The organism is Aquirufa sp. ROCK2-A2 (assembly GCF_054558485.1).
Genome location: NZ_JBPXKA010000010.1, coordinates 57,672 through 108,221 on the forward strand (window position 1 = coordinate 57,672; position 50,550 = coordinate 108,221).

A 50,550-nucleotide genomic window follows, 5' to 3' on the forward strand; every position below is an offset into this window, starting at 1 on the left:
CTTTAAATTTGGATAGGTTCTGTTGGGAATATATCCATCATTGTTGGGATCTAAGATTTTATCTGCCAAAGGATCTGCCACCCTAATATTTCCATCGATGTAAAACTGGTAAGCCAATTCTTGGCCAGAGGGGAAAGCGCCTAAATCAATCCAATAACGATTTTCATCTGGAGTTCTATTCATTAAGTAGGAGGGATTTACCTTCCAATTGGAAAACTCGCCAATGACGTAAACAAATGATTTTTGTGGCGCATAAAAGGACAGATACACTCGGTCTCCTATATAAGTAATGCCGTCCTTGACTCCCGCAGGGCGATCCTTAACGCTTACCTGTGGCTTAGTCAATATTTGAACCGAATCCTTGTAGGTAACATTTCCTGAGCTCAGGCTCAGAACAAATTGATATGATTTGCCTTGTTCAGACCCTAAGGAGTAGTTAACATTTACCGAGTCGGCGGCTGTTTGACTCCAAATAAGGGTATTTCCTTGTCTTAATTCTGCATTGGCTTTTGTCGAAAAAGAAGCTCGAATTTTGACGGTTTGATTGGCTTCGCTTAGGGTGAATTTTTCAAATGGAGACAACCATTTTACAGCCAAAGTTCCTGTAAACAGATTCAGTTGAAAATCCTCTGTTTGATTTTTTCCATCACCGCTTTTTAAGAGGAGTCCCAACTTGGCAATTGGGGTTCCATTGGGGACAGCATAATAGCTTCTTGGAATCATTTTGATGCTCCAAACATCATTTCCTAAAGGCGTCATTTTCCCTTTTTCAAATGGAGCAGAAAAATTGGATTGCCCGCTAGGTTGGAATTGAAAAGCATTTCCTGTTTCGGTTGAACCGGCACCCGACCACAAGTAAACGTCAGATGATTTGCCCAATAATCCAGTAGCTCTTGAGTCCTTGGCTTTTTTTAGGTCAACAATGATGGTTATTTCATTATCTCCATTGGGAAAAAGCTCTTGGGTCGTTACCTGACCAAGAGCTTTTAAATGGAAAATAAATAGGAATAGAAAGTATAATGGTTTTTTGAATGGCATTGTTATTGAATTTCCAAGATCAACGCAGATTTTTTGTCAACCTTTATGTAATCCCCTAATTTAGAAATTTGTCCAGTAATAACATTCTTTACTGTCGCATTTGCGGGTAAAATTTCTTTGTATAGACGAGGATCTACTTTACTTTCTTGAGTATTTTTATTGATAATCACCATTACTTTCGACTTATCTGTGTAGCGGAAATACGTATAAATGCCATTATTAGGAGCAAAATGCATCATTTTTCCTTTGGTAATGGCCTCATTTCCTTTTCGCCAGTTGAGTAATTTAGACAAAAATTCCTGTGAGCTACTTTGATCTGCGTTCAAGGCTTTTCCGGTAAAGGCATTTTGGGTATCACCAGCAAATCCTCCTAGAAAATCCGCACGAATTTCCCCATGTTCTGAGCTTTTTGGATTAGTAAAATTGATTTCCGTTCCGTAATAAATTTGCGGAATTCCTCTCATAGTCGATACCAAGGTAAGGGCGATTTTCATCAAATCCTTATCCTCTTTTAATTGAGTATAGGCCCGACTCATGTCGTGGTTGTCAAGGAAAATAACCAGATTATTCGGATCAGGATAAACCAAGTCATTGGACAAAACGGCATAGATTTTGATTAATCCATTATTCCAAGATTCTTGCTCCATTAAACCTTCCGAAATGGCATTTTGAAGAGGAAAATCCATTAAACTTGGCAAAGCGGGTTGGAATCCATCGGGATGAATTTTACCTTTTTGCCAATAGGAAGTAATGATCGGATTGGTTGACCATTCTTCACCCACCATATTGAATTTAGGATACTCATTGGAAACGGCTGATGCCCAAGCATTTGAAAAGCCTTTTTCAGAATAGGGATAAGTATCAATTCTTAAGCCACCAAGTCCGGCATATTCAATCCACCAAATGGTATTTTGAATGATGTATTTTGCCAAAAATGGATTATTTTGATTGACATCTGGCATGGTAGGAACGAACCATCCATCCACCAATGTTTGCATATCCGCCATTGAACGATGTGGGTCTTGCTGTGCCTCACGACGATGATTGGTGGAGGCAAATTTCGCCTCATGATTAATCCAATCTTTAAAAGGCAAGTCTTTCATCCAATAATGACCACTTCCGATATGATTAAGAACAATATCCGAAATGATTTTAATGCCTCTTTTATTCGCTTCTGTACATAATTCTTTGAATTTTTCATTGGTACCAAATCGTGGATCCATTTGATAATGGTTGGTGATTGAATACCCATGGTAGCTTTGAGTTTCTTGATCATTTTCAAGCAAAGGCATATTCCAAATAGCGGTGTAACCCATTTTTTGAATATAATCCAAGTGATCGATGATCCCTTGAATATCACCGCCATGGCGGGCATACATTTGGGAACGATCCACATTTTTTTCCGCCAATCCAGGATGCGAATCATTGCTCTTATCACCATTCGCAAAACGATCCGGAGTGATCAAATAAATCACATCTTTGGAAGAAAAGCTTTCTCTATCCTTGCTTCCAGCGACACGATCTTGTAGCGAATAATTGATTTGGGATAATTGTTTGCCATCCTTGATAATCTGAAGTGGATAATTGCCAGATTTAGCAGATTTATCAACAACAACATCGACAAACAGATAATTTGGGCTATCGGCTTTGTGAACTTTCACTACTTTTAAGCCTGATTTTAGCGATTTTACTTGAGCGCCTGTGATATTTTGACCTCTTAGGACCAATTGAAGATTAGGGTTTTTCATTCCAACCCACCAATTCATGGGTTCAATTTGGATAGATTTTTCTTGCGAAAAAGCTGAAAGGCTTTGTAGTAATAGAAATAAATAAATAAATTTTTTCATGTGTTAATTCGTTTTCAAATAGGATGATAGCTTGTTTAGATTAAATAAGTTAATCAATAAAATATCAATCAATTAAAATTTAATTGATGTAAAAGCGCAAAATTGTTTGATGAATGTTGGAATAAGCCAACCTTTCCGAGGCCTATGTTCTATCATAGACCTCGGTGTTGGTTAGCATGAACCCTTTCGTGATTCTTTAATTAACAAAGAAATTAGTTTTTGATCAAAGTATAAGTTGGTGCTGCAGGGTTTCTAAAGTCTATTTTGACATTGTAAACACCAGCGGTTCCGACAGCAATATTAGCGCCTCCAGATTCTAATGAACCGTTAGCACCATCATCGCCGTAATTAACACCCCAATCGTCATTTAATCGGAATTTAACTTCACCTGCCGACAATGCGATATTAGTTAAATACCATACTCCTTCATTGCCAAAATCAGGTCTAAATTTGGTGTCTGGTCCACCCCAACCATTCGCTGTAGCGCTACCAACAATACCCCAAACTTTATAAGATTCGATTTTGACTTTCAGTTCTTTTTGGTTGAAAGTAACTAAATAGAAACCATCAGCAGCAACAGCGATGTTTGCTCCACCTGCTTCAAGACTTCCATTGGCTCCGTCATCCCCATAGTTAACCGCCCAGTCGTTATTGAAACGAATTTTGATTTCACCTTTCACTAATTTAGCAATGGCTCTCCATTGATCCGTCGCAGGATCATACCAGAATGGCTCATCTGGTCCACCCCAACCGTTTGGAGTACCTGAACCTACAATGCCCCAAGTGTAAGGAACTACCGAAAATGTGTTTTTCGTTAAATCAATGGTTACTTTGTAAGTTCCTTTGGCATTAATTTTGATATTATCTCCGTTTTGTTTCAAGCTGCTTGAACCTCCATCGCCAATGTTATAATCCCATTTGTTGTCTGTTCTGAATTTAATTTCACCTTCATTTAAATCTACATAAGCAACAAATACATTGGCTGCGTCTGTTTTGTAGAAAGGTAAATCAGGACCATTCCAGCCTCCTGGAGTAGCACTTCCCACAACACCCCAATTGGTCGTTAAATCTAACTTATCCAAAAATGGAGTAGCCGTCATACTTACTACTGGAGAAATAAAGGAAGTTGTTGGCCCAACAACTGATTGAACTTTAAAATCTACACCTGCTGCTACTCCAGCTTTTAAGCCTAATTGCAACAAAATGGGATTTAACTCGCCAACTTTGAAGGTCTTTTTTAAATCGCCCCCAACAGATATAGCCGCAGATTTAGAAAAATCGCCTCCTTTTTTATCAATTAAAAGGGTATAAGCAGCGGCTGCATCAAAACCATAATCTGGTTTTGGCCAAGAAATAGTAAGTGCTTCTGATGCCACTTGATCCTTCACTAAAACAATGGATGTTTTAGATAAAGTAATAGTTGGACCGGTTGTAGCGGTCAAAACAGGTTTCACAAATTCTTTTTCACAAGATATTAAGCCAAGGCTAAATATAAGGAGTGAAAATATTTTAAAAATTGATTTTTTCATAATCGTATATTTTAACTTTTAAGACCTAATTAATATCCTGTGTTTTGAACCAAATTAGGGTTAGCGACCATATCTGAAGAAGGAATTGGGAACAATTTTAAATTGTCCGAAACGCTTGCACCTGCTTTAGACCCACCTTTCCATGCCCAAACATAGCTTGATCCTGTAAACATTTTGAAACGAATTAAATCCGTTCTTCTGTGACATTCCCAAAACAATTCTCTAGCTCTTTCTTTGATGATTAGATCCAAATTCAACACACTTACATTTCCTTGAGAACCATTGTAAGCTCTAGAACGTAATGCATTTACATATTGCAAAGCAGTCGTTAAATCTCCTCCTGCACCACCACGTAAAACAGCTTCGGCATACATCAAATAAACATCGGCCAAACGGAACATAGGAAAATCTGTATCTGGGAAGTTTCCTTCTGAATCGGACCCTTTAACACCTGTCGAAGTAACATTTTTGTACTTTGTGATAGCGAAGCCATCTGTAAAAGCTGAAATGTCGGCTACTTCTTTGTTTTGTCCGTCTGTAAAAAACATCGCTCTTGAATCCGTTTTACCTGTTTTGTCATCAAAATGATCAACAAATTGCTGAGTAGTTCTTAAGCCACCCCAGCCACCGTTAATTCCAAAATCAGCTGGATTCATTTTTCCGCCGACAGGAGCATGAACCATGAATGTCATTCCACCCCAAGTTTTGGTTTTTGTTCCATCAAATGCAATTGGGAAAATGATTTCGGCAGACTTATGGTTATCAGCTAAAAACAAATTTTGGTATTTAGATTCCAAAACATATCCTGCACCAATGACCTTTTTAGCATAGGTTATTGCCTCTGTGAATTTTCCAGCATTCGTATATACTTCAGCGTTCAAATATAGTTTCGTTAAAAGTGTCCAAGCAGCACCTTTATCAGCTCTTGCATATTCATTTTTTCTTGGCTCTGCCATATCAGCTTCAATCGCTTTCAACTCAGATTCGATGTAAGCAAATAGATCTGCTTTTGAGATTTGCTTTGGCAAAAACGAACCTACTGCGTCTTTTTCTGTCACGAATGGAACGGATCCAAACATATCCAAGGCATGATAATAACTCAATGCTCTTAGGTAACGAGCCTCTGCACGGTACATTTTAATTTCAGGAGAAGTGATGCCTCTCGACGCTAATTTTTCATCCGATGTTTCACGAATATATTCATTACAAATACCAATTTGATAATAAATACGGTTGTACATCGCCGTAATGAATTCATTGCCGGAAGTCCAAGTCATGGTATGGTAACTTGGCAAACTACCATCATTCCAGCCAATAACAGCTTCATCTGTTGGTAATTCTTGTGCTTTGAAATATTGACGTAAATAGGTTGAAAAACCTTCATCAATACCTGAAATATCTGGTTTCCCTGCCGGACCTTGTTGACCCGAAACAGCTAAACCTGCATATAATTTAGCCAACAAAGGCTTGTAATTAGCTGGATCTTTGAAAACCGTAGCTGAGGTAACTTCGATGAACGGGACTCTATCCAGATCTCCCATACATGAGGATAAAATGCTTAAGATAACACTTAGGCCTAATCCCTTAACAATTGTTATATATTTTGCTTTCATTTTTTTACGATTTAACGATTAAAAATTCACATTTAAGCCCAATGAAACAGTACGAGGTCTTGGATACATGTTGTTATCGATTCCGCCACCTACTTCTGGATCTAAACCTTGATATTTAGTGAAGATAAAGGCGTTTTGAATATTCAATGATAATTGAGCATTGAATTTTTTCGCATGTAACAATTTATTCAAGTTGTAACCAAAGCTGATATTATCTACACGTAAAAAAGAAGCATTTTGAATGTAGTAATCTGAAAAATACTGCGTGTTATTGAAGTTCGTTTCGTTCACGTTAGGGACTAAATTGGATAAGAAATTGTTACCACCTGTCGCTGCACGATATATGGCCGCATTGGAATTGATGTTATTGTACATGTAATTTCCAATATTCGCTCTTAATACAAATCCAAAAGAGAAATCTTTAATCTGTAAATTAGAAGAGGCACCTAAGAAATATTTTGAATTAGGCGACTCATATCGATAACGGTCGTCTGATGAAATTTTTCCATCACCGTTACGGTCTACATAAAGTCCTTCAACCGGCTTGCCATTCGTATCGTAAACTTGTTGGTACACATAGAATGTATAAGGAGAATAACCTAAGGAATGAATTTGAATGGTATTACCCACGCCACCCGAAATGCCACCTACTAAAATTCCTTTGTAAGTAGGATCTTGTACTTTCGTCAAATTGGTAATGTTAATTTGATTGTAAGTTGCATTCAAACCAAAATCCCAATTTACATTAGCCGTATGAATAGGATTGAAATTTAAGGTTACCTCAACCCCTTTGTTTTCTAGATTTCCAACATTCGTTAAGATTTGGTTGGTTAAATTAGAACCTGCTGGTACGGGAATAACAGACAATAAATCTTTGGTTTCTTTTTGATAAACATCAATCGAACCGGTAATGCCTACTTTTTTGAAACCAAAATCTAAACCAATGTTTTTGGTCGTTGTTTGTTCCCATTTGATGTTAGCATCATATCCTTCTGGACGTAAAGTATTTAAGAAAGAACTGCCAAATTGATATTGTGCATTGGGTTCAGAATTGGTATAACGTGCCAAATAGGGATAATCGCTAAACACATCTTGTTGACCTGTTACCCCCCAACCTAATCTCAATTTCAAATCAGAAATTACTTCAGAATCTTTGAATTCTTCGGATATCTTCCAAGCTGCAGCAGCACTTGGGAAGACCCCCCAACGATTTTCAGGAGAGAATCGAGAAGATCCGTCATTACGTAAGGTAAACGTTAACAAATATTTGTCGTTCAATGAATAATTGGCTCTTCCGTAAAAAGAAACCAAGGTATTTTGAGTCTTGTAATAGGTATTGTTAAAGACAGTTCCTGCGATATTTTTATCTAAGTCTGTATTGTCACGAAGAAAATCTTGGTAAGAATAACCTCCCATGACATCAAAACGGTGTAGGCCAACACTTTTTACATAATTCAAATAAAACTCAAAAGTCTTATTATCCTTGTTTTGAGAATAGGATCCTGCTTTACCTCCTCTGTCATAAGAATTGGCAATGCCTGCTGGAATATCAATCGTACCTTCTGAAGAAGATTTATCGATGGCGATATTAGCATTCGCTCTTAATTCTGGCAAAAATGGCATTTTATAATCAAATACCGCATTCGCAATCGTTCTTCTTACGTTCGATTGATCTTTTTGCAATTCCAATAATGCAACTGGATTTTTAGGAGCTAAGGAATTGGGTTTCTTCGTAGCTGGATCTAACCATTCAAAATATCCACCGTATTCAGAACCTGTTACTGATTGTGTTGGATCGAATCCTACCGCTGTTCCGATGGCACCTTGGTTGGCAAAATTATTGTTGATGATGGATGATTTTAAATTCAAATCCACTTTTAACGAGTTGTTAAAAAAGCTTGGACTAAGACCAATGGATGTTGAAATACGATCCATGTTGGATGTTTTCAAAATACCATTTTGATTTAAGTAACCAATGGAAGCACGCACAGGTGTATTTTTGATGGAACCAGTGATGCTTACGTTGTTGTCAATTGAAATGGCATTGCGGTAAATTTCTTTTTGCCAATCCGTCGTCGATTTACCAATCAAAGTCTTTTGAGCAGCAGTACCTTTTGAATTAATGACGGAAGTAAAATCTGTTGCAGATAAAACATCTACATAAGCACGTGCTTGAGCGGATGAAGCCACTGAACTAACATTTACTTTGATATCATCTCCTTTTTTACCTTTTTTGGTCGTAATTAAAATAACACCGTTGGATGCTCTAGAACCGTAAATCGCTGTAGCAGAGGCATCTTTCAATACGTTAAAAGATTCAATATCATTTGGGTTGATAAATGATAAAGCATTCGCTGCTCCAGAAATACCATTGTTGTCCAATGGCACTCCATCAATGACGATCAAAGGATCATTGTTTGCATTTAAAGAAGATCCCCCACGAATACGAATCGTAGATCCCGCGCCTGGTGCACCACCGTTAGATGTAATTTGAACACCCGCAACTTTACCTGCGACTAATTGATCTGGAGAAACAATATTTCCCTTTTGAAAATCGGCGGAAGAGATGGATACAACGGAACCGGTTAAGTCCTTCTTTTTCTGAGAACCGTAACCAATCACCACGACCTCGTTCAATGACTGAGGATCCATTTCCAATGATATGCTTAGAGATGTTTGGTTACCAACCGTTACTTCTTTGGTGGTAAAGCCAACAGATGATATCACCAAAACACTTTTAGATGACACATTTGATATTTTGAATTGACCATTTGCATCAGCAGCCGTTCCTTTGTTGGTACCTTTCACTGCCACAGAAGCACCTGCAATAGGTCCCTCAGGTGATGTAACAGTTCCAGTAATGGTCTGTTGAGCAATGGCTGAAAAAACTGAAAAAGTAATCAAAGTAAGGGTGAAGAATAAATCCTTTCTTTTTCTTTGACCAAGTCTTTCAATCCAGCTAGTAATTTTTGCTTTCATAAACATGATTTAATAATTTGGTGAAAAATAGTTTTTTAGAAGATCAAAATTAAGCTGCTAATCCAAAAGATTCGCCCCACTTTAAATCCTAACAAAAATTATTGAATTAGTGCAATTGTCTGTAAATGAATAAATTACAAGAAAATATACGTTTCATTTTATAAAGTGGAACGATAAAAAATTTGGCACTCGCAGATTTACTCGTAATTTCAAGTCTAAAATTTACCTGAAAAATGAAAAGGGCGACCTTCTTAAATATTTTATTATTAATTAGTTACGTTACTTTCAGTCAACATAAATTAGAGCTACTAGCTCCATCTAAAAAATTACTACCCAAAGGCGATTTTTTTCTCGCCGCCGATTTCAATAACTGGGATCCCGCTGATCCTAGATTTCAATTCAAGAAAAAATCAAATGGAAATTACGAAGTAAGCATACCAGATAGTGTACATGTTTTTGAATATAAAATTACTCAAGGGACATGGCATTTGGTGGAAGGTTCAACTGATGGCCAAATAAGGGCTAATCGACGATTCGATGATAAAAATTCCGATTCCACCAAAACACAAATCATTCAAATATTGGGCTGGGAAATCAAAGCCACCTATCGAATTATCGTCAATAAAATTCCTGGCTCCACTCCCTACGATGCCAAAATTTACCTCACAGGTAATTTTAACAATTGGAACCCAAGAGATGAAAACTATGTCATGATTAGGCATTTTGATGGTTCCTATCGAGCAACAATTCTATCCGAATTAAATGAAGTTCAATATAAAATAACTCGTGGGACCTGGGCCTCTGTGGAATGCTATGGAAACGGAAAAGCAATGCCCAATCGGAAAATAAAACGCACAGAAAAAGTGGATTGGAATCCACGAGATATCGAACACAGCACCTACATCAATGTCGAAAATTGGGAGGATTTAACAGGTATATTTAATTTTTTTGATCTTTATAGCCTCTTCTTGCTATTTGCCAGTTTCAGTAGCATTTTGTTAATGATTGCCATTCCAACTATTCAAAATTCCAACTGGGCGGCCAATCGTTGGCTGATCTTGTTAATTGGAGTAATTTCTACCACTTTATTGATCAAAGTGATTTCTACCGATCGGAATATCGCACAAGATTTCCCTAAAATATTATTACTACCCGACTTTATTATTTTTCTATTTGCCCCTTTGTACAATCTTTATATTGAAAAGTTGTTGTTTCGTTCCAATGATTTTAAAATCAAATGGCGCTGGATTTACCTACCCGCCATTCTTCAATTGTTGGTTTATTTGCCCTATTTCAATTTAGACTACACGACATTCAGTTATTCTCAACTTAATCAAGATCCATCTTTTCAGATTCTATTCTTGGCTATAGGTACCTTTGGAATTATTTGGAATCTGATTCAATGGACGAAGTTCAGAAAGATCTTGAATATCTACAGTGAAAAAAGTAAAATTAGTTCCTCTTTTGAAGAGAACTTAAGCTACTTACAGATTACCCAAATTATTTATTTAGCCTGTATTATTTTGGGCATTTTTGCCATCATCATTTATCTGATAGGCTATCTGTTGGATCTAAATTTCGCGCTATTAAGTAGTCAAATCGTCGATTTAATATGGTTCGTATTTGCCTCCTCTCCCTTCTTTTTGGGCTATTATGCGATACATCAACCCGAGATTTTTAAAATATCCCCTAAGCACAACATATTAGGCTCCGAAAGCGAAATTGATTTGAATGCTCCGATTCAAAGTGAAAAAAATTATGTGGAAAGCAAAGAGGTGATAAAAGATGAGCTTGCTGGAAAAATTGAGGAAATTATGAAGGAATCCAAACCCTATTTAAATCCCAAACTAACCTTGAATGATTTGGCAGCCCAATTGAATGTATCTCCGCATGTGATGTCAAAAACCTTAAATGATTCCTTCCAAAAAAACTTTTTCGACTTTATTAATACTTACCGAACCGAAGCATTTAAGGAGAAATTAGATGATCCAAAATTCCAAAACTATACTTTTTTGGCGGTTGCTTATGAAGCAGGATTTAATTCAAAATCGGCTTTCAATAGGTCTTTTAAAAGGGTTACGGGACAATCGCCGAGCGAATATTTACAGAGCATTAATAAAATTGACAATATTCTTTAAGACAAACCGATCATGCAAAAGTATTTGGCTATTCTCATCAGCCTCTTCGTCTTTTTACAATCTTGTGCACAGGTTGAAGGTCCTAAAGCGCCCAATTCAATTGCTCTAGACACTATTTTGCACCCTTATAATCCGCCTAGCGAATTAATCAAAGGTGCAGATATTAGCTGGGTAACCGAAATGGAAAATGCAGGAATGCCTTTTTATAATAGTCAAGGGGTCAAAAAAGATTGCTTTGTCTTAATGAAAGACCTTGGATTTAATACCATCAGACTTCGAGTTTGGGTTAATCCAAAAGATGGTTATAATAATTTAGCCGACTTATTGATCAAGGCCAAAAGAGTAAAAGCACTTGGATTTAAATTGTTGATCGATTTTCATTACAGCGATTCATGGGCAGACCCTGGCAAACAAAATATGCCTGAGGAATGGAAGGGAAAAACAATTACGGAATTAGTTAGCAAGGTTTATGACCATACATTTGAAGTGTTGAATGCCTTAAAATCAAATTCGATTATTCCAGAATTTGTACAAATAGGCAATGAAACCAATGATGGGATGTTGTGGGAAGTGGGCAGAGCCTCCACCAACATGGATACATTTTCCAAATTGTTAGACGCTGGTTATCGGGCCACCAAAAAAATTGATTTATCGATTGGGGTTATTGTTCATATTTCGAATGGCTATGACAAGAAACTGTTCAACTGGATGTTTGAGGGCTTAAAAAAGTATAAAACAAGGTTTGATATCATCGGTATGTCCTTATATCCCGATGCCAAAAATTGGGCGAGTTACAACCAATTATGCGTGGAAAATATACAAGAACTCCATAGTAAATTCAATAAACCAAGCTTGCTTTGTGAAATAGGTTTTAACTATGCGGACCCTGAGAATGGAAAAATGTTTGTGGAAGATTTAAAAAATCGGATAAAAAAACTCCCTAAAAATCAAGCATTTGGACTCATGTACTGGGAACCTCAAGCGTATAATTGGAAAAATTATAACTTAGGGGCTTTCGATAAAACAGGGAAACCCACGAAGATATTGGATCCATTTTTGGATTAAAAGAGCGTTCAATTATTTCCAATAATCAAAAAGAGGCCCTTCAAGACCAAATATTGGGTCAGATTTAGGAAGCGGAATGGCATCGATTTCATCCAAAATGGATGTGTGCTCATTTTCTTTCCAACTTCTGTATAAATTCCAATCAGCCCCATTTGGATAACCGCCAATAAATTGATAATCGATGGAATTATCCAGTGAATAATGTCCAACGCCCGCTGGAATTATGATGACATCTCCTGTTTCTACGACTACCTCCTGACCAGCTTTCGAACCTCCAGCCATTAAGCGTGCTTGTCCCTTTATCAATCCTAATACTTCATGCGTATTGCTGTGGAAATGATCATAAGGCAGAATAATATCTTTCCAATTATTCGTCCATCCATTATTTTGAAAAGACATTTCAACATTTTCTACCAATAAGAACGGTATTACATTTTTATAGATAAGCAGTGGCAGCTTATTATTAGGAATGACTCCATCATTTTCAAAATAGTAGGGGATTATGTCAATTTTTTCTATGTCAAAGGCCATATTATTCAAAGTGTTTTTTCTTGATGTTTTCTGCATGTTCAATTACATAACTCATAAAGGCCTTGGCAATGGGCGATTGTGTTTTGCCTTTGTGCCAAATTAATTTCCAAGTTGAGGTTATGGGTAATCCTTTTCTAGGCATAATGACTATTTCTCCAGCCTTTAACTCATTTTTTAATCCAATGATGGGCATGATGGAATAGCCTAATCCTGCAATGACAGCTTGTTTGACGGCTTCATTGGAGACCAATTCGATTTTCTTTAAAGAGGCGATTCCTTGTGATTTAAGATACATTTCCATGGCTTTTCTGGTCCCTGAACCATTTTCACGGAAAATCAAGGGCAATTCATGGGTGAATTCATGGTACTTAAATGTCGGATTAAGCGCTGCCGTTTCTTTATTTCCAAAGAGGAAAAGGTCATTAGACAGGATATCAATAAATTCAAAATGTTGACTGTCTGGTAGGTCGGGAACCAAACTAAAGTCAACCTCATTATCTTGTAAACTTTTATTTACTTTTTCTCGGTTGGTTACGTCAATGGAAATTTCTACTCCCGGATTCATTTTTAGGAAATCACTCAAAAAATAGGGCAAGACATATTTCCCAGTTGATACAATGGAAACTTTTAATCGACCAACCAACTGATCTTTAAAGGCCATTGTTTTATAATTAATGGCATACACTTGTTCCAAGATACTTTCGGCAGAAAGAGCAATTTCCTTCCCAAAATCCGTAATATATACCTTTTTGCCAATGATTTCTATCAGAGGTATTTCAAACTGTGATTGGAAATTTTTTATTTGAATGGAAACCGCAGGCTGAGTCAAATTTAGTTCTTCTGCTGCCTTTGTGATGCTCATGGTTTGAACAACCTTGACGAAAATCTGAAGTTGATTTAAGGTATAATTCATAAATTTTTTTAATCTATTTCATTGTAAACTTAAATAAAAACTATTAAAACTTTCACACTTATTTTGTGTGCCAGTTGGTAGACCTAATACATAAGGTATTTCAACTAGATGGAATAAAATCATATCAAATGATCAATTTTGACCTACTCATTTTTAATGTAACGAATCCTACGCTGTTATTTTTTATGCTTGGCATGCTTGCCAAATTTGTAAAAAGTGATTTAGAAATTCCTGCAGCATCCAAAGGTTTTATCTCTCTCTACTTATTGTTTTCCATTGGGTTCAATGGCGGCACAGAATTAGCGGCATCTGGAATTACAAGTGAAGTAATTGTAAGTTTGGTTTTTGGGATGTTTTTAGCATTTATTATACCCATTTATTCTTTTTTCATTCTCAAATTAAAGCTCAACTCCATTGATGCCGGGGCAATTTCTGCTTCTTATGGTTCCGTTAGTGCCGTTACCTTTGTTTCGGCCATTGCATTTTTGGAAATGAATCAATTAAAAGCTGGAGGTGAAATGGTGGCCGTGATGGCTTCCATGGAATTTCCTGCCATCATTATGGGAGTGATCTTAATGAATATGTTTCCCTCAAAAACCGAGGCAAAAAGTGATGCAACTAGCTCATGGAAAGTCGCCTTGAAGCACGCGATTACCAATGGAAGCGTATTAATGATTTTTGGAAGTTTGTTGATTGGATTTGTCTCTGATACCACACAATCGATAGGTATTAAGCATTTTACAACGGATATTTTTAAGGGCTTCCTTGCTATTTTTTTATTGGACATGGGTATGCTTGCAGCTAGTCGATTGAAAGCATTTAAAAAACAAGGCTCATTTCTATTTATTTTCGCTTTATTGATGCCCTTTTTTAATGGATGTTGGGTCTCGTACCTTAGTCAATGGATTACCAATGACGAAGGAAATCGATTAATTTTTGCTGTTCTGGCGGCTAGTGCTTCTTACATAGCCGTTCCTGCTGCCATGCGTTTGGTCGCACCAAAAGCTGACCCCGGACTTTATATACCCATGGCTCTTGGACTTACATTTCCATTTAATATAACGATTGGTTTGCCTTTGTTTTTTCACATCATTCATGGATAATACATCTATTTTCAAAGGACGAAAAGTGGTCATTGCCACCAAGCATAGAAAGGAATCTGTGATCGGACCAGCTTTGAAAAAAGCGTTTGAATTGGACTATTTTACCACAGACGAGTTAGATACAGATTTATTTGGCACATTTTCGGGGGAAATTGACCGAATAGGAAGTCCGGTAGAAGCAGCAAGACAAAAATGTCATTTGGCCATGGATTTATGCCAAGTAGACCTTGCCATTGCTTCCGAGGGTTCATTCGGGCCTCATCCAAGCTTATTTTTCATTCCAGCAGATGAAGAATATCTATTATTAATTGATCGCAAACATGAACTAGAAATTGTCGTAAAAATGGTTTCTCCCAATACAAACTTTTCTTCTATTCAAATCGATAACCAAACAAATTTGGAGGAATTTTTAGTACAAGTTCAATTCCCCTCTCATGGAATTATTGTTCGAAGAAATGAAAATGATCTATCTCATATTGAAAAAGTAATTCACGATAAGAATAAACTCAAAGAAGTTATTCAACAATTCTTACAAAGCTATGGAACTTGTTTTTTGGAAACAGATATGAGGGCCATGCATAATCCAACTCGAATGAAGGTGATAGAAGAAGTAACCGAAAAGTTGATTGTTAAAATGAAGCAATCTTGTCCCAAATGCCATACGCCCGGTTTTTCCGTAACCGATGTTGTGCGTGGATTGATCTGTTCCGATTGCTTTCGACCCACTCAATCGATCAATAGCCTCATTTATTCTTGTCAAAAATGCCATTTCACTCACCTAGAGACAAATCCTGACAATAAAATCATGGAAGATCCTATGTATTGTGACTTTTGTAACCCCTAATAATATGATAACCGATGATGTGACGCGTGTCTGTGAAAGCTTAAATAGAGGGGAAATCATTGGAATTCCCACCGAAACAGTCTATGGTTTAGCAGCGAATATTTATGATGAAAATGCCATTGCTCAAATTTTTCACACCAAAAATAGACCGAATACCAATCCATTAATTGTTCATGTGGCTAATCATGAGCAGGCCAAGAGTTTAGTCACTAGCTTCCCTGTCAAAGCAGAATTATTGGCCCAACATTTTTGGCCAGGTGCACTTACGCTGATTTTGCCCAAAAAAACACATGTGATGGATGCGGTTACCGGTGGCCAGCCAACAGTAGCTATTCGCATGCCCAATCACCCTTTGTTAAAAAAAGTCTTGGATCAATTAGATTTCCCATTAGCCGCCCCGAGTGCGAATCCCCACAATCGAATAAGTCCCACAAGTGCTCAACAAGTTGATTTTTATTTTCCGCAGATACTAACCTTGGATGGCGGGGAATGCAGCGAGGGCCTAGAATCGACCATTCTTTCTTTTGAAGAAGATGAAGTGGTGTTGTTGCGCCATGGCGCCATTTCCATTTACGACATTGAAAATGTGGTAGGTAGAATTTTAAATCGAACCTCTCACGAGGAGACATCCAATTCACCTGGTAGACATAAAAAACATTATTCGCCATTATGCGAACTCATTGTGACTTACGAACCTTTATTTATTTTGAGTGCTATCCAACATAAAAAGGTGGGCATTTTATGGTTCAAAGAGGTTAAAATTGAAAGTGAGAAGGTTTTGATGAATCAAATTTTAGCACCAAGTGGATCCTTTAAAGAAGCGGCTCGAAATTTATTTAAAAGCCTACATCAAATGGAACAAGCGGGCTTGGATCTCATTATTGCGGAAAGACTCCCTCATCATGGATTAGGCAGAACCATTAATGATCGCCTTGAGCGAGCCGCTGTTAAATGAAAAAAATTCTATTAGCAAATGCTTTGGTGGTTAATGAGGGGAAAACCTATCCAACGGACGTTTTGTTGGAAGGAGAGCGTATTATCAAAATGGCACCTCATATTTCAAATTCGAATGCTCAAGTAATAGATCTTCATGGGAATTATTTAATTCCTGGAATGATCGACGACCAAGTTCATTTTCGAGACCCAGGCCTAACGTATAAGGCTAATATGTTTTCGGAATCCAAGGCAGCTGTCGCCGGAGGTGTTACTTCCTTTATGGATATGCCCAATACCCTTCCAAACACGCTTTCAAGAGAAATATTAGAAGAAAAATACCAAATCGCTTCCCATAAATCCTTGGCGAATTATTCCTTTTTTATGGGGATTAATTCATCTAATATGGATGAAGCGCTTCGCATCAATAACGAAACAATTTGTGGAATTACCGATGATGGCTTATACTTTCACCATGGAGAAATATTGGCGAATAATCCCGAAGCCCTGAACAGCATTTTTTCTCGAGCAGAAACCTTGATTGCTCTTCATAGTGAAGATGAATCCATTATTCAGCAAAATTATCAAAATTGGTATGCCAAAACACATGGAAAAATTGGCATCGAACTTCATGCTAAAATAAGAAGTACCAAAGCCTGTGTTGAAGCAACAAAAAGAGTTCTAGAAATTCAAAAACAATACCAAAATCGCTTGCATTTTTTTCATATTTCAACGGGTGAGGAAGCCATGCTTTTTCCTTTGGCTACGGATCCTAAAACAAAACGAGTAAGCTCCGAAGCTTGTGTGCACCATCTTTGGTTTGAGGAATCAGATTACTACCGTTTGGGTGGTGCCATTAAATGGAACCCTTCTATCAAAACAGAAGAGGATCGTCGACTTTTATTGCGAGCTTTGAATGAGGATCGGATTGATATCATCGCTTCTGATCATGCCCCACATGCAAAAGAGGAAAAAATGGGGACTTATGAACAAACAAAATCGGGAGCTCCGATTGTTCAACATACCCTGCCCCTTCTTTTTGAATTAGCACATAAAGGGGAAATTTCCATTGAAAAAATTGTGGAAAAAACAAGTCACCGAGTCGCCGATATTTACCGACTAAAAAACCGTGGTTTTATACAAGAAGGATATTATGCTGATTTGGTGGAAGTCGCGATACATGATCCTTGGCAGGTAACAAAGGAATCACTTTTGTATAAATGTGCTTGGTCGCCAGTTACCGGAGAACATTTCCAATCCAAGATTAAACGAACAATTGTCAACGGTAAACTCCTATTTGAAAATGACCAATTTGTCTCCAATGAAAAAGGAAAGCGATTGTTATTCGAAAAAATACGATAAAAAAATGATGAAATTATTTGTAACAGGCATAGGTACGGAAATTGGCAAAACAGTTATTTCCTCTATTTTGGTAGAACATTTACAAGCGGATTATTGGAAACCTATTCAATCGGGCGATTTACATTCAACAGATACCATGAAGGTTAAATCGCTTATTTCCAATCATAAATCGGTCTTTCATCCTGAACAATTCAAACTCAATGAGCCACTTTCTCCCCATGCCTCTGCTGCCTTAGATGGAGTCCAAATTTCCCTTTCAGATTTCAAATTACCTACTACTCAGAATCATTTGATCATAGAGGGGGCAGGTGGATTAATGGTTCCTATCAATGAAAAGGATCTCATGATTGATTTAATTGATCAATTTAAAGTTCCTGTGGTTTTGGTGTCTAAAAATTATTTAGGAAGTATCAATCATACGCTGTTGACTATTCAAGAATTGAACCATCGAAATATTCCCATCAAAGGCATCGTTTTCAATGGTGAATCTAATCCTAGCAGCGAATCATTTATTGAAAATTTTTCAAAGATTCCCATATTATTTAGCGTTCAGAATCAAGACAACTTGACTCCTTCCTCCATCAAAAGGCTTGCCGAAATGATATCCTTCTAAAAAACAAGCATATTGTTTTTCTCGGGAAAAAGCACCCCATATCTACATACGGTTATAGGTTTCATCAATAATGTGTGATTTATTCACTAATTTTAAAAAAGTCCTAAATTATATATCAACACCTATTTTATGAAATCTCCAAACGGAATTAAAGACAAACAACTCATCTCCTTAGATGGCAAAATATTGCAAGATGAAATCGAAGGAGTTATCATTCACCGTACTCCACCCATTGAAGATGAACGTGGAGAAGTAGTAGAGGCGTATCGACCAAGTTGGAACATCAACGATGAACCCATGGTTTATGCGTATGCCGCCACCATTAGACCCCAAGTAGTGAAAGGTTGGGTGCTCCATAAATTGCAATATGACCGAATTTTTGTTAATCGCGGAGTACAATTATGGGCCTTTTTTGACAATAGAGAAGAATCGCCGACCTATAAAAATTTCATGAAAATTACGGTTTCAGAACGGAATAGAGCTTTAATTGTTATTCCCATGGGCGTGTATCATGCGGTAAAAAATATTGGTACTGAGGAGGCTCAATTCATGAATTTTCCAACAAGGCCTTACAACAGAGAATCGCCAGATAAGTATAGACTTCCTTTAAAAAACGATTTGATTCCTTTTGATTTTTCGAACGATGGGCAATAATTCTCCACTTGTTACGGTCATCATTGCAACGTATAATTCCCCATTTACCCTGCGTTATGCTATTCAAAGTGTCTTGAATCAAGATTTTCAAGACTTTGAGGTATGGGTAATTGGCGATTGTTGCAACGATGATAATGGCGCGGTGGTGGATGAATTCAAAGATGATCGATTGCATTGGTTCAATTTGCCTTCGAATTCGGGATCGCAAACGGGCCCGAATAATGAAGGATTAAGAAGAAGTCGAGGAAAATACATCGCCTTTTTGGGCCACGATGATTTATGGTTTTCGAATCATTTGAGCTCATTAGTCGCTTACATAGAAGAAACAAACGCCGATTTAGTCCATAGCCTCACAGCCTTGATTGATCCTGATGGGGCCTATCAAGTTGTTGGGCCGCCTTCCCATGGAAGAAATTATACCAATAGCTATGTTCCTCCTTCCTCTTGGTTACACAAAAAAAGCCTAATTGATGACTGTGGATTTTGGGATTTGCCAGAATTACTCTCTGTAGGAGTAGATCAGGGCTATTTGAATAAAGTTGCTTTGGCGGGTAAACAGATACAATTTTACCACAAAGTTGTGGTGTTAAAATTTGTATCTCATGTTTGGAGTTTGTACTCCAAAAAAGATAATTTTCCACAGCCAATTTATTTTGAAAGGATGATAAAAGATCCGAACGGTCTAAAGGAGGAGATTTTATTGGACTTGGCTGCTAAATTTTCCGTGACATTTTATCAATGGAATTCTGTTTCATCCAACCTAAAAGTTCTTTTGGCCAATATTTTCACACCAGTCAAGTACCGTTCACGCAATGTGTGGCCTTTGAATAAAATTTTTGTCCATCTTTATCAAAGAGCAAGAAGAAATTTCAGAAAACTTCGTGGCTTAGAAAGGTAATGCTGATATTTATTTAGAGTGACTTTCCTTGTACTTTGAAGGGGTCGTTTGTTTTATTTTCATGAAAACCCGATTAAAATAACTCAAGGTTTCAAAACCACATTCAAAAGAAATTTGACTCACTGTTTTTTCTGTTTGTACCAATAAACGGCATGCTTCGTTGATACGTATTTCATTGATATAATTGGAATAGGTTTTTCCTGTCGCCTTTTTAAAAAATTTACAAAAATTGCTTTCCGTTAAATGAATCAAATCGGCCACCTTTTTTATAGAAAGTTTGTCGGAAAAATGGTTTTGGATGTAGTTGCAAACCTTATTGATCCGCATTTCACTTTTTTTCGAAACGACGTTGTGAAATGTATTTGGAGCAATAAAGGAGGTTTGTCGTTTTGATAATTCGTCTAAAAGAGAAATTAACCCAAGGATTCTGTCCACACCATAGCTTTCCGTTAATTCATTCATTTTAGCCCTCAATGTTTCATCGGGACCAAAACTAATTCCTCTACTAGAAGATTCTAACATATTTTTGATCAACACACTTTCATGAAGATCCAGAAAAGGAGAAATGAATTCTTTGGAAAATTGGATAACAATAGCTTCTGAATAGGTATCGTCAGATTGTTTATTTGACCAAGTATGAGGCAAATTACTTCCCAATAGAACCATATCCCCCTCTGCAAATTGTTCGTATGAATTCCCAACAATTCGGTTTCCGTTTCCTTTTACAATGCATGTCAATTCATACTCCGGATGGTAATGCCATTTAAACTCAAAAAAGGGCACTTGAAAACGATAGGCATAAAAACTCGAATGTCCCTTTTCGGAACGAATGTCTTCTAATTGGGCTTTCATGGCATAATATTAACTTATTTATTCCATAATTTTTAAATATTATTCAATATAGTACCACAATTGGACAAATTAATGAAAATGACAAACCCAACTATTGAATAATTTTGAAAATCAAAAATGGAATCTTTCAATGGAAAACTTACCCCAATCAATCACCCAATTTCTGGCTATGCCATATTCGCTGGATCAAGAGCAGATCGATTTTTATCAAAAAAATCGATACATCAAGTTGAAAAATGTGTTAAATCCAGAAACGGTTCAATTCTTTAATGAAGCTATTTCAAAGCAAGTAGATGTCATGAACAAGGAGCAAACAGCACTTGAAGAAAGATCCACCTATGGAAAGGCTTTTTTACAATTATTCAATTTATGGTTGGAAAACCCTATCGTCAAAGAATTAATTTTTAGTAAAAGACTCGCCAAAATTGCTACGGATTTAATGGAGGTAGAGGGGGTTCGTTTGTACCACGACCAAGCTTTATTCAAAGAAGGGGGTGGAGGCATAACGCCATGGCACGCGGACCAATATTATTGGCCTTTGGAAACGGACAAAACGGTTACCGCTTGGATGCCTTTGCAAGCCACTCCTTTAGAAATGGGTCCTTTGGAATTTAGTGCAGGAAGCCATTCCATTGTGGAAGGGCGCGAATTGGAAATTGGAGATGAAAGTGAAGAATTGATTCAAAAGAAATTGCGAGTGACGGATTTCAAACATGTCATTGAAGCTTTTGATTTGGGTGAAATAAGCTTTCATTCAGGATGGGTGTTTCATCGGGCAGGAGCAAATGTGACCGATGAGATGAGAAAAGTAATGACCATTATTTACATGGATAAAGATATGCTCTTAAAAAATCCAGAAAATAAAAATCAAATCAATGATTGGAACACCTGGTGCCCTGGAGCCCAAATTGGAGAAATAATCAACTCGCCCATTAACCCGATCCTCTATGCAAACGAATAAGGAAGTTCATTATATCTGTACCTATTGGGGTTGTGAACATCAATCGGCTAAAGAATTTCTGTCACATGTGATCGAAAATGGCTACAATGGTGTGGAAATCAATTTTCCGGATGACCCTCATTTTATCTCAGAATTCATGGATGAGCTGGAAAAAATCAGAAAAAATAGTCATCCCAATTTCCTTTTTATTGGCCAACAAGTGTTGCCGCTTAAAAAAGAAAGTATAGCTGAATACACCCAAAGATTAACCGAACGATTGCGTTTTTTGACAAGTTTAAAGCCCAATGCTATCAATTCGCATACGGGTAAGGATTATTATGATTTTGATGACAATTGTCAAATCATTGAAATCGCAGAGGAAATTGCTAGCCAGGCAGGAATTCCGCTTTGGCATGAAATTCATCGTGGTCGATTTTCCTTTCACTTAAAAACACTTTTGAATTACCTGGACAAATACCCAACATTAAAATTGGTAGCGGATTTTTCCCATTTTTGTGTCGTATCAGAAAGCGATTTATCGGATCAGCAAGAGGTTTTAAGCCGTATTTATCCCCATATCCAACATATTCATGCTCGCGTAGGATTTGAGGAAGGGCCTCAATTAAATAATCCCTTCGCCCCAGAATGGAAAGCCTATTTGGAGCATTATTTAGCTTGGTGGAAGGATATTTTGGACCTTCATACCAAACGCCATTCTGTTCCTATGACCATTACGCCCGAGTTTGGGCCCTATCCTTACATGCCGCAAGAACCATTTACAAAGAAACCTCTATCGATTCAGTGGGACATTAACCTGCAGATGAAAAAATTCTTACAACAAAATCTTTAATCATAGAACAGATGAAAAATAGTTTATGTATACTATTCCTTCTCGCGTCTTTTTCCTTGAATGCTCAATCGCAAAATTCAACAAAAAGCAAAGAAAAATACCAAATTCTGCCATTTGGAAGTATCAAGCCTAGCGGTTGGTTGAAAACCCAAATGCAAAAAGATGTGGAAGGTTTTGTGGGTAATTTAGATATCATTGTACCCGATTTAATCAATGATCCCATCTACTCTAAAGCCCGTTTACACAAGAATTCCCAATCAAAAGATTTGGGAAATAATAAAGAAGGAGATACCGAAGGTTCTGAACAATACAAATGGTGGAACAGTGAAACCCAATCCAATTGGTGGGATGGTTATATCCGAAATGTGATCCTTTTAAATGATCAAAAAGGACTTCAAAAAGTCGATCAATACATTCAAAATGTGTTGAAAACACAGGATGAAGATGGTTACATTGGTATTTACGACAAAGAATTGCGCTATCATTTCAATACTGAAAATGGAGAATTGTGGTCAAAAGCTACCATGTACCGTGGTTTGTTGGCCTATTACGAATATTCTAAAAATCCAAAGGTATGGACAGCGATTGTCAGGGCGGTGGATAATGTCATGACCAATTATCCCATTGGGAAATCCAGTCCGTTTTCTTCGGGTAAAGAATTCAATGGGGGTGTGTCTCATGGATTAACTTTTACCGATGTTTTGGATAAAATGTATCAAATAACGGGTGACACCAAATACACGGATTATGCACTTTTTCTGTTTCAAGATTTTAGCAAAACCTACCAATCGGAAAAGGATGTACAATTATCTTACCTATTTGACCCCAACTACAAACTGTCCAATCATGGTGTTCATACTTACGAGCATTTGCGACCGATCATTGTTGCGGCTTTTGCGTCCAACAACAAAGAATTACAAAAGGCTTTGGACATTTATATTCAAAGAATTGAAAAAACAACCACCCCAACGGGTGGAGCCATCGGAGATGAATGGATTTCAGGAAGATATGCCAATTCGACCAACACCGGCTACGAGTTTTGTTCCTTGCATGAACTAATGGACAGCTATTCCGTTTTATTTCAAAAACAAGGAAGCGCGAAAACGGCAGAAGCCATTGAAACCATTTTTTACAATGCTGCTCAGGGTTCCAGAAATCCCAATCAATCTTGTATTGCTTATTTAAAAACCGACAATTCATTTGAAATGTTGGGGACAAGAAATGGAGAAGCAGAGGCGAATCGAAAACAAACCAGATACAAATATTCACCAGCTCATCAAGATGCAGCCGTTTGTTGCAATCCAAATGCTGGCAGAATTAGCCCTTATTTTTTGGAAAAAGCATGGTTAAAAGAAAGCGCCAATTCCTTAGTTAATGTGCTTTTAATGCCAAACATCCTACAAACAAAGGTGGACAATAATCTTGTAAAAATTGAAACGATTACGAATTATCCTTATCAAAATTCCTTTGTTTATAAAATATCGAATCCTGCGAGAGCGAATTTCAAAATCAAAATTCGAAAGCCTGAGTGGGCGATTGATGTAGTCACCAAAGAGAAATTTACGATGGAAAATAATTTCTTGGTTTTTGATAGAGCTTTTGGCCAAGAGGACCGTATTCAATTGTCATTTACAGCGAAGGTTCAAATAAAAGAAGATTTAAACAAGGAAAAATACGTTCGTTATGGCGCCTTATTTTATGCCAAACCGATTGATGCCATAGAACAAAAAGGGAAAACCTACGTATCCCATTTTACGGATATCATGTATCAACCAAAAGCATTCAGCCGCTTTGAATGGGTAGCAGAGAACCAGGCTACTTTCCGGGATGGTCAAATTATCCTGAAAGCAAAAAATCAATCCAACAAGCAAGTCGAAAAGATTACGCTAATTCCTTTTGGTAAAACCATTTTACGACAAGCTAGTTTCTAACAATCAACATGAAAAAATTCACTCTATTTTGCCTTTTATGGATGGCAAGCCAAAACATTTGGGCACAGAAAAAACAAGTTCATCGTCCAAAAGGAGAAATCATTTACCACGTTTGCCAGCGCAGTTTTTATGATAGCAATGGCGATTTAAATGGCGACTTAAATGGACTTCGTCAAAAACTGGATTATTTACAAGATTTGGGGGTGACCTCCATATTGCTTTTACCGCTTTATGAAGCCGACTGTTATCACAATTATTTTGCGAATGATTTTGAGAAAATAGATCCAGAATTCGGCACCATGGAAGATTATATCCAATTGGTGAAAGATGTTCATCAAAGAGGAATGAAAATTTACATGGATATGGAAACCCAATATGTTACGAATCAACATGTATGGTGGAAAGATGCTGTTGGAAATCTTGATTCAAAATACAGCGATTATATTTTGTTTGATGATGCCAAACATCAAATTCCCTCCACCATGGTTTTTGATTTGAAGGAATTGAAAAGTTTTGATGGAAAGGTCATCACGGCAACAACAGTCAATTTAAAAAGTCCAAAAGTGTTAGATTACAATATCAAACTCTTTTCCTTTTTTATTGATCCCAACAAAGATGGAAAATTCAATGATGGAGTAGATGGCTTTCGACTCGATCATGCCATGGATCATTTGGATGGAAAAGCAAGGTTGACCCATCTTTTCACCGAGTTTTGGAAACCTTTGATCGCAGAAATCAAGAAAGTAAATCCAAAAATAACCATTGTTGCGGAGCAAGCAGACTGGAATGATTATGGATTCGAGTATTTTGAAAAAGCAACGGTTGATAGGATGTTTGGATTTGGCTTAAAACAAGCCATTTTATCATTCGATAAACAGCAATTAATCAACAATGCTGAAATTTTATTGAATAAAACCCCTAAAGGAAAAGACCAACTCATATTTATAGAAAATCATGATTTAGATCGATTCGCTTCTTTGGAACCGAACATTCAAAAACAAAAAGTAGCAGCAGCATTGATGATGTTGATTGGTGGGATACCTTCTCTTTATTACGGACAAGAAATTGGCATGCAAGGGAAAGGAAATTCATTTGGAGGAACGGATGGAAATGACATTGGCCGTCGGGAGGCCTTCGATTGGTATCAATCAGGGGAAGGAAAAGGGATGCCTTTTTGGTATAAAAATTCGGGTGATTGGTGGACCAATGCCAATCTAAAACCGAACGACGGAATTTCATTGGAAGAACAAAAAAACGATCCGAATTCCTTGTTCCAGTTGTATAAAAAACTGATCAAATTGAAACAAAACTATCCTGCATTTGATATAGGTAGATATGAAAATGTTCCCAACAATAATCCTTCTATCTATAGTTTTTATCGAAAAGAAGGAAATAATACCATGTTGGTATCTGTGAATTTATCGGATAAAGTACAAGAATTTGTGTATTCAGATTTCATACAATCTGCTTCAAATATTTGGGACACCAAACAAAAATTGCAACAAAAAAATAGATTACAAGCTTACCAAATTTCGATTTGGAAAATGAAGTAAGGACCTGCCAATTGTGGAGGCGCAAAGGTTGAATTGCGCCTCTACATGGCTACTTATTGATCACTTCATTTCTAAAATGCATTCCCCATTTTAGCATTTCTTTCAAGAGAGGCTTCAGCGACTTGCCCAATGGCGTTAAGGCATATTCAACTGTTACGGGCATGCTATCATAGAGCGTACGGCTAATGATTTGATTCATTTCAAGAGCCTTTAATTCTTGAGATAACATTTTGGGAGAAATATCATCAATGTCTTTTTTGATTTCTCCAAAACGTTTTTCGCCATAGGTAAGCGAAATGATAATCGGGATTCTCCATTTGCCTTGGATAATTTCTAAGGCATCTCTGGAAGCCATTAATTTATATGCACATGCTGATTTTGATTGCTTATCTTCCATTGCTAAAATGATAATTAGATTACTTATAGGTAACTACTTACTTTTAGGTAACAGCTATCTTTCATAAAGTAAATATAGTACATTTGTCATAAAAAATACAACATGAAAATAATCACTATGGGAGGAAGTAACTCCAAAAACTCCATCAACCGGTCTTTAGCCTATTTTGCAGCTGAGCTTTTTGAAGTAGAAACAATCGTTAAATATGATGTTAGTCAGATAGAGCTGCCGATTTACAGCATCGACAATGAAAATGAATCAGGCATACCTGTTGAAGTATTGAATTTTGCACAGCAAATCGATGAGGCTGATTTGATGGTGTTATCGTTGGCAGAGAATAATGGATCCTTTAATGTCGGATTTAAGAATTTAATGGATTGGACATCTCGAATGAAAGATCGAAAAACCTTTAATGGCACTCCTATTTTCTTAATGGCCACTTCCCCAGGTCCAAGAGGTGGAGCAACAGTATTATCATCTGCTGAAAGTCTTTTTCCTTATTCAGGAGCGGAGATTGTTGGGACTTTTCTACTTCCTAATTTTTACCAAAACTTTGATTTTGAAAAGGGAATTATTCAAGAAGAATTATTGAACGAGTTAAAATCAAGCATTTCAAAAATTAAAGCACGTTTACAATGATTCAGGTAATTAAGAAATCGGAGCAACTCAACGACATTATTTTTAATGGTCGATTTCGTGCTAATAAGCCTGTTTTTAATGGGAAATCTAACGTAAAACCTTATTCTAGTTTATTTTATTGGAGCAATGGATACATTGATGAAGCCTGTGAATTTGGATTACATCCCCATCAAGGTTTTGAGATAATGACGTTTCTTTTAGATGGTGAAAGTGAGCATTACGATACGTCGACAAGGGTTTGGACACCGCTACGTGCAGGGGATTTTCAAATTATTCAATCCAACAGTGGGATCCAGCATCAAGAGCGAATAAAGAAAAATTCAAGGGCATTTCAGATTTGGTTTGATCCGAATTACCAAGAAGCTCTTACCAAAGCGCCTTCTTATGTCGATTATTCGGGCGATTTATTTCAGCCAATCATGATGGACGGAATTTCTACCATTGAATATGTTGGAGGAAATAGTTCGGCACAAGTATTGACTCCTCAGCTAAGTATTAAAAAATTGATATTGGAGGAACGAACGAACATAGACATCGTTTTGAATAGTCAAATGTCCTATACCTTTTATGTGATCAAAGGTTCGGGAACCGTTGACGATCAAATGGTGGAGCAAGATGATTCTATACGAATGAATGATTTACAAAATGTAAACATATATTTTAAAGGGGAGTTGTTTTATATCGAAAGTCCTACTAAGCTGGCGTATGCTCCAATTTGGAATAAAATGTAGAAGGGTTGAATTGTTTTTTGTGAAAGAATCCTAAGGTTAGGATTCTTTCTATGAAAAAAGCCTAAATTTGGGTAGATCGTTACAAATCTTCCAATGAAAAAAGATAATAAAAGGAATGGTGGCACCGGGATTGGCATAGGAGCCTCCATTGGACTAGCTATCGGTTATGCGCTCGGTTCTAAATCCGGTAATCATTCCCAATATATAGGATTAGGTTTGGCCATTGGCGTTGCGGTCGGTGCGGTCATCGACTTTATCAATAGAGGCAAATAAATAAGAAAACTTTATTCTTTTTTGACCGGGCAGAAATTGACTTAATTAATCATATATTTGATTTTGTGTCGTTGAATGAAGTTCAATCTAAATGCATCATAAATTATTTCTTCTTTTCGTAGTGTTTTTGATTTCCTGCTCGGAAAAAAAGGAAACAGGAATTAGCCTCGAGGAGTTTAATGTAACAGAGTATCCACCCAATAATCTTACCAAAAAATATTCCATTCCGGTTTATGCGCATTACATGCCTTGGTTTGAGAGTCCTGAATTTGCTGAATATCCCAATACTCAAAAAGGCAATTGGGGTTATCACTGGACCATGGCAAGCAAAAATCCCAATATCTCCATCAATGGTAAGCGAGAAATAGCTTCTCATTTTTACCCACTCATAGGCCCTTATGACAATGGCGAACCTGATTATTTGGAGTACGCTGTAGTTTGCATGAAATTGTCAGGATTAGATGGAATTTTGATTGATTATCCAGGAATTACGGAAGTGAATGATTGGAAACTGTTGCATCAGCATACATTGGCCATTATCCCATATCTCAAAAAAGCGGGTTTGAAATTTGGCATTGTCTATGAAGATGCGGCTTTAAAAAATGCTTTTGAGCAGAAAATCATTTCGGATAAAGTATTAGAGGCCAAGCGAGTAATGAAGTACATGAATGATCAATTTTTTTCCGATCCCAATTATATCCGACTGAATAACAAACCATTGTTGATGAATTTTGGTCCACAAGCCATCTTTACAAATAATGAGTGGAAATCTATTTTTGCGGATATTCCTTCAATTAATTTTTTGCCTTTAGCCTATCATGGCCAAACATTCAATTTATCAACTTCTGTGAACGGTGCTTATGCTTGGGTGGACGAAACAATGAATAATAATTTTTATAATTACTGCTCTAAACTAGAATTTTGCATAGGTGGAGCTATGCCTGAATTCAAAGATTTTTACAAAGAAGGTGGTTGGGGCAATGGATATACCACATACAATGCCTTGAACGGACGGTTATTTGAGGAAACTCTTCAACGAGCAAAGGCTAATCGGATTGATGCGATTCAAATTATTACTTGGAATGATTTTGGCGAAGGGACGATGATTGAGCCAACACTTGAATTTGGATATTCCAGATTAGAGCAATTGCAAAGCTTTTTGGGAGTCAATTATTCCAAAACAGAATTGGATTTAGCGGTTCAATTGTATAAAAAACGAAAAGAAAATAAAGGCAAAGTCTTGGAAAATAAAAAATTGGATCAGGTTTTTTATTACCTCGTTTCTTTGCAAATAGAGAAAGCTAAAAATTTACTTAATGGATGGTAAAGGTTATTATGACAAAAATTGTGAATATTCAATTTTTTTTTGTCAGATTTAACACTTCCTTATTTAATTTTTTATGAAAAATACGTCTAAAATAAAATGGTTAGTTCAATCTGCAGGAGGTTTGATATTAACAGGGGCAGGCTTATCCTTAGCCATAGATGCTGGAATTTCAAAAATGCAAGGTGGTGAATGGTTTTGGTATGGTACAACGTCACTCATCATTTTTCAAGCCGGCTTATGTTTCGTGATTGACTCGGTTCGACATAAAAAGGGGAAATGAGCTTTTCCTCAAAAGAAGCTTTTAATGAAGTTGAAATGAATGTAGTTTTTTGTTCAAATGTCAAATAGAATTATGAAAAAGAATAGAAAAATTCGTATTGCCATTGCTGGTTTGCTGAGTATCGTCTTTGTTATCTTATTTTTTCTAGTTTCTTGTCGAGTAGATCATACCCCATATTTTACAACGAGTTATTATCAACAGACCAAAAATCGCTTGGATAGTCTACAAAAAAAACGCACAGTTAGTAATGATTATGTTGAAGCGGGTTTTTCCAAAGTCAGTATAACACCTAGTGTTGGGAATGTTAAGGATAGCCTAGAACTTGGACAATTTAAAACGGTTCCTTTAGCTGGTTTTGGTGCACGTAAAGGCAAAAGTGCGACAGGTGCGCATGATAGTATTTTTGTGAAAGCGGCTGCTATAAAAGTTGGGCATCAATTAGCGGTGATTGTTGGAGCAGACATTTTAATCATGCCACCCAATATCATTGATCAAGTTACTTTATTACTTGAAAAGAAAGGGATTCAGCGCAATCAAGTATTTTATTCCGCCTCACATACCCATTCTAGTATCGGAGGATGGGGTCCTGGTTTCATCGGAGAGCAATTTGCTGGTCCATCCAATCCAACAATTAACCAATGGCTTGTACGTCAAATCGCTCAGGCAGTAACCAGCGCCATTGAGGATCTTAAGCCCGCTCAGATTGGGAATGGATATTTTAATGCGGCCCCATATACCCGTAATAGGCTTGTTGGGGAAATGGGAACCAAAAACAATGATTTCAATTTTATTTCCATTCAACAAAAAGCAGGTCGAAAGGCTGTGATTGGATCTTTTGGAGCGCATGCAACTACCATGGGTTCGGATAATATGCAATTTAGCGCCGATTATCCAGGTTATTGGCAACGTAAAATGGAGCAAGGAACTGTTGATCTAGCCATATTTTGTGGAGGCTCTGTTGGCAGCCAAAGCCCCTCTGGAGAAGGAAATGGCTTTGAGAAACCTAAAAAAATAGGAGAATCGCTGGCTGATAGTCTGGTAATTCATTTATCGAAAGTGGAGCTGAAGGATAAAATTGAGATGTCAACAATGAGTTTAAAAATGGACATGCCGGATTACAATATTCGTTTAACAACAAAAATACATTTCTCCACATGGCTGAGTAGAAAATTAATGCCATTTCCTGAAAATGTGTACTTGCAAGCCATTAAAATTGGTCATCTCATTTGGCTAACTACGCCTAGCGATTTCAGTGGCGAGTTTGCTCGTCAATTAAAAGATGCTGCCGCCACAAGAGGTTTTAATGCAAATGTGACAAGTTTTAATGGGAGTTATGTGGGATATATTATTCCAGGGAAATATTTTTACCTAGATGCCTATGAACCAAAAACGATGGGATGGTTTGGCCCCAATATGGGAGAATATACCTATGAATTACTCAGAAATATATCTGAAATAATGACACAACCAATTCATTAGATGTAGACAAATCTGTTCCTTATTTTTTCATACTTCTTGAAAATTTTAGTTTTATATTTGAATTGACTAATTTGTCGATTTAGATTTAAACTAAAATGAAAAGATTCTGTCTATTTCTGGTTTTTTTTATTTCTTTCGGACTTAAGGCTAATTTTAGGGCCGCTGTTGTGACAGTTGATATTACACCCAAAAGTCCCAAAATGCTTTTAGGTTATGGAGCTAGACAATCGATAGGCATACGCGATCGCATTTTTCACCGCATTGTTTTGTTAGATGATGGATTTACCCAATTTTTACTTGTATCCTCTGAATTATGTGTCATTTCTCCTGCTACATATGACCAAGTAGCTTCAGAAGTGAATCAACAATTGGGGATAAATCCCATCAATTTTTGGTGGACCCTGACACATACGCATTCCGCACCAGAACTTGGTACGCCTGGCCTACCAGCTGTTTTTATGAGCGATCGTTACCAGCATCCTGTTGATTTCGAATATTTAAAAGAGGTTAAGCAAAAATTATTCGATGGGATTATCCAAGCGAGGCGTCTACTCAGGCCAGTCAAAATTGGATTCGGAATGGGGGAATCTAATGCCAATATTAATCGACGGGAAAGAAGGGCTAATGGTAAAATTGCCTTGGGATTTTATCCAGAAGGGCCAGTAGATAATCAAATTGGCTTAATTCGATTAGATAATATGGATGGAAGTCCTTTGGCGATTATAGCCAATTTCCCCATACATGGAACATTTTTTATGCAAGACAATTTATATATAAGTGGGGATGTCCCGGGGCTTATTTCCAGGTATGTTCAAGAGAAATTGGGAGCCCCCGTCTTATTTATCAATGGTGCCGCTGGAAATTTAGCCCCCAATACCTTACTTCAAGGTGGTAAATCTGTTCCCAAAGACACTTCCATGGTGGTTTTTAAAAGGGCTTTGGGAGACAAAATAGTTGAGGTTTATAAGTCTATCATCCAACTCACGCCATCCATGCGAATTAGTTCAGGCTCACTCCCTATTGAGTCGTTGCGAAAAAAATCATTAACATGGATTCCCGAATTGAAGGCATATGAAAAGAAAAATACAAAGGGAGAAGATGTAGTAATTCTGCCTGCCAGATTTTTGAAGTTCAATCAGTCATTGGCCATTTGGAGCCTACCGGGTGAACTATTTTGTGAAATTTCCAATGAAATCCGGAAAAATTCTCCATTCAAAAATACCTTTTTCTATGGTTATACGAACGGCTGGCTGGGTTACATTCCCACCGCCACAGAATATGCCTTGGGAGGTTATGAGGTTGAAACCGTTTCACCATTTACAGCAAATGTTGAAGTCGATGTTAAAAAAGCGGTTGGGAATTATTTGAAAAATGAGTTAGTGAAAACCCCATTTCCAGTGGATTCCGTGAATCGACCCCGAAGGGTTATGGCAGAGGCAGATGGTTCATTGCGTTTGACGGCTGAAAAAGGGAAGGCGAAAGGTCCAAAAATTCAATATATGCCTGAGTGGCGGGCATTTGGATGGTTTACGGCAAAAGACGAGGTGGTTTGGGAGGTTCAAGTTCCTGAAAGCGGAAATTATGAAGTGCTTTTGGAATGGTCAGTAGATGATGAGGAGGCCGGTAAGTATTTTTTGTTATCCAGTTCAAAAGGAAAGCTAAAAAAACAAGTACGGCCAAGTGGGTCTTGGGAAAACTACCAATCAGAGATTATGGGTCTATTGCCTCTAAAAAAAGGACTAGAACGCATTCAGTTTAAATCAAATGATTATTTTAAAGAAGGCGCAATTTTAGATTTAAGGGAAATACGTTTAAGAAAAGTGCTTGATTAGTATAATTTAAAACCATTCGTTTTCACAGAGCCGCTAAAATTTGGGGCAAAAATATTTATTGTTTATCAATAAATATTTTTAGATTTGTGTCATATAATTTCCTACTTTATGTTGTCAAACAAATCTGATTTATTGTTAAAAGTGCTACATGTGATATCCTGGATTATTTTTGTAGGCTTATGTATCGATTCCGGTGGACAGATTGTCAATGCCTTCGTTTGTCTATTTATGAATCCCGCTGCCGCAGCTCATTTTTGGGGCGGATTGAATTTAGATCCTCTCTATCAATTCGACCAAAGTCATTTTGTGACCTTAGTAGTTTTGATGATCATCGTTTCTTTGTTGAAGTCGATATTATTCTATTTAACAGTCTTTCTTTTTCACAAAAAGCAGCTCAATCTATCCGCTCCTTTTAATGAAACATTGGGAAAGTACATTATGAATTTCTCCTTTTTGGCTTTTGGAATTGGCTTATTTTCTTATTGGGGAAATAACTTTTCTAACTGGCTGAACATAGCAAGTGAAGGTTTAGTCTCTCCTTCTCAACAATCCAGTCAATTCGAAGGCGCTGATGTTTGGTTATTTATGGGTGTCATACTCATCATATTTGCTTTGATTTTCAAAAAGGGGATTGAAATACAATCTGATAACGATTTAACGATTTAATTATGCCTATCATTGTCAATTTGGATGTCATGATGGCGAAACGTAAAATGTCGCTGAATGTCCTATCGGAGAAAGTTGGCTTAACCTTGGCCAATCTTTCCATCTTAAAAACAGGTAAAGCAAAGGCAATTCGATTTAGCACTTTGGAATTGATTTGTCAGGTGTTGGATTGCCAGCCGGCAGATATTTTGGAATATAGCAAAGAAGAGAAAAATGAACCCAAGAATTGAAATCCTAAAAGAAAAGAAATTAGTCGGCAAATGCCTATCCATGAGTTTTGCCGATTACCGCATTGGAGAATTATGGGCAAGTTTTATGCCGAAAAAGAAGGAAATTAATCATTTGATGTCCAGCGACTTGATTTCAATGGTGGTATATTCTCCCAATCATTTTTTGGATTTTCAACCCACCCATGTATTTGATCGATGGGCAACTGTGGAAGTAGCCAATTTTGATCAAGTGCCAGAGGGATTGGAAACCTTTGTTTTGTCGAGTGGATTGTATGCCGTTTTTCATTACACGGGGTCAGCTAGCGGCATTTCTGCTTTTTACCAAGAAATTTTTACGGTCTGGTTACCCAATTCTGAATTTGATTTAGATGACCGACCTCATTTTGAGGTATTAGGGGATAAATACAAAAAGAATGACCCAACCTCAGAAGAAGATATTTGGATACCGATCAAGAATAAATAATGTTTATGAAACAAATTTTTATTAACCTGCCTGTCAACGATTTAGAAAAATCCATGCAATTTTATCTTGCCTTGGGCTTTACAATAAATCCATTATTTACAGACAAAGAGCAAAAATGTTTGGTATGGTCGGAGGCTATTTTTGTAATGCTACAATCCAAGCAATTTTTTAGTTCTTATATAAAAAAACCATTGCTTGATACTAAAAAATATCATTCTCCTTCACATACTTTGCCCGTTGAAAATGTAGGAAAAGTAAATGAAATGATGGAAAATGGACTAAAAGCAGGAGGAACAGAACCGGTTCCTAAGCTGACAGAAAGTTTTATGTACTTGAGAAGTATCGAAGATTTGGATGGACATCTTTGGGGAATTATGTATTTGGATGTGGATGCTTTCAAATTAATTTGAGTTATAAATTTGCCAACCAAAACGTTAAATTATTTGAAAGCTATGTCCTGATATTTATCACTCTTTTATTTTAAATAGTTAATTTTATCCTTTCCAAAATCAACCATTTTAGAATAGAGAATGGCAGCAGGATCTACTGCCATTTTTGGTTGGATTACAAGGGGGAATCAATCAGAATTTAAAATATTTTTTACAAAGAATGAACACATCCACCGTAAGAGTAAAAATTTGTTGTATTAGTAGTATTGAAGAGGCAAGATTAGCGGTACAATATGGCGCTTCAGCGCTTGGATTAGTTGGAAAAATGCCCAGTGGTCCGGGAATTATTGACGATGCCTTGATTCATTCCATATCAAAATCTGTTCCGCCTCCCATTTCCACATTTTTATTGACGAGTGAGACCAGTCCAGAAGCAATTATCGATCATTATCAAAAGGTTCATACCTCCACGATTCAATTGGTCGACGCATTGCATGAGAGGCAATATCAGGCCATCAGGGAAGTGCTTCCAAGTGTCAAATTGGTACAAGTGATTCATGTTATCGACGAACATTCTATTGAAGAAGCGATTGAAATCTCCGAGTTGGTGGATGCTATTTTGTTGGATAGTGGAAATCCGAATTTAGCGACCAAAGAATTGGGTGGAACAGGACGAACGCACAATTGGGAATTGAGCAAAAAAATTCGTGAAAGTATCCAAATTCCATTGTTTTTGGCCGGTGGATTAAACAAAGATAATGTCCGAGAAGCGATTGAATTTGTTCAGCCGTTTGGGATTGATTTGTGCAGTGGGGTTCGGACAAATGGCCAATTGGATGAACGCAAATTGGCCGAATTTTTTACAGCGATAGGATAATTAATAGATGACCATGATTACACTGATTTCCTTTAAAGAATCACTCGCATTATCGGAACCTGACAAGAGTTATTCTTTGATTTTAAAAAGCCTTTGGTACGATGCCAAGGGCGATTGGAATAAGGCGCATGATTTTGTGGACCAATTATCGGGTACTGATGCAGCATGGGTGCATGCCTATTTACACCGCAAAGAGGGCGACATTTGGAATGCGGATTATTGGTATTCAAAAGCCAAAAAAACTCGACCGAATGTCAGTTTGGAAGAGGAATGGGAGAGTTTACTTTTAAATTTTCTCGAATAGTGCCCTTTTTTTTCTTAGCATTCAAGCATGGATATATATCCTTTCCAAGCTAGATTCTCATCTATGGGATAATAGTCAGCAAAAAAGGCTGCATCCCCTCCGGTTAAAATCACTTGAAGATCCGGATAATGGATTTTGGCTTCTTCCACAAAACCCTTTATTTCAAAAAGCGTGCCGGCCATTACGCCTGCTTGTAAGTTGGTTGGAGTGTCTTTTCCCCAAACATTGAATGGAGGGTTAGGAGTTATGAGGGGTAATTGGTCGGTAAATTGGGCCATTGATTTTGCCCGTAAGGATAATCCAGGACTAATTGCTCCGCCAACAAATTCTCCGGAGGATTGGATCAAATTATAAGTAATGCACGTACCTAAACAAATACATAGACAATTTTGCTTGGGAAATTGATGAAGGCAGGCTTCGGCTAAAATAATTCTATCTAATCCTAAGGTTGTTGGGTCGTAATGGGTAAAACGGAGGTGTGAATCTTCCTTACGAATAAACCTAACGGTATAATGTTGCTCTAAATGCGCTAATAATTCAGTTGGAATGGCAATGACGCTACAAATGACCAACTGTTTTATCAGTTTTGGATTTTCAATATTTAGGATACTTTCAAATGTCAAATCAGTTATAAATCCTGATTTTACCCAATCTTTCCCATCAAAAATGGCAAATTTTAAACGAGTATTTCCAAAATCAAAGCAAAGTATCATGTGTAGCTGTTAATAATTGGCTAATTTTGTAAAAATATATCAATCCGCCATAAACAATGTACCAAATTCAAATTTTAAAATCCAAAGTACACCGCGCCACCATCACCGAAGCCAATGTTGATTACGTTGGAAGTTTAACCATGGACGAGGATTTAATGGATGCCGCCAATCTGATTGAGCATGAAAAAATCCAAGTGGTGAATGTGAACAATGGGGAACGCATTGAAACCTATTTAATCAAAGGAAAACGTGGCTCAGGAGTCATTTGTTTGAATGGTCCTGCTGCCAGAAAAGGGGTAGTGGGTGATATCGTCATCATCATTTCTTACGCTTTAATGGATTTTGAAGAGGCCAAAACCTTTGTTCCAACGGTTATTTTCCCTAACGGAAAAAACGTTTTGGTTTAATACGATTCTTCCGTGGAAGGAAAATTACCCGACTTCACTTCTTCCACGAAGGAGCTTGTTGCGCGTGTAATTTCGTTTCCTACATGTGCAAATTTGCGTACAAACTTCGGATTAAAATCTTCGTTCATTCCTAGCATGTCGTGCATCACTAATACTTGCCCATCGCAGTCAACCCCTGCTCCAATACCAATGGTTGGAATGTGCAATGTTTGACTTACTTGGCGGGCTAAATTTGCGGGAATTTTTTCCAATACAAGTGCAAAACAACCGGCTTCTTGCAACATTACTGCTTCCTTGATTATTTTTTCAGCAGCTTCATCGCTTTTGCCTTGAAGGCCATAAGAACCAAATTGATGGATGCTTTGAGGCGTCAAACCCAAATGTCCCATGACTGGAATTCCGGCTTTGGTAATTTTGATAATCGATTCCAAGACCTCTTCTCCCCCCTCTAATTTCACGGCATGCGCGCCGCTTTCTTTCATGACACGGACTGCGGAACCGAGTGCCAATGAACTATCTGATTGGTAGGAACCAAAAGGTAAATCAACCAATACCATGGCTCTTTGGGCACCCCTACTCACACATTGTGCGTGGTAAATCATTTGATCTAGGGTAATCGGCAAGGTGGTTTCGTGGCCTGCCATTACGTTGCTTGCACTATCGCCAACCAAAAGAATATCAATTCCAGCAGCATCTAACAGTTTAGACATGGTAAAATCATAACAGGTTAATACGGCTATTTTTTCCCCTTGCGATTTCATGGATTGAATGCGACTCGTTGTTACTCTTTTTACTTCTTTTAAATAGCTCATGAAAATAATTTATTATCTATTAATCGAACACCTCCCAAAAAAGCAGCCACTAAAATAAGGTAAGGTTTTTCTCCCATTCCCTTCTCTTCCAAGGTCAAAGGATCCGCACAGGCGATATAATCAATGGATTCAAAACCGTTTTGAAGGAGATTTTGTTTGAATTCTTCTAAATTGGATAATTCAAATCCTTTATAAATAGAGAGGGCTTGCTCTTTTTGTATTTCTGATAATCGGGCATTTCGGCTACTTAAGGCCAAACCTGTCGTAGACCTTACGGTAGGACAAGGAATTAATTGTACACTTGACTTTGTGATTTCCAGCATTTTGCGCACGACAGCGATTTGCTGGTAATCTTTTTCCCCCATAAAAAGTTGGTGGGGTTGTACGGCTTGAAGCAATAAATCCACTACCACACAAACTCCTTGAAAATGTCCTGGCCGATATTTTCCTTCTAAAATCGATTCTAGAAAACCGATTTCATAATGTGGCAAATTCTCAAATCCATTAGGATACATTTCCGAAACAGATGGATAAAAGACCACATCACAGCCTTCCTTTTCCAATTTTTCTAAGTCTTCATGCAAAGTTACAGGGTATTTTTCGAAATCACTTGGATCGTTAAACTGGGTAGGATTTACGAAAATGCTGCATACAGTTATATCACAAACTGCTTTTGAAGCTTGAATCAAGGCCAGATGACCCTCGTGCAAAGCTCCCATGGTTGGGACAAATCCAATGGTTTTACCGCTTGATTTTAAATAGCTTTGTAATTCACTCGTCTTTTGAAATTGTTTCAATTCATTATGTTAATGTTCAAAATTACCATAATTTTGCCCAAATTATGAAATCCATGCCGCTTAAAGGGAAAAGAATTATTCTGGGAATTACGGCTAGCATAGCAGCGTATAAGTCCATCCAGCTTGTCCGCTTGTTAACAAAAGCAGGCGCGGAGGTGCGAATTGTCATGACAAATGCGGCAAAAGAGTTTGTTTCGCCTTTAGTTTTATCGACGTTCTCTCATCATCCTGTTTGGATAGAATTTCATGAAGGAGCAGTTTGGAACAATCATGTGGAATTGGGATTGTGGGGAGATGTTTTTATCGTAGCACCTGCTACGTGTAACACCTTGGGGAAAATGGCCAATGGACTTTGTGATAATGTGCTTTTGGCTACTTATTTATCGGCTCGTTGTCCTGTTATCGTAGCGCCAGCGATGGATGAGGATATGTTTTTACATCCTGCTACTCAGCATTCTTTAGACAAATTAAGGTCCTTTGGAAATACCGTCCTTCAAGTTAATTCAGGGGAATTGGCCAGTGGTTTAGTAGGTCAAGGGCGAATGATGGAGCCAGAAGAAATCATGCAATTCTTAATTGAAAATACGTTTAGAGGAAAAAAATATGCGGGGAAACGGGTATTAATTACGGCCGGACCTACCCAAGAATTACTCGATCCAGTACGCTATATTTCTAATTTTTCCACGGGTAAAATGGGAATGAGTTTGGCAGAAGAATGTTATCTGCAAGGGGCTGAAGTGATATTAATCGCCGGACCACTACAGGTTCAGAAAACAATGCAAGGAATCCAATTAATTTCGGTGCAATCGGCCGCTGAAATGGAATCGGAATGTTTGGCCCAACAAGCTGATGCAGATTTGATAATCATGTCGGCTGCCGTGGCGGACTATCGTCCTTCTTCCATTTCTCCTGAAAAGATTAAAAAATCAGACTCGAGTTCTCATTTAGTTTTAGAGAAAACCACGGATATTTTAGCTGCCTTAGGTTCGGCCAAAAGGCCTGGACAAATCATTGTTGGCTTTGCTCTTGAAACGGAAAATGAAGAGGCCAATGCCAGGAAAAAAATGCAAGAAAAAAACACGGATTTTATCGTGTTGAATTCCTTGAATGATTCCGGTGCCGGATTTGGATTAGCAACCAATCAAGTAACTATTTTTTCCGTAGAAGGGGACAAAAAAAGGGTACCATTGCAATCGAAAGAAGAAGTGGCCAAGGAGATATTGGAATTTGTGTTTATTCCCAATTAGTCGATTTGATTTTTTTGTATCAGGAAGGTAAACTTTTGTTCTAAATTATATTTTGTAAAATGATGTTTTCAAAATTTGCCCTAGTAAAAAACATTTATCAAATAACGGATGATCACAAAGGCATTTTCAACCTAAATGTGCAACGCTTGTGTGCGTTATTTGTTTTATTGACTCCATCAACTGTTTGGTACCATCTAACCTTTAGGACCTATCAATTCTCCAAATATTTGAAATTCTTGTTTAGGAATGAATCAGGGAATTTTGAGCAGATACGTTTAAAGCTGTTTTTAAGAATGCTTGTCCTGTTGAAAAGATCCCAAAGGCCATTTTATATGCCATATGAATTTAATTCCAACCAGGTGCGGGTAGATCATGCTACCTTATATTGTACCACCCATTTGCCCATCATGGAATTGGGGATTAAGGCATTAATGGAAAATAATTACCCCATTGAAGTAGCTATTGCGGCATTTCCCAATCAAGATTTGACGATTACGTTATTGGGATTAAAGGATAATTTTCCAGTTATTAAAAGAGACCCTTATGTACTTTTAAAAACTAAATCGATACTTTCAAAAGGGTCCTCCGTTTTTGCCATGATAGATAGAGATCAACTAGATGATTTATCTCCCAATAGCATGAAAATTTGCCGTTTAGCTTCCGCTAAGGTAGTTTTTGTATTCGCGAAGGTGGATAAAAAAGGGGTGATTCAGATTTGGCTGGAGAAGGCGCCTTTTCCAGATTGTGCGATAGATGAGCAAATTCAACAAAATTTAGAACATCTTAAAAAGGTAAGTCTCCAAATTATGAAGACTTATTTAAATTAAGAATCCGTATCTTGCATGAATATTGTTGATTATTGTTTTACGTATATAGTTTTGCGTTCGCTTTACGTATATAGTTTTTACTTATTAATTGATTAAACGGTTCTAAAATTTATCTTCATGTTTGCTTTTTCAAGTACTGAAACCCACGGTGTGCCTAAGCCGCTTTGGACAAATCAATTTAAGCGTTTTACGGCAAAGGGCATTATTTGTCTTTTCATAAGTTTAAGCTGCTTTCATCAATCATCTGGACAGTCTGTCAAATCAAAGCTGGATTCTTTAACTCGCAAAATCCGAATGGAGTTAGTTAGCCCTAAGTCCAAGTTGAGTAGTAAGCCCAAGTTGTCAAATCGTTTAATTTCTGGAAGAAGATTCAGCAGGCTTGCTCCTGAAATTAGCCTCACGCAAGACCAATCGACAATCATTGAAGGACAATTTGCTAACATTACTGCAACCCTTCAAGAGGCAACTGACACCCAAACCATCATTAATTTTATTCCATCTGGTACCGCCAAGATTAATCAAGATCATTTGTATAGCCGAATGGGCTATCAGGAAAATGCCATCACAGTAGCGGGGGGTAATGGATATGGTCCTGCTTCCAACCAAATTGCATTTACGGGTAAAATGTGCTTAGATAACGTAGGGAATATGTATGTGGCCGACTCAGAAAATAACCGCATTCAAAAATGGGCGCCTAGCGCAACGGAGGGCATCACTGTAGCTGGTGGTAACGGACAAGGAAATGGAGCGAACCAATTGGACAGTCCTTATGCAGTAGCTATTGATGCATCAGGCAATTTGTATATCGCGGATACTGGTAATAGCCGTATTCAAAAATGGGTACCTGGGGCAAATTATGGGGAAACGGTAGCAGAGGTTGATTTTCCAATAGATATCCAATTGGATTCATTTGGGAATATTTATGTACTCGATATATTTAACGCTAGCATTTTAAAGTTTACACCTGGCGTATCTGCACCACAAATAGTTATTGGTGCTTATGGCAATGGCTCTGGTTCCAATCAAATAGGTTTATCATTTGGATTCTTTATTGACAAAGAGGACAATATTTATGTAGCTGATTTGTATAATTTACGGATTCAAAAATGGGCATCTGATGCGACGGAGGGTATAACCGTAGCGGGTGGTAATGATATAGGATTGGATGATAATCAAATTGCACCCACCGATGTTATCATAGATGATGAAGGAAATATAATCTATACAGATATTTTTAATAATGCCGTTGTAAAATGGGCGCCAGGAGCGTTTAAAGGAGAAGTTGTTTTCGGCAACAATGGTTCTGGACCGGCTTCGAATCAATTTGATCAAATTTTTGGTGTAGTAAGAGATGATAATGGGAATCTATACTTATCTGACTATGGTAATCATAGAATCCAAAAAATAGTAACGGGCCCTCAAATCATCATTCCTGCGGGAGAAACTATTGGATCTTTTTCTGTTTCGGCTCTCACGGATCGATTAGTAGAACCAATGGAGTCTATCATTTTGACGCCAAGCGCTATTGGGGCAACTTTAGCTTCCAACAGCGATATAAATTTAACCATTTTGGATGAAACCGATAGTGACGGCGACGGAATAGAAAACTTCATGGAATGTTTTGGGGCTGACCTGATTTGCCAAGACTTTGACCAGGATGGAATTCCCAATAATTTGGATTTGGATTCCGATAATGATGGTATTCAAGATAGGTTAGAGCAAAATAGAGATTCGGATAAAGACGGCGATGCGGACTACTTAGATCTGGATTCCGACAATGATGGTATTTTAGATAGACTTGAAGGTACTGTAGATTTTGATGGAGATGGAATACCTAATTATCTAGATTTGGATAGCGATGACGATCGAATCATGGATGCTTGGGAAGCAACAGAAATCTATTTCTTTCATGATGATTTTGGGTACACAGGAACAGTGAAAAAAGCAGATGGAAGTTTCCCTGATGCCAATATGAATGGTTTGGCCGACTTTTTAGAACTAAGCATGGGCGGTAAACCTAGGACTATTCAGGATACGGACAAGGACGGCTTTCAAGACTTTTTGGATAGAGATGATGATGAAGATGGCATACCGGATGAGATAGAACAAACCTCTGATATGGATAATGATAATCGTCCCAATTACCGAGATCTAGATAGTGACGGCGATTTAATTCCAGATAGCAAAGAAACAATGGCAGATTTTGATGGAGATGGTATCGGCAATTACTTGGATTTGGATAGTGATGGAGATGGGATACCTGACCGATTGGAAGGTGTAAGTATTTGCGAAAGTTGTGAAGCGAAAGACCTCTTTCCAGATGGTTTAGATGATCGTTCAAATGGTATAACAGTTGACGCAGACAAAGATGGGAAACCTGATTATTTGGATATCGATTCCGATAATGATGGAATTCCAGATAATCTAGAAGTAGGATCAAATCCGAATAAACCTTTGGATACGGACGGAGATGGAATACCTGACTTTAGGGATTTAGACTCCGACAATGATGGATTTTCGGATAGCATGGAAGCGGGTCTTGTACCTAATAAACCTATTGATTCGGATGTTGACGGAAAATCAGATTACGTGGATACAGATTCAGATAATGATGGTATTCTAGATGGCGTGGAAGCAGGCAAGGATCTTAGTCAACCTCTTGATACAGATGCTGATGGCACTCCAGACTTTTTAGATATAGATAGTGATGGGGATGGAATTCTTGATTCAATCGAATTAACAGCTGATTGGGACAAAGATAATTTGCCTAATTACCGGGATTTGGACAGCGATGGGGATTTGATCCCAGACAATAAAGAGAATGTTGTGGATTCAGATGGAGATGGAGTTGGCAATTACTTAGATTTGGATAGCGATGGAGATGGTATTCCTGACCGAATGGAGGGTGTTGTTATTTGTGAAAGTTGTGCATTTATGGATGAGGCATTGGATGGATTAGATGATCGTTCCAATGGAAATGCAGAGGATACGGATAAAGATGGTCAAGCAGATTATGTGGATTTGGATTCCGATAATGACGGCATTCCTGACCAATTAGAGGCAGGTGTTGATCCAACTAAACCGGTGGATTCGGATGGGGATGGTTTATCCGATTTTAGAGATGTGGATTCGGATAACGATGGATTTACGGATCAATTAGAGGCTGGCCAAGAACCTGCTAAACCCATCAATTCAGATGGAGATAGTTTACCTGATTTCTTAGATATCGACTCCGACAATGACGGTATCTTAGATCGTATCGAGGCAGGAAAAGACGTCAATCAGCCCGTCGATACCGATAAAGACGGACAAGCAGATTATTTAGATACCGACTCAGATAATGATGGAATCTTAGATAGTTTAGAAGCTGGCAAAGATTTTGGTAAACCGGTGGATACAGATAATGATGGTCAAATGGATTACTTGGATACCGACTCAGATAATGATGGAATTTTAGACAACATTGAAGCGGGTAAAGATTTTGGTAAACCGGTTGATTCTGACAACGACGGACAAGCAGATTATTTGGATATCGACTCAGATAATGATGGAATCTTAGACAGCATAGAGGCTGGGAAAGATCTTGGTAATCCGGTCGATACAGATAATGATGGCCAAGCGGATTACTTGGATATTGATTCAGATAACGATGGAATGCCTGACCTTTTAGAAGCAGGTAAAGACCCAAGCAAACCGATGGACACCGACAAGGATGGTCTAGCGGATTACATAGATTTAGATTCCGACAATGATGGAATCATGGATCAATTAGAGGCCGGAAATGATCCAAAGAATCCAGTTGATACGGACAAAGATGGCATTTCGGATAATAGAGATTTGGACTCGGATAATGATGGTATTTCAGATAAATTAGAAGCCGGAAAAGATCCAAGTAAACCCATGGATTCGGATCTGGATGGTTTGCCTGATTATCAAGATGTAGATTCCGACAATGATGGCATTCAGGATATTATCGAAGTAGGGAAAGACCCCAATAAGCCAATCGATACGGATGCGGATGGGTTACCTGATTATTTGGATACGGATTCGGACAATGATGGAATATCGGATAGTGTGGAGGCTGGTAAGGACCCAAGCAAGCCGGTGGATACAGACGGAGATAGTAAACCGGATTATATGGATACCGACTCCGATAATGATGGAATTCTGGACAACATTGAGGTAGGAAAGGATCCACAAATACCCATTGATACCGATAAAGATGGACTTTCAGATTTTAGGGATTTAGATTCCGACGACGATGGTATTTCCGATAAGATGGAAGTGGGTAAGGATCCCAATAAGCCGGCAGATACGGATGCGGATGGCAAGGCCGATTATCAAGATTCAGACTCCGATAACGATGGAATTCCAGATAGTTTAGAAGCAGTCAATGTCATTAATCCAATCGATACAGATGCAGACGGTAAACCCGATTATTTGGACACAGACTCCGATAATGATGGCATATCGGATAAAGTGGAGGCAGGTGCAATTCCAAGCAAACCGGTAGACACCGACGGAGATGGAACGGTAGATAACAAAGATTTGGATTCTGATAACGACGGATATTCCGATAAAGAGGAGGCGGGCAATGTTCCCAATAATCCGGTAGATACGGATAAAGATGGGAAGCCAGATTACCAAGATATCGACTCGGATAACGATGGAATCATCGACAAATTGGAAAATAACATTGGCTTTGGTGCGCAAGCGGATTGTGATAAAGATGGTGTCGACAATCGGATTGATGCAGATCTTTGTCCCACATTTACACCCAATGGCATATCGCCCAATGGAGATGGGAAAAATGACGTATTGATCATTCCTGGTATTTTGCCCAATCAACCGAATGAGTTGACGATATTCAATCGAGCAGGGAATATTGTTTATCAAACGACCAATTATAAAAATGATTGGGGTGGTCAGACCGACCGAGGAACGAGTTTATTAGCTGGGGATAACTTATTGCCAGATGGAACGTATTACTATGTGCTTGACTTTTTTGGTAAATATCCAACAGTCGCAACCTATGTGTACATTAACCGCAAAGGAAAATAAGGAATCGATTTTTAAACAAGCAGAAGAAGATGAATCATATCAATAATAGTTCGACATATACAAAAAAGAGAAGCAAGGCTTTTCTATGGACTTTGCTTTTAGGCCTATTAATCGGTCCATTGGCAGAAGCTCAAATTGAACCGATGTACAACATGTATCGCTTTAATCCACAGGTCATTTCTCCTACTCATGCGGGCAGTACCGACTCCAGTGAGATTATCATCATGAATCGCCAGCAGTGGACGAATATCGAGGGAATGCCGAAGACGTATTTTTTGAATGGTAATTTCAAATGGCATCAACAAAGTGGATTGGGATTTAATGCCATGTTTGATCAGGCTGGTCCCGTGAAGATTGCTTTGTTATCGGGAGATTATGCCTATCATGCACGATTGGGCGAGAATTGGAATTTATCAGGAGGGATACGTTTGGGCTTGGCGAATGTGAGTTTGGATTTCAGTGGCATTCGTTTGGTTCATGATTCAGATGATTTATTTTTAGGGGAACAAAGCACAGGGTTAAAATTGAATGTTGGTTGGGGTGTAAAAATTGCCAAAAAGAACGGTTTTTTTGCTAGTTTATCCATGCCAAGAATCATCAAATATAATTTTGGAGATCAATCGGGAGGATACAAAGATGTGGCCTATGTGTATACGATGATTGGGAATAAAATTTCGCTGAATGAGAAATTAACATTATACCCTAGTTTTTTAGCACGTATAGCCTCTAGCGTTCCTTTAAGTTGGGATGCTAACTTGCTCTTAAATATAAAAGGAAATTTAGATGTTGGATTAAACTACCGATATCAAGATAGTTGGGGCCTTCGCTTAGGTGTTCAAGCCACCAAAAGAATTTACATAGGTTACGTGTATGAAATGCCGACCAGTGTTATCAGCAAAGTAAGTAACCCTACACATGAATTAGCGCTAAGGTTTTTTGTTCCGAGAAAATAGAGAATGGGTAAATTTGTATGTTAAAGGTTAAAAAGCCCTTATGGCGCAAACATTGAATACTGCACCCTTGGTATTTGTAATGCATGACCACTACCAAAATATTGGCCAGTAGCACTATGAGTTAATGATGTACTTATGATATCTTGCGCATCAAACCATGTAGCCGATGTACTATGAACTTGCGTTTCAGCTACAATCCCGTGTTTACCGATGTGTTACATAAAAAACATAGCCTACAAGGTCGTTCTTTAGGTATAGTTAATTTGACCATTTAGCGCTTTAAATTCGACTAGCTTTGGAAATGGAAGATTTAAAAGGTCCTAACTGCCCGGACACGTCTTGCGTTAGAAATACCAAGTTCCTTCTGTAAGCCTGCCAAATCACTACCAGAACTAAAAAATAACTGTACCCATGCATTTGAGATTCCTTTAGCAAATTCAATAAAATCTTTGTAATTAAAAGTCCCCTTTTGAGAAGAACTCCAATATGCTGCAAGCCCAGAAGTCGCAAAATTTCCAATTAGGTCTTTATTTTGGAACAAAATATTTAATTCTTCTTTGCTCGGTAAATACCAATCAGAAAAATCCCCACCCCTGTAACTGTTAGCAAGTCCCGCAGCATAGTTTGTCAAAGATGCGCCACCTGAAGCTGCAATTATTGAAAAAGTATTGGCCAAGCCTTTTCCTAAAAGGGTTTGGGTTACATCATAGAAAATGCTAGGGAACCATTTAATTCCCGCATCAGTAGTTTGATCAACAACAGCTGCAATTAAGCCATGGGTTTGTCCCGCAACATATCCAATATCCCCAAGTTGAAAAATATAAGCCACCTTTCCTCCTCCGTAACTATCTCCCACATTTAAAGTAGAAACTAATTGACCATTCATATTTACCCAATGGGAACCATCATAAACTTCTAATTGCTTATTTATAGTATTCCAAATGGTTAAACCTTCAGCGGGAGTAGTAATTGCATTTCTTTGTGTGGTTGTTAAACGAGGAGGTAAAAAACCTTGTGTGGTTGAATTTGCCTCTAATACTGCTGAGGAACTAGCAGCAGAGGAGGCGCCTGCGATTATTTTCCCGTCAGCAGTAATGCTACCGTTGGTTTTTACATTGGTTACATCCGCATTACCTAATTGAATGGTGTTGCTTGCTCCTGCAACTGCGTTATAGCCAATGGCTGTTGCATTGGTTAAACTATCATATTCGACATTTGCACCATATCCGATTGCAGTGTTAAATTCGCCTGTGTTGTTAGTAATAAGGGCTCCACCTCCGATAGCTGTGTTAGATGAACCTGTAGTGTTTAATGAAAGAGCTTCAGCGCCAATTGCTATGTTATAATTACCTGTTGTGTTAGAATAAAGAGCAGCACCGCCAATGGCTGTATTACCATTTCCGTCTGTGTTATTTGAAAGAGCACTCCAGCCATTTGCTGTGTTGCCACTTCCCGTCGTGTTGTTAACTAGGGCGTTTTTACCAATTACAGTATTGATTGTATCTGATCCACCACCTCTACCGACCGTAATTCCATTTACCGTCAAATCATAGCCACCTAGGTTAACGGCTTGGGTAGCGCCAGAATAAGGCACCCCTCCGGCTGCAGCTGCCCATGTTGCTAGCCCCGCGTTATCAATCGTTAAAACTTGGCCGCTTGTGCTATTGTGGGTATTTGGATAGGTCACAGTTCCTGCAGTGAGGGTACCACTGGTTTTTACATCAGTGACAGCAGGTATATAACCATTTACATCACTAGTTGTACCATCTGCTCCCAATTGAATGGTGTGGTCAGCATTTACAACCGCGCCATAGCCTATTGCTGTCGCATTGGTTAAACTATCAAATCTGACATTAGTGTAGTTACCAATTGCTGTGTTGCCCGAACCCTCTGTATTACTTTGAAGAGCACTTAAACCGATTGCTATATTGTTTCTACCTTCTATATTGTAAGCAAGTGCATAATATCCAATTGCTGTGTTATTTCCACCTGTTGTGTTACTAGCAAGACTACTATGTCCGCTTGCTGTGTTATAATCACCTGTTGTGTTACTCAAAAGAGCGCTATTGCCCAATGCTGTATTAAAATAACGATTTCCACCACCTCTACCTACCGTAATTTCATTTACCGTCAAATTACCGCTAGTCTTTACATCAGTGATAGCAGTGTTTCCTAGTTGAATGGTATTGCTACCAGCACCAATTGCATTATATCCTATTACTACCTCATTTTGAGCATCGTCTGCTGATGCTTTAGTATTTGATCCAAGGTATACTGAAAAATCACTTGTGGTGTTATTTGCATCAAAGTCATTGCCATCTTCATCATAACCAATAAAGGAACTGCCAGCATTATTGCCAATGGCTGTGTTCATGCTACCTGTTTGATTAGAAAACAGTGCTTTAAATCCGATTGCTGTGTTGGTGCTTCCATTTCCACCACCTTTACCGACCGTAATTCCATTTATTAAAGCATCTTTTGAAAATGTTGTTGTATCTGAAAATGTTTTTGCACTTGTTATTGTTTGTGCAGTATTGGTAGTTACATAATTTGTTAGATCCGTGGCATTGGCTTTTAAAGCCAAAGCCGTATTAACCGAACTTGTATCGGCTTTTGCGGCTAGCGAAATACTAACATCAGAGGTATTTGCTTTTAGAGCTATGGCTGTATTGACCGAACTTGTATCGGCTTTTGCGGCTAATGAAATTGTAACATCTGAGGTATTTGCTTTCAATGCTAGAGCCGTAATGACGGAACTTGTATCGGCTTTTGCAGCAAGCGAATTACTAACATCTGTGGCATTTGCTTTTAAGGCCAAAGCGGTATTGACCGAACTTGTATCGGCTTTTGCGGCTAATGAAATTGTAACATCTGAGGAATTTGCTTTTAAAGCTAAAGCCGTATTGATCGAACTTGTGTCGGCTTTTGCGGCTAATGAAATTGTTACATCTGTGGAATTGGCTTTTAGAGCTAAGGCAGTATTGACCGAACTTGTATCAGCCTTGGCGGCTAATGAAATTGTAACATCTGAGGAATTTGCTTTCAATGCAAGTGCGGTATTGACCGAACTTGTGTCGGCTTTTGTAGCAAGTGAATTACTAACATCTGAGGTATTTGCTTTTAAAGCTAAGGCAGTATTGACCGAACTTGTATCGGCTTTTGCGGCTAATGAAATTGTAACATCTGAGGTATTTGCTTTCAATGCAAGTGCGGTATTGACCGAACTTGTGTCGGCTTTTGCAGCTAATACATTGGTAATATCTGTGGAATTGGCTTTTAGAGCTAACGCAGTATTGACCGAACTTGTATCAGCCTTGGCGGCTAATGAAATTGTTACATCTGTGGCATTTGCTTTTAAGGCAAGGGCGGTATTGACCGAACTTGTATCGGCTTTTACAGCAAGAGAGTTACTAACATCTGTGGCATTTGCTTTCAATGTCAAAGCAGAATTGACTGTACTTGTATCGGCTTTTGCGGCTAATGCATTGGTAACATCTGTGGAGTTGGCTTTTAAAGCTAAAGCAGTATTGACCGAACTTGTATCAGCCTTTAGGGATAAAGCTGGAACAGTGGGAGCATCCGCCGTTCCAGCTAAATCACCTGACAATCGTATTTTACCTAAAGTTGTATTAGTGGCATCTGGCGTAGCAGCCGCAACGC

The 50,550-nt window shown here is 37.9% G+C and carries 43 protein-coding genes and 1 pseudogene (1 of these 44 cut by a window edge); 31 read left to right on the top strand and 13 right to left on the bottom strand.

Translation table 11 applies throughout. From position 1 onward, the window contains the following. From V7S76_RS11835 to V7S76_RS11855, 5 genes are all read right to left on the bottom strand, one after another. Positions 1–1,038, bottom strand: the beginning of a protein-coding gene (locus V7S76_RS11835) for an alpha-amylase family glycosyl hydrolase (RefSeq protein WP_459510332.1). The gene continues 1,746 nt to the left of window position 1, outside the view; the window shows 1,038 of its 2,784 coding nt (coding positions 1–1,038); the start codon lies at positions 1,036–1,038; the stop codon falls past the left edge of the window. A gap of 2 nt (positions 1,039–1,040) precedes the next feature. Further along, positions 1,041–2,885, bottom strand: coding sequence for a glycoside hydrolase family 13 protein (locus V7S76_RS11840; protein ID WP_459510333.1), 1,845 nt, complete (start codon positions 2,883–2,885; stop codon positions 1,041–1,043). Between the two features lie 212 nt (positions 2,886–3,097). Further along, a complete protein-coding gene (locus tag V7S76_RS11845) occupies positions 3,098–4,414 on the bottom strand; it encodes a SusE domain-containing protein (protein ID WP_459510334.1) in 1,317 nt (438 codons plus the stop codon). Positions 4,415–4,443: 29 nt separating this feature from the next. Next, complete coding sequence (locus tag V7S76_RS11850) at positions 4,444–6,027, bottom strand: RagB/SusD family nutrient uptake outer membrane protein (RefSeq protein ID WP_459510335.1); 1,584 nt, start codon at positions 6,025–6,027, stop codon at positions 4,444–4,446. Positions 6,028–6,045: 18 nt separating this feature from the next. Further along, positions 6,046–9,006 (bottom strand): SusC/RagA family TonB-linked outer membrane protein, encoded by a 2,961-nt coding sequence (locus V7S76_RS11855; protein WP_459510336.1) that lies wholly within the window; start codon positions 9,004–9,006, stop codon positions 6,046–6,048. A 233-nt stretch (positions 9,007–9,239) separates the two neighbouring features. Here V7S76_RS11855 and V7S76_RS11860 point away from each other — a divergent pair, with 233 nt between their 5' ends. Both V7S76_RS11860 and V7S76_RS11865 read left to right on the top strand, forming a co-directional pair. After that, the gene (locus tag V7S76_RS11860) at positions 9,240–11,144 is read left to right on the top strand and encodes a helix-turn-helix domain-containing protein (protein ID WP_459510337.1); all 1,905 of its coding nucleotides are present in this window, start codon (positions 9,240–9,242) and stop codon (positions 11,142–11,144) included. 12 nt (positions 11,145–11,156) lie between these two features. Beyond that, positions 11,157–12,209 (top strand): glycoside hydrolase family 53 protein, encoded by a 1,053-nt coding sequence (locus V7S76_RS11865; RefSeq protein ID WP_459510338.1) that lies wholly within the window; start codon positions 11,157–11,159, stop codon positions 12,207–12,209. Positions 12,210–12,221: 12 nt separating this feature from the next. Here V7S76_RS11865 and V7S76_RS11870 read toward each other — a convergent pair whose 3' ends face one another. Both V7S76_RS11870 and V7S76_RS11875 read right to left on the bottom strand, forming a co-directional pair. After that, the gene (locus tag V7S76_RS11870) at positions 12,222–12,776 is read right to left on the bottom strand and encodes a cupin domain-containing protein (RefSeq protein ID WP_459510339.1); all 555 of its coding nucleotides are present in this window, start codon (positions 12,774–12,776) and stop codon (positions 12,222–12,224) included. After that, positions 12,742–13,653, bottom strand: a complete 912-nt coding sequence (locus V7S76_RS11875; protein ID WP_459510340.1) for a LysR family transcriptional regulator — start codon at positions 13,651–13,653, stop codon at positions 12,742–12,744. The genes V7S76_RS11870 and V7S76_RS11875 overlap by 35 nt, the downstream gene beginning before the upstream one ends. Before the next feature lie 128 nt (positions 13,654–13,781). On the opposite strand from V7S76_RS11875, the gene V7S76_RS11880 reads away from it, so the two are divergent. From V7S76_RS11880 to V7S76_RS11910, 7 genes are all read left to right on the top strand, one after another. Continuing rightward, positions 13,782–14,756, top strand: a complete 975-nt coding sequence (locus V7S76_RS11880; protein WP_459510341.1) for a sodium-dependent bicarbonate transport family permease — start codon at positions 13,782–13,784, stop codon at positions 14,754–14,756. Continuing rightward, the gene (locus V7S76_RS11885) at positions 14,749–15,600 is read left to right on the top strand and encodes a DUF6671 family protein (protein WP_459510342.1); all 852 of its coding nucleotides are present in this window, start codon (positions 14,749–14,751) and stop codon (positions 15,598–15,600) included. The genes V7S76_RS11880 and V7S76_RS11885 overlap by 8 nt, the downstream gene beginning before the upstream one ends. 4 nt (positions 15,601–15,604) lie before the next feature. After that, positions 15,605–16,555, top strand: a complete 951-nt coding sequence (locus tag V7S76_RS11890; protein WP_459510343.1) for an L-threonylcarbamoyladenylate synthase — start codon at positions 15,605–15,607, stop codon at positions 16,553–16,555. Continuing rightward, positions 16,552–17,895 (top strand): dihydroorotase, encoded by a 1,344-nt coding sequence (locus V7S76_RS11895; protein ID WP_459510344.1) that lies wholly within the window; start codon positions 16,552–16,554, stop codon positions 17,893–17,895. The genes V7S76_RS11890 and V7S76_RS11895 overlap by 4 nt, the downstream gene beginning before the upstream one ends. Beyond that, positions 17,855–18,508: a dethiobiotin synthase gene (gene bioD, locus V7S76_RS11900; RefSeq protein ID WP_459510345.1), complete on the top strand. Its 654-nt coding sequence runs from the start codon at positions 17,855–17,857 to the stop codon at positions 18,506–18,508. The genes V7S76_RS11895 and bioD overlap by 41 nt, the downstream gene beginning before the upstream one ends. 129 nt (positions 18,509–18,637) lie before the next feature. Then, positions 18,638–19,162 carry a dTDP-4-dehydrorhamnose 3,5-epimerase family protein gene (locus V7S76_RS11905; RefSeq protein ID WP_459510346.1) on the top strand — a complete coding sequence of 175 codons (525 nt, stop codon included), beginning with the start codon at positions 18,638–18,640 and terminating at the stop codon, positions 19,160–19,162. Next, entirely contained in the window at positions 19,152–20,060 is a 909-nt protein-coding gene (locus V7S76_RS11910; protein ID WP_459510347.1) for a glycosyltransferase family 2 protein, read from the top strand. The genes V7S76_RS11905 and V7S76_RS11910 overlap by 11 nt, the downstream gene beginning before the upstream one ends. A 9-nt stretch (positions 20,061–20,069) precedes the next feature. Here V7S76_RS11910 and V7S76_RS11915 read toward each other — a convergent pair whose 3' ends face one another. Continuing rightward, entirely contained in the window at positions 20,070–20,912 is an 843-nt protein-coding gene (locus V7S76_RS11915; RefSeq protein WP_459510348.1) for an AraC family transcriptional regulator, read from the bottom strand. 130 nt (positions 20,913–21,042) lie between these two features. On the opposite strand from V7S76_RS11915, the gene V7S76_RS11920 reads away from it, so the two are divergent. From V7S76_RS11920 to V7S76_RS11935, 4 genes are read left to right on the top strand one after another with little or no spacing between them, the layout of a single operon-like run. Further along, positions 21,043–21,873 carry a phytanoyl-CoA dioxygenase family protein gene (locus V7S76_RS11920; RefSeq protein ID WP_459510349.1) on the top strand — a complete coding sequence of 277 codons (831 nt, stop codon included), beginning with the start codon at positions 21,043–21,045 and terminating at the stop codon, positions 21,871–21,873. After that, a complete protein-coding gene (locus tag V7S76_RS11925) occupies positions 21,860–22,702 on the top strand; it encodes a sugar phosphate isomerase/epimerase family protein (protein WP_459510350.1) in 843 nt (280 codons plus the stop codon). The genes V7S76_RS11920 and V7S76_RS11925 overlap by 14 nt, the downstream gene beginning before the upstream one ends. 11 nt (positions 22,703–22,713) lie before the next feature. After that, positions 22,714–24,633, top strand: a complete 1,920-nt coding sequence (locus V7S76_RS11930; protein ID WP_459510351.1) for a beta-L-arabinofuranosidase domain-containing protein — start codon at positions 22,714–22,716, stop codon at positions 24,631–24,633. Between the two features lie 8 nt (positions 24,634–24,641). After that, entirely contained in the window at positions 24,642–26,186 is a 1,545-nt protein-coding gene (locus V7S76_RS11935) for an alpha-amylase family glycosyl hydrolase (protein WP_459510352.1), read from the top strand. A gap of 49 nt (positions 26,187–26,235) precedes the next feature. Here V7S76_RS11935 and V7S76_RS11940 read toward each other — a convergent pair whose 3' ends face one another. Further along, positions 26,236–26,583 carry a winged helix-turn-helix transcriptional regulator gene (locus V7S76_RS11940; RefSeq protein ID WP_459510353.1) on the bottom strand — a complete coding sequence of 116 codons (348 nt, stop codon included), beginning with the start codon at positions 26,581–26,583 and terminating at the stop codon, positions 26,236–26,238. 102 nt (positions 26,584–26,685) lie between these two features. Here V7S76_RS11940 and V7S76_RS11945 point away from each other — a divergent pair, with 102 nt between their 5' ends. The 13 genes from V7S76_RS11945 (at position 26,686) to V7S76_RS12005 (ending at position 36,073) form a co-directional block, all read left to right on the top strand. Next, complete coding sequence (locus V7S76_RS11945) at positions 26,686–27,222, top strand: NADPH-dependent FMN reductase (RefSeq protein WP_459510354.1); 537 nt, start codon at positions 26,686–26,688, stop codon at positions 27,220–27,222. Then, complete coding sequence (locus V7S76_RS11950; protein WP_459510355.1) at positions 27,219–27,953, top strand: pirin family protein; 735 nt, start codon at positions 27,219–27,221, stop codon at positions 27,951–27,953. The genes V7S76_RS11945 and V7S76_RS11950 overlap by 4 nt, the downstream gene beginning before the upstream one ends. A gap of 93 nt (positions 27,954–28,046) precedes the next feature. After that, positions 28,047–28,226 (top strand): hypothetical protein, encoded by a 180-nt coding sequence (locus V7S76_RS11955; RefSeq protein WP_459510356.1) that lies wholly within the window; start codon positions 28,047–28,049, stop codon positions 28,224–28,226. 91 nt (positions 28,227–28,317) lie between these two features. Further along, the gene (locus tag V7S76_RS11960; protein WP_459510357.1) at positions 28,318–29,553 is read left to right on the top strand and encodes a glycoside hydrolase family 71/99-like protein; all 1,236 of its coding nucleotides are present in this window, start codon (positions 28,318–28,320) and stop codon (positions 29,551–29,553) included. Between the two features lie 73 nt (positions 29,554–29,626). Next, positions 29,627–29,833, top strand: coding sequence for a hypothetical protein (locus tag V7S76_RS11965; RefSeq protein ID WP_459510358.1), 207 nt, complete (start codon positions 29,627–29,629; stop codon positions 29,831–29,833). A 72-nt stretch (positions 29,834–29,905) separates the two neighbouring features. Next, on the top strand, positions 29,906–31,312 hold the full coding sequence (locus V7S76_RS11970) for a neutral/alkaline non-lysosomal ceramidase N-terminal domain-containing protein (protein WP_459510359.1): 1,407 nt from the start codon (positions 29,906–29,908) through the stop codon (positions 31,310–31,312). 95 nt (positions 31,313–31,407) lie between these two features. Continuing rightward, positions 31,408–33,144: a neutral/alkaline non-lysosomal ceramidase N-terminal domain-containing protein gene (locus V7S76_RS11975; RefSeq protein WP_459510360.1), complete on the top strand. Its 1,737-nt coding sequence runs from the start codon at positions 31,408–31,410 to the stop codon at positions 33,142–33,144. Between the two features lie 108 nt (positions 33,145–33,252). Then, positions 33,253–33,810, top strand: coding sequence for a hypothetical protein (locus tag V7S76_RS11980; RefSeq protein WP_459510361.1), 558 nt, complete (start codon positions 33,253–33,255; stop codon positions 33,808–33,810). Between the two features lie 2 nt (positions 33,811–33,812). Beyond that, a complete protein-coding gene (locus tag V7S76_RS11985; protein WP_459510362.1) occupies positions 33,813–34,040 on the top strand; it encodes a helix-turn-helix domain-containing protein in 228 nt (75 codons plus the stop codon). Further along, positions 34,024–34,503 (top strand): GyrI-like domain-containing protein, encoded by a 480-nt coding sequence (locus tag V7S76_RS11990; protein ID WP_459510363.1) that lies wholly within the window; start codon positions 34,024–34,026, stop codon positions 34,501–34,503. Before V7S76_RS11985 ends, V7S76_RS11990 begins: the two co-directional genes overlap by 17 nt. Positions 34,504–34,508: 5 nt before the next feature. Further along, a complete protein-coding gene (locus V7S76_RS11995) occupies positions 34,509–34,913 on the top strand; it encodes a VOC family protein (RefSeq protein WP_459510364.1) in 405 nt (134 codons plus the stop codon). Between the two features lie 199 nt (positions 34,914–35,112). Next, positions 35,113–35,769, top strand: coding sequence for a phosphoribosylanthranilate isomerase (locus V7S76_RS12000; protein WP_459510365.1), 657 nt, complete (start codon positions 35,113–35,115; stop codon positions 35,767–35,769). A 13-nt stretch (positions 35,770–35,782) separates the two neighbouring features. After that, positions 35,783–36,073 carry a hypothetical protein gene (locus tag V7S76_RS12005; protein WP_459510366.1) on the top strand — a complete coding sequence of 97 codons (291 nt, stop codon included), beginning with the start codon at positions 35,783–35,785 and terminating at the stop codon, positions 36,071–36,073. A 14-nt stretch (positions 36,074–36,087) separates the two neighbouring features. Here the strand turns inward: V7S76_RS12005 and V7S76_RS12010 are convergent, their stop codons facing one another. Further along, positions 36,088–36,786, bottom strand: a complete 699-nt coding sequence (locus V7S76_RS12010; RefSeq protein ID WP_459510367.1) for a type III pantothenate kinase — start codon at positions 36,784–36,786, stop codon at positions 36,088–36,090. A 56-nt stretch (positions 36,787–36,842) separates the two neighbouring features. Here V7S76_RS12010 and panD point away from each other — a divergent pair, with 56 nt between their 5' ends. Beyond that, positions 36,843–37,193, top strand: a complete 351-nt coding sequence (gene panD, locus V7S76_RS12015; protein WP_459510368.1) for an aspartate 1-decarboxylase — start codon at positions 36,843–36,845, stop codon at positions 37,191–37,193. Here the strand turns inward: panD and panB are convergent. Further along, positions 37,190–38,005 carry a 3-methyl-2-oxobutanoate hydroxymethyltransferase gene (gene panB, locus V7S76_RS12020; protein ID WP_459510369.1) on the bottom strand — a complete coding sequence of 272 codons (816 nt, stop codon included), beginning with the start codon at positions 38,003–38,005 and terminating at the stop codon, positions 37,190–37,192. The genes panD and panB overlap by 4 nt on opposite strands. Further along, on the bottom strand, positions 38,002–38,802 hold the full coding sequence (gene panC, locus V7S76_RS12025; RefSeq protein ID WP_459510370.1) for a pantoate--beta-alanine ligase: 801 nt from the start codon (positions 38,800–38,802) through the stop codon (positions 38,002–38,004). Before panC ends, panB begins: the two co-directional genes overlap by 4 nt. Before the next feature lie 44 nt (positions 38,803–38,846). On the opposite strand from panC, the gene coaBC reads away from it, so the two are divergent. The 4 genes from coaBC to V7S76_RS12045 all read left to right on the top strand — a co-directional run bounded on the left by coaBC (position 38,847) and on the right by V7S76_RS12045 (position 46,890). Then, positions 38,847–40,049 carry a bifunctional phosphopantothenoylcysteine decarboxylase/phosphopantothenate--cysteine ligase CoaBC gene (coaBC, locus tag V7S76_RS12030; protein ID WP_459510371.1) on the top strand — a complete coding sequence of 401 codons (1,203 nt, stop codon included), beginning with the start codon at positions 38,847–38,849 and terminating at the stop codon, positions 40,047–40,049. A 59-nt stretch (positions 40,050–40,108) separates the two neighbouring features. Beyond that, positions 40,109–40,876, top strand: coding sequence for a hypothetical protein (locus V7S76_RS12035; RefSeq protein ID WP_459510372.1), 768 nt, complete (start codon positions 40,109–40,111; stop codon positions 40,874–40,876). A 117-nt stretch (positions 40,877–40,993) separates the two neighbouring features. Next, entirely contained in the window at positions 40,994–45,937 is a 4,944-nt protein-coding gene (locus V7S76_RS12040; RefSeq protein WP_459510373.1) for a T9SS type B sorting domain-containing protein, read from the top strand. A 29-nt stretch (positions 45,938–45,966) separates the two neighbouring features. Beyond that, a complete protein-coding gene (locus V7S76_RS12045; protein WP_459510374.1) occupies positions 45,967–46,890 on the top strand; it encodes a PorP/SprF family type IX secretion system membrane protein in 924 nt (307 codons plus the stop codon). 310 nt (positions 46,891–47,200) lie between these two features. On the opposite strand, the pseudogene V7S76_RS12050 reads toward V7S76_RS12045, so the two are convergent. Beyond that, a pseudogene (locus V7S76_RS12050) lies at positions 47,201–50,550 on the bottom strand (hypothetical protein); the annotation flags it as partial.

Bases quoted from the DNA above. Each gene is read 5' to 3' on its own strand.
- V7S76_RS11890 (WP_459510343.1), top strand. From the start codon at position 15,605: ATGATAACCGATGATGTGACGCGTGTCTGTGAAAGCTTAAATAGAGGG.
- V7S76_RS11895 (WP_459510344.1), top strand. From the start codon at position 16,552: ATGAAAAAAATTCTATTAGCAAATGCTTTGGTGGTTAATGAGGGGAAA.
- V7S76_RS11970 (WP_459510359.1), top strand. From the start codon at position 29,906: ATGAAAAAGAATAGAAAAATTCGTATTGCCATTGCTGGTTTGCTGAGT.
- V7S76_RS11985 (WP_459510362.1), top strand. From the start codon at position 33,813: ATGCCTATCATTGTCAATTTGGATGTCATGATGGCGAAACGTAAAATG.
- V7S76_RS11975 (WP_459510360.1), top strand. From the start codon at position 31,408: ATGAAAAGATTCTGTCTATTTCTGGTTTTTTTTATTTCTTTCGGACTT.
- V7S76_RS11925 (WP_459510350.1), top strand. From the start codon at position 21,860: ATGCAAACGAATAAGGAAGTTCATTATATCTGTACCTATTGGGGTTGT.
- V7S76_RS11915 (WP_459510348.1), bottom strand. From the start codon at position 20,912: ATGAAAGCCCAATTAGAAGACATTCGTTCCGAAAAGGGACATTCGAGT.
- V7S76_RS12040 (WP_459510373.1), top strand. From the start codon at position 40,994: ATGTTTGCTTTTTCAAGTACTGAAACCCACGGTGTGCCTAAGCCGCTT.
- V7S76_RS11990 (WP_459510363.1), top strand. From the start codon at position 34,024: ATGAACCCAAGAATTGAAATCCTAAAAGAAAAGAAATTAGTCGGCAAA.
- V7S76_RS11865 (WP_459510338.1), top strand. From the start codon at position 11,157: ATGCAAAAGTATTTGGCTATTCTCATCAGCCTCTTCGTCTTTTTACAA.
- V7S76_RS11845 (WP_459510334.1), bottom strand. From the start codon at position 4,414: ATGAAAAAATCAATTTTTAAAATATTTTCACTCCTTATATTTAGCCTT.
- V7S76_RS11920 (WP_459510349.1), top strand. From the start codon at position 21,043: ATGGAAAACTTACCCCAATCAATCACCCAATTTCTGGCTATGCCATAT.
- V7S76_RS11870 (WP_459510339.1), bottom strand. From the start codon at position 12,776: ATGCAGAAAACATCAAGAAAAAACACTTTGAATAATATGGCCTTTGAC.
- V7S76_RS11840 (WP_459510333.1), bottom strand. From the start codon at position 2,885: ATGAAAAAATTTATTTATTTATTTCTATTACTACAAAGCCTTTCAGCT.
- V7S76_RS11855 (WP_459510336.1), bottom strand. From the start codon at position 9,006: ATGAAAGCAAAAATTACTAGCTGGATTGAAAGACTTGGTCAAAGAAAA.
- V7S76_RS11995 (WP_459510364.1), top strand. From the start codon at position 34,509: ATGAAACAAATTTTTATTAACCTGCCTGTCAACGATTTAGAAAAATCC.
- V7S76_RS11940 (WP_459510353.1), bottom strand. From the start codon at position 26,583: ATGGAAGATAAGCAATCAAAATCAGCATGTGCATATAAATTAATGGCT.
- V7S76_RS11885 (WP_459510342.1), top strand. From the start codon at position 14,749: ATGGATAATACATCTATTTTCAAAGGACGAAAAGTGGTCATTGCCACC.
- bioD (WP_459510345.1), top strand. From the start codon at position 17,855: ATGAAAAAGGAAAGCGATTGTTATTCGAAAAAATACGATAAAAAAATG.
- V7S76_RS12000 (WP_459510365.1), top strand. From the start codon at position 35,113: ATGAACACATCCACCGTAAGAGTAAAAATTTGTTGTATTAGTAGTATT.
- V7S76_RS12010 (WP_459510367.1), bottom strand. From the start codon at position 36,786: ATGATACTTTGCTTTGATTTTGGAAATACTCGTTTAAAATTTGCCATT.
- coaBC (WP_459510371.1), top strand. From the start codon at position 38,847: ATGAAATCCATGCCGCTTAAAGGGAAAAGAATTATTCTGGGAATTACG.
- V7S76_RS11880 (WP_459510341.1), top strand. From the start codon at position 13,782: ATGATCAATTTTGACCTACTCATTTTTAATGTAACGAATCCTACGCTG.
- V7S76_RS11910 (WP_459510347.1), top strand. From the start codon at position 19,152: ATGGGCAATAATTCTCCACTTGTTACGGTCATCATTGCAACGTATAAT.
- V7S76_RS11980 (WP_459510361.1), top strand. From the start codon at position 33,253: ATGTTGTCAAACAAATCTGATTTATTGTTAAAAGTGCTACATGTGATA.
- V7S76_RS11965 (WP_459510358.1), top strand. From the start codon at position 29,627: ATGAAAAATACGTCTAAAATAAAATGGTTAGTTCAATCTGCAGGAGGT.
- V7S76_RS11860 (WP_459510337.1), top strand. From the start codon at position 9,240: ATGAAAAGGGCGACCTTCTTAAATATTTTATTATTAATTAGTTACGTT.
- panD (WP_459510368.1), top strand. From the start codon at position 36,843: ATGTACCAAATTCAAATTTTAAAATCCAAAGTACACCGCGCCACCATC.
- V7S76_RS12035 (WP_459510372.1), top strand. From the start codon at position 40,109: ATGATGTTTTCAAAATTTGCCCTAGTAAAAAACATTTATCAAATAACG.
- V7S76_RS11935 (WP_459510352.1), top strand. From the start codon at position 24,642: ATGAAAAAATTCACTCTATTTTGCCTTTTATGGATGGCAAGCCAAAAC.
- V7S76_RS11930 (WP_459510351.1), top strand. From the start codon at position 22,714: ATGAAAAATAGTTTATGTATACTATTCCTTCTCGCGTCTTTTTCCTTG.
- V7S76_RS11850 (WP_459510335.1), bottom strand. From the start codon at position 6,027: ATGAAAGCAAAATATATAACAATTGTTAAGGGATTAGGCCTAAGTGTT.
- V7S76_RS12045 (WP_459510374.1), top strand. From the start codon at position 45,967: ATGAATCATATCAATAATAGTTCGACATATACAAAAAAGAGAAGCAAG.
- V7S76_RS11950 (WP_459510355.1), top strand. From the start codon at position 27,219: ATGATTCAGGTAATTAAGAAATCGGAGCAACTCAACGACATTATTTTT.
- V7S76_RS11875 (WP_459510340.1), bottom strand. From the start codon at position 13,653: ATGAATTATACCTTAAATCAACTTCAGATTTTCGTCAAGGTTGTTCAA.
- V7S76_RS11945 (WP_459510354.1), top strand. From the start codon at position 26,686: ATGAAAATAATCACTATGGGAGGAAGTAACTCCAAAAACTCCATCAAC.
- V7S76_RS11905 (WP_459510346.1), top strand. From the start codon at position 18,638: ATGAAATCTCCAAACGGAATTAAAGACAAACAACTCATCTCCTTAGAT.
- panB (WP_459510369.1), bottom strand. From the start codon at position 38,005: ATGAGCTATTTAAAAGAAGTAAAAAGAGTAACAACGAGTCGCATTCAA.
- V7S76_RS12005 (WP_459510366.1), top strand. From the start codon at position 35,783: ATGATTACACTGATTTCCTTTAAAGAATCACTCGCATTATCGGAACCT.
- V7S76_RS11955 (WP_459510356.1), top strand. From the start codon at position 28,047: ATGAAAAAAGATAATAAAAGGAATGGTGGCACCGGGATTGGCATAGGA.
- V7S76_RS11960 (WP_459510357.1), top strand. From the start codon at position 28,318: ATGCATCATAAATTATTTCTTCTTTTCGTAGTGTTTTTGATTTCCTGC.